Below are 48,533 nucleotides of genomic sequence, written 5' to 3'. Positions count from 1 at the left end.
CGAAGAGCTCCTGGCAAAGATCGCCTGACCAGACGCGCCCCGCCCCCGCGGGGCGCCCCCAAACCCGCGCCGCAGCGGCTGTGCGGCAATTGCGGCCCTGCCTGTTCATTCCCACACAGGACAGGGCCGAGATTGAGGTTGATGCGCGGCTGTATTGGCGTAAATCATCGCCGATGGCCCCATCATCCCTTTCTTCTCTTTCCGAAAGCATCGGCGCGCTGCCCACCGGACTGCGCGAGGCGATCCTGTCCTGGATCGAGACGCAGCCCGGCGGCGCCGGGGGCTGGGAGCTGCGGATCGGCCGCGATGCCGGTCGCAGGGGCGGGCGCCGTCGCGTGATCCTCGAAGCGAGCGGGCCGGACGGCCGGCACCTGGCCATCAAGGCCCATGCCTCGCGGCGGCGCAATTCCGGGGAGTACCGGGCCCTTGCCGCCATGGCCGCAGCCGGGGCCGAGACGGCGGCACCGGTCCATCTGGATGCCCGCGGCCGGTTTCTGGCCATGGAATGGATCGACGGGCCGCGGCTGTCGGAGCTGCTTGGCGGGCCCGGGCGGGAGGAGATGCTGCTGCGGGCCGGTCTCTGGCTTGCGGCGCTGCACCGTCCCGGGCGGCGGCTGCCGCTGCTGCGGCGCGCTCCGCCCCGGGCGGCGCTTCCCTTGCTGAAGGGGGAAGGGGCGATCGGCGAAGCCCTTGCCCGCCTGCGCCGTCGCCAGCGGCAGCAGGGGGGCGCCCGGGGGCCGGTGCGCCTGCTGCACGGCGATTTCCACGCGGGAAACCTTTTCATGCGCGACGGCCGCCCCGTGGGGTTCGATCGCGAACACGATGTCTACGGGCCCGTGCAGCACGACCTGGCGAAATTCCTGGTCGATCTCGGCCAGCGCCGGGCCGAGGCCGCCGCGGAGGGATCGCCCTGGGCCGGAACGGGCGAGGAGGACCGGCGCCGGTTCTTCGAGGGCTACGGGGCGCTGATGCCCGAAAATGTCGCCGGGCTGGACCTGGCCGAGGACCGGCTGCTGTTCCGGCTCTGGCGGCGCGGGGTGCTGCGTCGCGGCGGTTCGGCGCTGGAGGAACTGATGCGGGCCCGGGGCCTCCTGGGCAATGACGCCGGATCCCGGCCCGGGCGGCTGGTGCAGGGGGCGGGCGGCGCGGATTGGGTTTCCGATGCGGAACCGGGTCCGCGGCGGGGCCTGGTCTCGCTGCATCCGGGCAAGCTGACCGGCGGCTGACACTTCCGGTGGCGGGAGCTGCGCGCGCTGCCGCCGCGCGGCCTTCACCTTTGACTGGCAGCTACGGATGCGGCCGCCTGCGACGGGCGCGCCATGTTCCCATAGTCGAAGGAGACCCCCAGATGGACATGACCATTCTTCCCCTGATCCGCATCCTGCTGCGTTATGGTTCCGGCGCGCTGGTCTCCGCCGGACTGCTGACGCCGCGGCTGGGCGGCCAGCTTGCCGCCAGCGACGAGGCCGCGATGATCGCGGCGGGTCTTTTGGGCGTGCTGGCCACGGAACTGGGCTATCTGCGCGCCCGCCGGACCGGCGGCGCCACCTGATCCCGAGGCCGGGGGCGGCCCCTGGCATCCCCGGCCTGCCTTTCATGTCCGACCGCGCGCGTTTGAAGATGACGCCGGGTTGACATGCACAAAGTTTAATCAATCTCGAGCATGCCGCCAGCCCGGTGCCGCACAATCGTAGACGGACGCGATTTGGGCGATTACCCAATATTTGGGCAAAAGAAACGGGGTAGGTATGGACGTGACGGCGCCGATGGTCGAATTCGACCGCGTGCAGAAAAGCTATGATGGCGAGACCCTGGTCGTGAAGGACCTGAACCTTGCCATGCCCAAGGGCGAATTCCTCACCATGCTGGGACCGTCGGGGTCGGGCAAGACGACCTGCCTGATGATGCTGGCCGGGTTCGAGACCGCCACGTCCGGCGAGATCCGCCTGGCCGGGCGCGAGATCAACCACATCCCCCCGCACAAGCGCGGCATCGGCATGGTGTTCCAGAATTACGCGCTGTTTCCCCACATGACCGTGGCCGAGAACCTGAGCTTTCCGCTGGAAGTGCGCGGCATGGGCAAGGGCGAGCGCGAGACCAAGATCAAGCGCGCGCTCGGCATGGTGCAGATGAACAGCTTCGCCGGTCGCCGTCCCGCGCAGCTTTCGGGGGGGCAGCAGCAGCGCATCGCCCTGGCCCGGGCGCTGGTCTTCGATCCCGACCTGGTGCTGATGGACGAGCCGCTGGGCGCGCTGGACAAGCAGCTGCGCGAACACATGCAGTTCGAGATCAAGCATCTGCATGAATCGCTGGGCATCACCGTGGTCTACGTCACCCATGACCAGTCCGAGGCGCTGACCATGTCCGACCGCGTGGCGGTGTTCAATGACGGCCGGATCCAGCAGCTGGCGCCGCCCGAGGACCTGTATGAACGGCCCGACAATAGTTTCGTGGCGCAGTTCATCGGCGAAAACAACAAGCTGGGCGGCAAGATCGAGTCCGTGAGCGGCGACCAAGCCACCGTGCGGCTGCCCACCGGCGAGCTGATCGGCGCGACCGCGGTCAATAGCGGCGCCGCAGGATCCGAGACCCTGGTGTCGATCCGTCCTGAAAGGGTCGAGTTCCGCTCCGACCGCATCCAGCCGGGCTGGCACACGCTGGAGGCGGATGTGCTGGAATTCATCTACATGGGCGATCTCTTCCGTACGCGGCTGCGCGTCGCCGGGCATGACGATTTCGTCATGAAATGCCGCAACATCCAGGGCCAGGAGAGGCTCAGCCCCGGACAGCGCATCAGGATCGGCTGGCATCCGGCCGATGCCCGCGCGCTGGACCCGGTCTGACACGCCGCGCGGACGGATCCGCCCGCGGGGACGGCCCGTGCAGGCGGAGTGAGGAACATGAAATCTGGACACCGAAACGTGGTACGAGTGGTGAAAGGACGGCAATCTTCGATCGTGACACTGGGGCTGTCCGATGCGGTCGCCCTGGCCGCGATCGCAGCATTCGTCATCGTGGCGATCGCGGGCGCGTCGGGCTGAACCCGACTGTCGCGATGCGGCGATGACAGAACCTTCCCGGCAGGCGCCGCGCGTGTGCCGGGACAAAAAACCAAACCAACCGGGAGACTTCTATGAAACGCACTCTGATCCTGACCTCGGCGCTGGTCGCCGCAGGCGTGGCAGCGCAGGCCGAGGAACTGGCCGTGATGTCCTGGGGCGGGGCCTATTCCAAGAGCCAGGTGGAGGCCTATCACAAGCCCTTCACCGAAAAGACCGGCGTGACCGTGATCGACGTGGTCGCCGACAATCCCGCCACCCCGATCAAGGCGCAGGTGGAGGCGGGCAATGTCTCCGTCTCGATCGCGGATGTCGAATATGCCGATGCCATGGCCCTGTGCGACGAGGGCCTGCTGGAGGAGATCGACCCGTCGATCTTCGCGGATGCGCCTGACGGCACCCCGGCGATGGAGGATTTCCTGCCCGGCGCGGTGACCGACTGCTTCGTCGCGACGATCGTCTTCTCGACGATCTATGCCTATGACGACACCAAGTTCCCCGATGCCAAGCCCACGACCATCGCCGATCTCTTCGACCTGGAAGGTTTCCCGGGCAAGCGCGGCCTGCGCAAGACGCCCAAGGTGAACCTGGAGATGGCGCTGATGGCCGATGGCGTTGCGCCGGAGGAGGTCTATGACATGCTCGAGACCGACGAGGGCGTGGAGCGCGCCTTTGCCAAGCTCGACACGATCAAGGACGAGGTCGTCTGGTGGGAGGCCGGGGCGCAGCCGCCGCAGCTTCTGGCGGATGGCGAGGTGGCGATGACCACCGCCTATAACGGCCGCATCTTCTCGGCGGCGGTGGCCGAGGAGAAGCCCTTCGTGTCCGTCTTCAACGGCCAGGTCTACGAATATGACGGCTATGTCATCCCGCTGGGCGCCCCCAACCAGGAACGCGCGCTGGAATTCCTGACCTTCGCCACGCAGACCCAGCAGCTTGCCGACCAGGCCAAGTGGATCTCCTATGGTCCGGCGCGCAAGTCCTCCGGCCCGCTGGTCGGGCTCTACGAGGACGGCGAGACCGAGATGGGGCCCTACATGCCCACGGCCGAGGCCAACCTGGAGGTCGCGCTGCCCTCCAGCGTGGAGTTCTGGGCCGACCGCAATGTCGAGCTGAGCGAGCGGTTCAACGCCTGGCTGGCCAACTGAACCTGACGCAACCGCCGGTCCGGTGCCCCGCGCGCCGGACCGGTCCCCACGACCCGCGTGCCGTCGCACGCGCCGCAGGACCGCGCCCGCCGCCGCGTCCCGCGTTTCGGGAGATTTCCTTTGGCTGACATGACCGCCACGCCCCCGGAGGCCGCCCCGCAGGGCCTGCAGACCGCGGATGGACGCCCGCTCAAGGCCGCGCTGGCCGAAAGCCAGGCCCGCGCGAAACGCCGCGCATTCTACCTGGTCGCGCCGCTGCTGGCCTTCATCCTTCTGACCTTCGTGCTGCCCATCGGACAGCTGCTGAGCCGTTCGGTCAGCGATCCGCGCTTCATTGAGCATGTGGACCGATCCAGCGGCGAGGTGACGCCGATCATGACCGGGCTTCGCGCCTGGTTCGACGACAACCCGGCAGGGACCGAACCCGACGAGGCCGCCTATGCCGCGCTCGCGGCCGATCTGGTGCTGCTGGCCGATCTGCGCGGGCAGGGCGATGTCGGCACGCGCATCAATTACGAGGCCCCGGGCACGCGGTCGCTGTTCACCAAGACCGCCCGTCGCGCCGAGGATCTGCAGGCGCCCTTCCGGGAGGCGATCCTGGATGTCGACGAGGACTGGGCCGACCCGATGCTGTGGCAGGCGATGCGCGACGCCTCCAGCCGCTTCACCGCGAATTTCTACCTTGCCGCGCTGGATCTGGCCAAGGACGAGACGGGAAAGATCGTCAATGTCCCGCAGGAGCGGCAGGTCTATGTCATGCTGTTCGAGCGCACGGCGATCCTGTCGGTGCTGATCACCTTCCTGACGCTGGTGCTGGGATTTCCCGTGGCGCATCTTCTGGCGACGCTGCCGCTGCGCTATTCCAACCTGCTGATGATCCTGGTGCTTCTGCCCTTCTGGACCTCGCTGCTGGTGCGCACCACGTCCTGGATGGTGCTGCTGCAAAGCCAGGGCGTGATCAACAGCACGCTGGTCTGGCTTGGCGTGATCGGCGAGGATGGCCGCATCCAGATGATCTACAACCAGCTGGGCACGGTCATCGCCATGACCCATATCCTTCTGCCCTTCATGGTGCTGCCGCTCTATTCGGTGATGCGCCCGATCAAGCCCGCCTATGTGCGGGCCGCGCGATCGCTCGGGGCGACCAGCTGGACCGCCTTCCGCCGCATCTACCTGCCGCAGACCGTGCCGGGGATCGGGGCGGGGGCGCTGCTGGTCTTCATCCTGGCGGTCGGCTATTACATCACCCCCGCGCTGGTCGGCGGCGCCGACGGGCAGCTGATCTCCAACCTGATCGCCTTCCACATGCAGAATTCGCTGAACTGGTCGCTGGCGGCGGCGCTGGCCTCGCTGCTGCTGGCGGGGGTTCTCATCCTCTACTGGCTCTATGACCGGCTGGTGGGCATCGACAACCTGAAGCTGGGGTAACGGACCATGGCGCTTCCTTCCCATGCCTCGCGGCTCGAACGCGTCTGGCACTATACCTACCTGGTGATCTGCGCGCTGATCTTCCTGTTCCTGATCGCGCCGATCCTCATCATCATCCCGCTGAGCTTCAACGCGGAGCCCTATTTCACCTTCACCGAGAAGATGCTGTCGCTCGACCCGACGGGGTATTCGCTGCGCTGGTACGACATGCTGCTGACGCTGGGCATGTCGGCGCCCGATGCGGCGCGGGACGGATCCTGGTGGGCGGATGCCTGGGCCAATTCCACATGGCTGCGCGCGGCCAAGAACTCGGTGATCATCGGCTTCTTCTCGACGCTGCTGGCAACTTTCCTCGGCACGCTGGCCGCGCTGGGACTGTCGCGGCCGGAGATGCCGTTCCGGCGCACGATCATGGCGGTGCTGATCTCGCCGATGATCGTGCCGATCATCATCACCGCGACGGGACTGTTCTTCTTCTACTCCTCCACGGGGCTGGCCAATTCCTACCTGGGCATCGTCATGGCCCATGCCACGCTGGGCATTCCCTTCGTCATCATCACCGTGACCGCGACGCTGGTGGGCTTCGACCATTCGCTGAGCCGCGCGGCCGCCAGCCTCGGGGCCAGCCCGGCGCGCAGCTTCTTCAAGATCACCATGCCGCTGATCCTGCCCGGCGTGGTCTCGGGGGCGCTTTTCGCCTTCGTCACATCCTTCGACGAGGTGGTCGTGGTGCTGTTCATCGCCGCCCATGACCAGCAGACCATTCCGCGCCAGATGTGGGCGGGGATCCGCGAGCAGATCAGCCCGGCCATCCTGTCGGTCGCGACCATCCTGGTGATCGTGTCGATCGGGCTGCTGAGCGCGGTGGAGTTGCTGCGGCGGCGCTCCGAGAAGATGCGGGGGCTGTCGCCGGGCTGATCCCGAGCGCGTGCTTGCACGCGGGGCGCCAGCCCCGTAAGAGCGGCGCGACCAGTGAGGGAGTTTGCACCATGGGCTTCAAGATGGGGATCGTCGGCCTGCCGAATGTCGGCAAGTCGACCCTGTTCAACGCGCTGACCCGGACGGCGGCGGCGCAGGCGGCGAACTTCCCGTTCTGCACGATCGAGCCGAATGTCGGCGATGTGGCGGTTCCGGACAAGCGGCTGTTCAGGCTTGCCGAGATCGCCGGATCGAAGGAGATCATCCCGGCGCGGATGACCTTCGTCGATATCGCGGGCCTGGTGAAGGGCGCGTCCAAGGGCGAGGGCATGGGCAACCAGTTCCTCACCAATATCCGCGAGACCGACGCGATCGCCCAGGTGCTGCGCTGTTTCGAGGATGACGACGTCACCCATGTCGACGGCCGCGTGGACCCGGTGTCGGATGCCGAGACGATCAACATGGAGCTGATCATCGCCGACATGGAATCGGTGGAGAAGCGGCTTCAGAACCTCTCGCGCAAGGTGCGCGGCGGCGACAAGGAGGCGGTCCAGCAGGAACGCCTGCTGAAGGCCGCCCTGGTTCTTCTGGAGGAAGGCAAGCCCGCGCGGCTCCTGGACGTGGCCGAGGAGGACCGCAAGCAGTGGCGGATGCTGCAGCTCCTGACCCAGAAGCCGATCCTCTATGTCTGCAATGTCGAGGAAAGCGCCTCTGCCACCGGCAACGCCCATTCCGCGAAAGTGGCGGAGATGGCCAGGGCCGAGGGCGCGGGGGTGGTGCTGATCTCCGCCGCCATCGAGGAGGAGATCTCCCAGCTCGACGAGGAGGAGGCGCAGGTCTTCCTCGAGGAGATGGGGCTGGAGGAGGCCGGGCTCGACCGGCTGATCCGCGCGGGATACGACCTGCTGGGCCTTGAGACCTATTTCACCGTGGGCCCCAAGGAGGCACGCGCCTGGACGATCTACAAGGGCACTGCGGCCCCGCAGGCGGCCGGGGTGATCCATGGCGATTTCGAACGCGGCTTCATCCGCGCCGAGACCGTGGCCTACGAGGATTACGTGACGCTGGGCGGCGAGGCCAAGGCCCGCGACGCCGGCAAGCTGCGCGTCGAGGGCAAGACCTATACCGTCAAGGACGGCGACGTCCTGCATTTCCTCTTCAACGCCTGACCCGGGTCCGGGGCGATGCGACGCCGGCGGCCGGGCCCCGTGCCCCCGCCGGCGTCGCGCTGTCCCGGGGCCCGCCGAGAACGGAGCGCATCGCCGATGGCCGACAGAGATTTCGAACCGCGCCACCTTGAGACGCTGGACCGCGACCTGGGGCGGATCAACGCGCTGGAACAGGGCGCCGCCCGGATCGGCCGTCCGGTGGCCGGCAAGGGCGCGGCCTTCCTCTTCATCGCCGCCGCGGCGCTGTTCGCGGCGCTGCTGCTGGGCGGCAGCGGCCATGGGCTGGTGATCGTCGTGGCCTCCGCCTTCGGTGCCTACATGGCGCTGAATATCGGCGCCAATGACGTCGCCAACAACATGGGTCCGGCGGTTGGGGCGAATGCGCTGACCATGGGCGGCGCGATCGCCATCGCCGCGGTCTTCGAGACGGCGGGCGCGCTGCTGGCAGGGGGAGACGTGGTCTCCACCATCGCCAAGGGCATCATCGCGCCCGAAAGCCTGGGCTCGGTGGATGTCTTCGTCTGGGCGATGATGGCGGCGCTTCTGTCCTCGGCGCTGTGGGTGAACCTGGCGACCTGGATCGGCGCGCCGGTCTCCACCACCCATTCGGTGGTCGGCGGTGTGCTGGGCGCGGGCATCGCGGCGGCGGGGTTCGGCGCGGTCAGCTGGGGCAAGATCGGCGCCATCGCGGCAAGCTGGGTGATCTCTCCGCTCCTTGGCGGGGTGATCGCGGCCGGCTTCCTGTGGTTCATCAAGGCGCAGATCATCTATCGCGACGACAAGATCGCCGCCGCGCGCCGCTGGGTGCCGGTGCTGGTCGGCATCATGGGCGGCACCTTCGCCGCCTATCTGTCGATGAAGGGGCTCAAGCACGTGCTGTCGATCGGCTTCGGCACCGCGCTGCTGATCGGGCTGGCCCTGGGCCTTGCGATCTGGCTGGTGATGATCCCGGTCGTGCGCCGCCAGTCGCGCGGGCTGGAGAACCGCTCGAGATCGCTCAAGGTGCTGTTCGGCATCCCGCTGATCGTCTCCGCCGCGCTTCTGAGCTTTGCCCATGGGGCCAATGACGTCGCCAATGCGATCGGGCCGCTGGCGGCGGTGGTGCAGGCGGTGCAGACCGGCAGTTTCGGCGAGACCTTCGCCATTCCCCTGTGGGTCATGCTGATCGGCGCCTTCGGGATCTCCTTCGGGCTGTTCCTGTTCGGGCCGCGCCTGATCAAGGTGGTGGGCAGCGAGATCACCAAGCTGAACCCGATGCGCGCCTATTGCGTGGCGCTCTCCGCGGCGATCACCGTGATCGTCGCCAGCTGGTTCGGCCTGCCGGTCAGTTCCACCCATATCGCGGTCGGCGCGGTGTTCGGCGTGGGGTTCTTCCGCGAATGGGATGCGGAACGGCGCTATCGCGCGGCGCGCCACGCCGCCCCCGAACGCCCGGTGGTCCCGGGCGAGGAACGCCGCCGCCGCAAGCTGGTCCGCCGCGCGCATGTCCTGACCATCGGGGCGGCCTGGATCGTCACCGTCCCAGCCGCCGCATTGCTTTCGGCCGCGATCTTCCTGCTGATCGGCGCCGTCACCTGACCCGCCGCGCCGGAGCGGCGGCGGTGCAGGGAGGCGGTGGTCGCAGCAGGGCGGCTGTCCCCGGGCGCCGCGATCGTGACCGCCCCCAGGGCGGCCTGGCGCATTTGGGTTCGAACGCCGTGTCTGCGCCCTGCCGTTTCTCGTCCTCTCGCTCCGAGCAGCCGGGTCAGACTGGCGAGGTTGGTGGCGGCCAGTGTGAGGATGAATCGAAAGCGCATCCGCTCAACCCCGCGATAGACGTTCCGGGCCTTGCCGCCCCCGGTTTTGGACCAGCCGAAAGCCTCCTCGATGCGTCTGCGGTGCTTGAACGGCAGGGCGTACCCCTCGTGCCGGGTCATTCCGGCGTCGATTGCCGAGCATCGGGATTTCTGCGCGACATGTGGCGTGACGCAGGTCTGGCGCAGGTCGTCGACGAACTCGGCCGCGTCGAACTCCTTGTCGGCGCCCAGCATCAGCTGTCGGGTCAATCCGGGGGATTGTGGATGGATCATGTCGAGGGCGGCGCGCCGTTCGGCATGGCCATATGCCCGTGCCAGGTCGCCCAGCACGATCAGGCCCGCGCGGTTCTCCATCAGGGCATGCCCCGTGAATCACGATATCGCGCCGGTGCCCGGGGATTTCCTGTAACGCCGGGCATCCGGATCGCTGGTCGAGGCATGGGTGGCATTGGACCGCTTCTCGCCCCGGAAATCGACGTCGGCATTGCGGCTCTGGCGGCGGGGGCGGGAGATCGGCTTTTCAGATGCGGGCGGTTCGGTGTGATCTTCGGTGGCAGCATCGGGTTCTGGCGGGCCGCCCGGATCGTCGTCGGGCGGCGTGTCGGCGGCCTTGGGCCGGAAGCTTGTCATCGAGGCCCAGGCCTTCACGAGGGTGCCATCGACCGAGAAATGGTCATGCGACAAGAGCGGCGCGACCTCGCGATGCGCCAAGATCGCAGCCATCAGACTGCGCGACATCTCTGTGTTCAGCAGCCGGTCGCGGTTCTTGCTGAACACCGCAGGCACCCAGACCGGATCGTCGATCCCAAGGCCGCCGAACCAGCGGAACAGGAGGTTATGCTGGATCTGTTCCATCAACTGCCGCTTGGAGCGGATCGGGAACAGGGTCTGGATCAGGCTGGCCCGGATCAACCGCTCCGGCGCGATCGAGGGGCGGCAAGAATCGAGTTGGAGTTGGTCAAGGTCCTCATCTAGGCCGGCCAGCGCATCGGCCACGACCTGCCGGGTCTTCCGCAACGGATCCCGCGTGGGGATGCACTCATCAAGGTCGACATAGCTGAACAGAGACCCGCTCTTCTCGTCCGTTCCCCGCGTGATCACCTCGGATGCCGTCCTGCCGGAGGTGAATCATGTTCTGCAATCAACGTCGAAGACGGACTAATGCAGCAGGCTGCTAGACTCAGGACCCATTGAATTTGCTGGTCGAGCGTGCTTCACCGCTCGAAAACGAGCGGTGACCATGTCTGGTCTTTTCTGGTCGAGCGATGCGCAGATGGCGCGTCTTGAGCCTTGCTTTCCGAAGTCGCACGGCAAGCCCCCGGTCGATGACCGGCGGGTTCTGCGCGGGGGTGAAGAGGATCGGAAAACGATCCAGTGAATCGTTTTCCCGACAAACCTTCATAAATTGCAAAGGTTTGCGGTGGCGCGACTGAGCTACTCCCCATCGGTTGGACAGTTTCTGACGCGATTTAAGCTCTTCTCTGCCCCTGCTGGTCGGTTTCGATTTGGTTGAAGTAGACCACGGCTGGCGGCTGCCCGCCATGGGCAGCGTGGGGCCGCTGGTGATTGTAGAAGGTGATCCACCGGCCAACGTCCGCCTTGGCCTGAGAGCCGGTCTCCCAGGCGTGCAGATAGACGCACTCATACTTCAGGAACCGCCAGAGGCGCTCAATGAAGATGTTGGCGAGGCCGCGCCCCTTGCCGTCCATCCGCTGCCGACAGGCGATTGCATGCAATCGCCGAGAGGGAGATCCGGGCTCCTATCCGTTTCAGCCGGTCGGTCCAGGCGAAGGACGTGAACTGCGAGCCTTGGTCACGGTTCATGATCTCGGGCGAGCCGAAGCGGTGGACCGCCTCATTCATTCATTCGACGCAGAAGTCCGCCTCCAGCGTGTTCGAGATGCGCCAGGCCAGCACCTTGCGGGTGAACCAGTCCATGACGGCGACCAGATAGAGAAAGCCCCGTCGCATCGGCAGGTAGGTGATGTCGGCGCACCAGACCTGGTTGGGCCGATCGACCCGCAGGCCACCCAGCAGGTAGGGGTAGGTCTTGTGCCCCTTGGCCGGCTTGCTCGTGTTGGGCTTCTGGTAGATCGGCATCAAGCGCATGAGCCGCATCAGCCGCCGGATGCGCTTCACGTTCACGGCGTGGCCCTCGTTCCGCAGGTGCCAGGTCATCTGTTGGACGCCATAGAACGGGGTTTCCAGGAATTGTCGGTCGATCAGCCGCATGAGCGTCAGGTTCATCTCGGTCTCGCCCAACGGTGCGTGGTAGAACGACGACCGAGAGATCGACAGCAGGCGGCATTGCGCCCCGACCGAGAGCGTGGGGTGAGAGCGTTCGATCATCCCGCGCCTCACTTGCCGGTCCAGGGCTTGAGCTTTCGTGACAAAAAATCGTTGGCGACGGCCAGCTCTCCGATCTTGGCATGCAGCGACCGCACCGTCTGCTCGTCGACCTCGGCCTTCTTTTTCCCGCCGAGTTCGAAGATGTCCGAGGCCCCCTCGAGCAGCGCCTTCTTCCATTGATGGATCATCGTTGGATGCACGCCGTATTCCGCCGCCAGCTCCGACACGGTGCGCTTGCCCTTCACGGCCTCCAGCGCCACACGAGCCTTGAAGCCCGCGTCATGGTTCCTGCGTTTCGACATGTTCTGATCTCCGCAGTCTCGGAGACCAGCAGAAGTAAGATCGTAGCTTACGTCACTCTCCGATTTTCGGGGAGGTGCTCAGATGATTTCAATGGGCTGATACAATGTTAAATTGAAAAGCGCCACATAACGCTAAAACATCTCGACATCGGAGCGGTGAGTGGTGTCGTCCTCTCTTGAAAATAGAAGATCGAGGCATTCTTTCATTTTTATTTTTTTTGATAAGCTTTGCTGAAAAAAAACTGAATCTGATATTTCAGATATTTTATAAATTTCAACTATGCAAGATAGGTCATCGAGTGCCTGATTTAGCCTGTCTAGTTTTTGAATGCACTGGACAACATCAGATGATATAATCATCCCCTCGGGAATAATTTGTGAAATTGATGTCTGGATCTGATTGCAGTCTTTTGATAGTGTTTTTAAATATGATTTAACCTCATTATGTGAATCAAATTTTTGGCGTTGTTCATTGAACAGGATCCTCTTTTGATTGCTGAACATTCTACAACCTACCAACAACTGATTCTATGCAGGTCCTTAAATCATTTGGTTGAAATGGCTTCTTTATGAAATTGTTCATTCCTAATTTTTTTCCGTTTTCTATTATTTGCCGCTCTGCGCGACCTGTTATAAGTATAAATCCAATCATTTTTGTTTTGTTGTTGGTTCGCAGTGCGTGAAGTAATTGTAACCCGTCCATCTTTGGCATATTGAAGTCTGAAATTATAAGGTGAACAGGTGATCTTTCTAGAAGTTGCAACGCCGTCGGCCCGTCAGGTGCATGCGCCACGGATTTTATGCCAAAACCCTCCAGCGCTTGCACAAGGAGCCCCCTGGAGGTTGACATGTCGTCCACGACCATTACGCGAATCTGATCTCTTAGTGCCATGGCGTTACCTTGATTCTCTGAATTCAGACTGCCGATATGTTGTTATTCCAGTTGGAGAAAAATTGAATCGTTCAGGGCTGTTCATCCTTTCTGAATGACCAATGAAAATCCATCCAGATTTTTTTATTACCCTTTGAAATCTCTGCCAAAGTAATTCTTGAGTATTTTCGTCGAAATATATAACAACGTTTCTGCAAAAAATAACATCAAACTTCAATTTAAATGGCCATTCCTTCAGCAGGTTAAGAACCCGAAAGGTTGGAATACGTCGTATGTTTTCTTTCACCTCGTAGTTGTCTCCTTCATTATCAAAGTGCTTTAATAATATGTTTTCTGGAATTCCTTTAATTTGATTTTTTGAATACTTGGCTTTTTTTGCAAAACTGATAATGTTCGGGTCTATGTCTGTCGCTAGGAATTTTATGTCGTGCTTTTCAAAGTCAGGGAATTCATTGTGCATACTAAATATCAGTGAGTATATTTCTTGACCGCTAGAGCAACCAGCTGACCAAATCCTGATGGGCTCTCCACTTCTTGCTTTTTCTTTCAGAGCCGGTATTACTTCTTTCTTAAAAGTTTCGTAGTGATGTTGTTCCCGAAAGAAGTGGCTCACATTTGTTGTTAGGGAGGAGATTAAATGCGGAAGTTCACTATCAAGTTGATCTGATTTTAGTATGGATAAGTAATCTTTTATATTTTTGATATTTAGAGTTTTCATTCTCTTGTTCAGTCTGGAAGCAATCATTGAAGTCTTGCTTTCTGACAAAACCAATCCCGCTTCTCTATGGGCTAGTTCGGAAATGTAGGTGAACTGCTCGCGGGTCAGAGCTGGAGGTTGAGAGTGTGTCATGTCAGGCCGCTAAGCCTTCCTTGTTTGGCATAACAGCTTCCAGGTTCAGGACTCTGATCATCCGGCCTTCATAGATTGTAAGTGCTCTGATGAACGTTCTGGAAACGTCGGCAGCGAGCTCTGGTGGTGACTGCATCTCACCCAAAGGAATGGAGAGAATGTCGGAAACGGCATTCACAAGGAGGCCGAGTGTCTGACCGTCAACGTGAACGACGATGATCACGTTTCTATTACTATCCTCTCCCGAGGGAAGGCCCAGTCTGGAGGCAAGATCAACGATTGGAAGCACTGTGCCTCTCAAGTTGATGACACCGCGTACAAAACTAGGCGCATGAGGGAGAGGCGTGGCTTTCGCCCATCCCCTGATCTCGCGGACAGACATGATGTCCACGGAGTATTCCTGTTCGCCCACGCGGAAAGACAAAAGCTCGATTTCGCCAACTTCGGATTTAGTATCGTCGTCGTTCATGCTCATCCCACTTCCAGAAGGCTGGTGTTTTTCGGGCAGGTTCTACCGCTCGCATTTGCGGTGATGTCGATAGGGTCCAAAATCAAAGCAATCTGACCATCGCCCAGGATTGTGGCCGCAGCCACCCCTGGGACATGTCCATAGCTGTCTTGCAGGCCTTTGATGACGACTTGACGCTGATCGTGTATCGAATCCACGACGAGGGCGGCGCGGCTGCCGTCTTCATGGGCGATCAGAAGTATGATACCGCCGCAATAATTTTCCAGTGGCTCGCGATATCCAAGTTCGGTTCCCAAATCGAGAAGCGGGACGAACTCCCCCCTGATCTGGACGACGTTGGTTTCAGGTCCCAAAGCCCGAATATCCCCTTCCGTCAGCGTCAGGGTTTCGACAATTGCGTTCAGCGGTACCACGAGTGTCTCGTTGGCCACATGGACCACCATACCGTCGAGGACGGCAAGGGTGAGGGGCAGGCTGATGGAGAAGGTCGTGCCCTTGCCCTGTTCGGAATTGATTGCGATCCTCCCGCCGAGGCCCTGAATGGAACTTTTCACGACGTCCATTCCGACCCCGCGCCCGGAGAGGCTGGAGACTTCGCTGGCCGTCGAAAATCCCGGAAGAAACAGTAGATTGTCGATCTCTGAGTCGGTAAGGCTGCTATCTTCCGGAACAAGCCCCTTTTTTATCGCGACGGAAAGCACCTTTTCTCGGTTGATGCCTCCGCCGTCATCGGAAACTTCAATCACCACGCGTCCCGAGCGGTGCCCGGCGGAGAGCGTCACAAGTCCCTCGGGCGGTTTGCCGGAAGCCAGACGCGTTTCCGTCTTCTCCAACCCGTGATCCACGGCATTCCGGATCATATGGGTGAGTGGGTCAGCAAGCCTCTCGATAACCGTCTTGTCCACCTCGGTTGTTTCGCCATCGGTTTTCAGACGGACGGTCTTTCCGATCGCGGCGGAGGACTCCCTGACGATGCGGGACATCCGCTGGAAGAGGGATTTGACGGGCTGTGCCCGGATCATCATGACGCTGTCCTGGATGTCCCGGGTCAGCTGCATGAATTCCTCAAGTCCGTTGACGACCGGGGAATTCGGGGGCAGGCCGGCCTCGGTCACACTCTGGGAAAGCATGGCCTGGTTGATCACCAACTCTCCCACGAGATTGACGAGCCGGTCGATGCGTTCGAGATCGACCCGGACCGTCGCATTGGCGGCGGCATTGGCGCTGGCAGCGGAAGCGGGCTTGGCGGCTGCCTTGACGGGAACATTACGCTCTGCAGAAGCAGCAGGCGCGTCCTGTGCTTCGGCCTTCTCGTCCCCTGCATTAAAAGACGGCGGCGGCGCCGCCTGTGCAGGCGTCTCCTCTGCCGTGTCGTCATCCGCGTTCAGGGCCGAAAAATCCGGCATGGGCGGCAGGTCCCCGGCCGCCACGCCGTCTTCCAGCGTGACCTCTGAAATCTCCAATTCGCAGAGCCCTTCCACGAATTCGAAGACCTCTTCGACCTCGGGGCGATTGGCCTCGCTCTGAAGGGTCAGCTCCCACCATAGATGCGTGGCTTTCGTCCCCAGCTCGTCGAGATCGGGCACGTCGTCATGATGCAGGGTCGTGGCAACATCGCCAAGCTGGCCCAGGGCACGCAGCACGTAGAGGGGTTCATTGCCGAGGGCATAGAGTTTCTCGTCGGGTTTGAAGACAATCCGGTAGCCGGGCCGTGCGGAGGTCGCCGACTCCTCCTCGTCGAGATCCGGAAGGTCGAGGGAGATCGACAGGCCCGTGGGCTGGAATTCTTCTGCGCTGATCTCTTCCTCTTCCTCGCCGGCGATGGCCTGAAGGGCGGCAAGGGTGCGCGAGATCGCCTCCTCGTCCACCGGGGTCTCGTCCCGGGCGGCCCTGACCAGGTCGGACAGGATATCGCCGCAGGAGAAGAAAAGCAGGATCGCGTCGTGGTCGGGGTGGTAGTTTCCCGAACGGACCTCGTCCAGGACCGTTTCGAAGCTGTGCGCGAACTTGACGAGATCGTCGAGGCCGAAGGCCCCGGCACCCCCCTTGATCGAATGGACAGCCCGGAACACGGAATTGATCGTGTCGGGATCGGCGCTGCCATCCTCCATGGACTGGAGGCCTTCCTGTGCGGCTTCGAGCAATTCCTCGCATTCGATGAAGAAGGAGGCGCGGATTTCCGCCATGGGATCATTGGAATCGGACATGTTCCCGCGCCCTCCTATCCGGCGACCATGTGAAGCGCCCGCACCAGCTTTCCGGGATCGAAGGGCTTGACGATCCAGCCGGTCGCCCCGGCATCGCGGGCGCGCTGCTTCAGTTCGGAGGCGCTTTCCGTGGTCAGGACGAGGATCGGAACGCCGTTGTGACGCTCCTGCTGGCGCACGGCGTCGATGAAACCGAACCCGTCCAGCCGCGGCATGTTGATGTCGGTGATGATGGCATCCGGTTCCAGTCCTTCGAGAACCTCGAGACCATGCACCCCGTCCTCGGCGAGATGGGTCTCGAATCCCGCGCCGGTCAGGGCGAGACGGAGCATGTCGCGCATCGTTCGGCTGTCGTCCACGGCCAGGACGGTCAATGTCATTGCTCGGCCTCTGCTTTGCTGAAATACGATAACTCGAGCCCAAGCATCTGCAGATGCTCGGAAAATTTTTCCGACGGATCGCGCAGGGAAAGAATATGCCCGTCGCGGGTCCAGGAATTCGCGGCCGCGATCAGCAACTGCAGCCCGGAGGCGCCGAGATGGCTGACCTGCGAGGCGTCCAGCGCGAGATCCTCGCCCCGGGCTTCCTTCACTTCGGCATAAAGTGCCTCGACGGCAGGATGGTCTATGCGGGCGGGAAGAGCGATTTCCCTGGTCATCGGCCCGCCGCCCGACGTCTGATCCTCGATACACGCAATCTAGGCCTCCCCTGATCCGGTTGACGGATCAGGCTTAGGGCGCGGGGCGTTAAGATCAGATTAGCGTCAGCGCGTTGCGGCGCCCTGGCGGGCGTAAAGGGCGCATCCGTCCAGCGCGGCGAAGTCATCCTGCATCGCCGAAACCGGAATTTGCGCGAGAAAATCCGAGAATCGTCCCTTGTCCCGCAGCCCCTCGTCGAATCCCAGCGCGGCGAAGAAGGGCTGCAGGGCCCGGGCCATGCCGCCGATGAAGACGATTCCCCCGAAGGGAAGATGAACCAGGGCAAGGTCTCCGGCCACGCGGCCCAGCGTGCCCACCATCAGCTGCAGGAAACGGGATTCGGGTCCGCCCGGAGCTTCGGCCGCGCGCAGCAGGATCTGAGCGGGATCGGCCGGGGCGCTGCCGGTCAGCAGCTGGTAGCACAGCGGAAAGCCGCGGCCCGACAGGAGGTCCTCCACCGAGGCGAAGCCGTGATGGCGCCGCAATTCGGCCGCGAGCCGCGCGCCGTCCTCGTTCCAGACCGGCAGGGTGACATGGCCGCATTCCGAAGGCGTCACCATCAGTCCCTGCGGCTGCCGGTAGACGGGGGCGGCATTGAAACCGGTGCCGACGCCGATCACCAGCCGCGTTTCCTCGGGATCCGCGGCAAGGGTGCCGTAACGTTCCAGGACGGGGGCCGTCGCGACCAGGTCCAGCGCATGGCCCTGGGCGGAAAGGTCGTTCAGCACCAGGCCGGTCGCGGCCCCCGTCACGCGGCACAGCTCCTCCTGGGAAACGATCCAGTCGCGATTGGTCAGCCGCCCGATCCCGTGGCGCACCGGGCCGGCCACGGCAACGCAGACCTTCTCGGGCGGGGGCAGAAGGTGATCCGCAAGATACACGGCCAGCACATCGCCGAGCGAGGCGAATTCGGCATTGCGATAGCGGCTGATCCGGCTGCGGTCGACCGGCCCGGCCCCGGCCAGGCCGACCCGCGTGTTGGTTCCGCCGACATCTGCTACGAGGATGGTCACGTCGCTGCCCCCTGAAGAAAAGCCTTCCGCGGGTGATAGGGGGCTTCGGCCGATCTGGCCAGTGGGGCAAATACCGCAGGCGGGGCGCTGCCGCTCTGGCCTCCGGCCGGGGTCATGGCGCGGGCACCGGCCCGCAGGAGCCGCCCTCGACCAGGTCCGGCGCCAGCGCGACGTCCTGCGGCGGGCGGGCGGGGTCCTCGATCCGGTCGATCAGCAGCCCGGCCAGCACCCGCCCGGCCTCCTGCGCCGATGTCCGTGTGACGGTCAGCCGCGGCGGGTCGCCGTTGGGAAACGTCGTCAGGGCATCGTCATGGGCAAGCAGGGAGATGTCCCCGGGCACGCGCAGCCCTGCCTCCAGGATCGCGCGGAGCGCCCCCAGCGCGACCGGCATGGACCCCGCCACAAGCGCGGTGGGGCGCGCGGCGGCGGCACATAGACGGCGGGCCGCCGCGTGGCCGGATGGCTCCGTGAGGCCGCCGGGCAGGGCCCATTCCCGGGCGGGCGCCAGGCCCCGGGCCGCCATCGCCGCCAGGTATCCCGCCTCCCGGGCGCGCGTGTCGCACAGCTCCGCCGGACCGTTCAGCAGCGCGATCCTGCGATGGCCGAGCATGGCCAGGTGCAGGGTCGCCCGTTCCGCCGCCGCGCGGTGATCCGGCCCCACCCGGTCGTATCCTGCCGCCGGGCGGTCATCCCGCCCGAATTGCCCGAAGACCAGGCCCAGCCCCGCCAGAATCGCGGGGCGCGGATCGGCGCGGCGCGGCGCATGGATCACCACCGCGTCGACCGCATGCCGGCGCGCCAGCCAGCGATAGTGATCCGCCTCCTGCGCGGGATCCGCGAAGGAGAGGTGCAGCGCATAGCCGCGCCTCGACTGCACCGCGCCGGCCCCTGCGAGGAAATCGCCCATGGCCGGATCGGCGAAGCCGGAGCCCGGCGCGGCGCAGATCACGTGGCCGATCGCCATGGCGCGTCCGGTGGCCAGGCTGCGGGCGCGCGGATCGGGCAGGTAGCCATGGTGCCGCGCCGCGTCGATCACGCGACTGCGGGTGCGTTCGCTGACCTCCGGATAGCCGTTCAGCGCGCGGCTGACCGTGGTCTGCGACAGGCCCAGAAGCAGCGCGAGCTGCTTGAGTGAAACCGTCATCTTCGCGTTCTCCTCCCCGGGAGCGCGGGGGGAGCGGCGCGATGCGGACGCGATCTCCCCCTTTCTTCGGGACGTGAACCAATTCCCGTTCCGTGTCAGGCGCCGTTTGACATGCGGGGCCTTTTGCCTAACTCTTGACCCATTCAAGGCGTCTTGGAAAGCCTTGCACAGGCGCGGCACGAGGGAGCGACAGGGGTTGCAGCCGCGCGGAACCGACTTGGGAGGGTCGCCGAATGACACGCTATGCCGGCAGGAGCGCGCTTGCGCTGATCTGCCTGTCATCCATCGCATGCGCCCAGGACCTGCCTTTCGCGCCGGGCGAGGGCGGGTTCAACTGGGACAGCTACGAGGCGCTGAAGCAGCGGGATCTTTCGGGGCAGGTCGTCACGATCGCGGGTCCCTGGACCGGCGAGGACCGCGATCTGGTCGAAAGCGTCATCGCCTATTTCGAGGCGGCCACCGGCGCGGATGTGCGCTATTCGGGCTCCGACAGCTTCGAGCAGCAGATCGTCATCGACACTGCCGCCGGATCGCCGCCCAACATCGCGATCTTTCCGCAGCCGGGCCTGGCGGCCGACCTTGCCGCCAAGGGGCTGCTGGCGCCGCTCTCGCAGCAGGACGCCGCCTGGATCGCCGAGAATTACGCCGCGGGCGACAGCTGGGTCGACCTGGCCACATTCGAGGGCCCCGACGGTCCGGCGCTTTACGGCATGTTCTACAAGGTCGATGTGAAATCGCTGGTCTGGTACGTGCCCGAGAATTTCGAGGATCTGGGGATCGAGCCGCCGCAGACCATGGAGGAGCTGAAGGCGCTGACCGGGACCATCGCCGAGGAGGGCGAGACGCCCTGGTGCATCGGCCTGGGGGCAGGCGGCGCGACGGGCTGGCCGGCGACCGACTGGGTGGAGGATCTGATGCTGCGCACGCAGCCGCCGGAGGTTTATGACCAGTGGGTGTCGAACGAGATCCCCTTCGACGATCCGGCTGTGATCGGCGCGATAGAGGAATTCGGCTGGTTCGCGCGCAATGACACCCATGTGGCAGGCGGCGCCGGGGCGGTGGCCTCCACCGATTTCCGCGACAGCCCAAAGGGGCTCTTCTCGGCACCGCCGCAATGCTACCTGCATCACCAGGCCTCCTTCATCCCGACCTTCTTTCCCGAGGGCACGGTGATCGGCGAGGATGTCGATTTCTTCTATTTCCCCGCCTATGAGGGCAGGGATCTGGGCCGTCCGGTGCTGGGTGCGGGGACGCTGTGGTCGATCACCGAGGACAGCGAGGCGACGCGGGCCTTCATGGCCTTCCTGCAGAGCCCGATCGCCCATGAGGTCTGGATGGCGCAGACCGGGTTCCTCACGCCCTTCAAGGGGGTCGATACCGGGCTCTATGGCGATCCGACCCTGAAGAAGATGGGCGACATCCTGCTGGGCGCGGACACGTTCCGCTTCGACGGATCGGATCTGATGCCCGGGGCGATCGGGGCGGGCGTGTTCTGGACCGGCATGGTCGACTATGCCGGGGGCGCACCCGCCGCAGAGGTGGCCGCCGCGATCCAGGCCACCTGGGACGGCATCCAGTAACCGGCCGAAAGGCCCCGGCTCAAGGCCGGGGCGGGACCGCGCATCCGGGGAGACCTCCATGGGCCAGATCCTTTACGCCAGCGTCACGATCATTGCCGGGGTCCTGTTATGCGTCGCCTATTTCTGGGGCACGAACGCGGCGCTGGACCGGCTGCTGCCGATGCGCGGACCGCGCGCCTCGGCAAATGTGCGGCGCGCCAATGCGATCCGGCCCTGGCTGTTCCTGGGGCCGTCGATGGTCATCCTGGGACTGTATCTGGTCTACCCGGTCTTCAACTCGCTCTGGCTGTCGCTGCATGATGCGAGCGGGCGGGACTTCGTGGGGCTGGGCAACTATGTCTGGCTGTTCGGCGATGCGAAGTTCCTGGAAAGCGTCCGCAACAACATGCTGTGGCTGGTCTTCGTGCCCGCCGCGGCCACCTTCCTGGGGCTGGTCGCGGCATCGCTGACCGACCGGATCGCCTGGGGCAGCTTGGCCAAGTCGCTGATCTTCATGCCGATGGCGATCAGCTTCGTCGGCGCCGCGGTGATCTGGAAATTCGTCTACGACTACCGCGCCGCGGGCCAGGAGCAGATCGGGCTGCTGAACGCCGCCGTCACCGCCCTGGGCGGCGATCCGGTCGCCTGGATCACCGTGCCTTTCTGGAACAATTTCCTGCTGATGATCATCCTCGTCTGGATCCAGACCGGATTCGCCATGGTGATCCTCTCGGCCGCGCTGCGCGGGATCCCGGAGGAGACGGTGGAGGCGGCGATCCTCGACGGCGCCAATCCCTTCCAGGTCTTCTGGCGCATCAAGATCCCGCAGATCCGGGGCACGATCGCGGTGGTCTGGACGACCATCACCATCCTGGTGCTGAAGATCTTCGACATCGTCTTCGCCATGACCAACGGCCAGTGGGGGACGCAGGTGCTGGCCAACATGATGTATGACTGGTCCTTCCGCGCGGGCGATTTCGGCCGCGGATCGGCCATCGCGATCATCCTGATGCTGGCCGTCGCGCCGATCATGGTCTGGAACATCCGCAACGCGCGCAGGGAGAACCGCTGATGGAGGGGATTGCCGGGCAGAAGGCCTCGCTGACCTGGGCGGTGCATATCGCCGTCGCCGCGCTGGTCATCCTGTGGACCGTGCCGACCTTCGGGCTTCTGGTCTCGTCCTTCCGCGACAAGGACCAGCTGGCGATGACCGGCTGGTGGACCTCGCTCTCGGCCTCGGAACAGACGCTGGCGGCGCGCACGGAGGGGCCCGATGCCCAAATCCGCGAGGGCGATTTGTGGGTGGTGCGCGGGAACCTCTTCGCCCCGGCCGGACCGGGGCAGGTCGCCTCCTGGGGCGCCTCGTCGCGCGAACCGGCGGCCTTCGCCCCGGGCGAGACCGCCGATCTGGGGGATGGCGAGGCGCTGCGGGTGGAGGAGAACGGCGATTACGAACTGAGCGCCAGTGCCGAAATGACCGGCAGCCGCGGCCAGCGCGTCTATGTCCAGTCGATGGAGCCGCCGGTCTTCACGCTGGACAATTACCGCAGCGTGATCGGCGCCGAAGGCATCGGCCGCGCCTTCCTGAACACCTTCACGGTGACCATCCCCGCAACGGTCATCCCGATCCTCGTGGCGGCCTTCGCCGCCTATGCGCTGGCCTGGATGCAGTTTCCCGGCCGCGCGATCCTGGTCGCCTGCGTCGTGGGACTGCTTGTGGTGCCGCTGCAGCTGTCGCTGATACCGTTGCTGCGATTCCACAATGCGATCGGGCTGGGAAAAGGCTATTTCGGCATCTGGTTGGCGCATACCGGCTTCGGCCTGCCGCTGGCGATCTACCTGTTGCGCAATTACATGAGCGGGCTGCCCAAGGACATCATCGAGGGCGCGCGCGTCGACGGCGCCACGGATTTCCAGATCTTCCGCCGGATCGTGCTGCCGCTGAGCTTTCCGGCCCTGGCCAGCTTCGCCATCTTCCAGTTTCTGTGGACCTGGAACGACCTGCTGGTGGCCAAGGTCTTTCTGGGCACCTCCGACAGCCAGCTGGTGATGACCGGGCGCATCGTCGAGCTTCTGGGGTCGCGCGGGGGGAACTGGGAAATCCTGACAGCCGCGGCATTCCTGTCAATCGCGGTCCCGTTGGTGGTCTTCTTCGCCATGCAGAAATACCTTGTCCGCGGGCTGCTTGCCGGCTCGGTGAAGTAACGACAGGAGAGCGTAGCGATGGCGACCAATCTTCCGGTGGCAACCGGCCAGAGCATCGACAAGGACTGGTGGCGCGGCGCGGTGATCTACCAGATCTATCCCCGCAGCTTCCAGGACAGCAATGGCGACGGGGTCGGCGACCTTCTCGGCATCGCGCAGCGGATGCCGCATGTCGCCTCGCTGGGGGTCGACGCGGTCTGGATCTCGCCCTTCTTCCCGTCGCCGATGAAGGATTTCGGCTATGACGTGTCGCATTACTGCGACGTGGATCCCCTGTTCGGCACGCTGGCGGATTTCGATGCGCTGGTCGAAAGCGCGCATGAGAACGGGGTGAAGGTCATCATCGACCTGGTGCTCAGCCATACCTCGGACCAGAATCCCTGGTTCATCGAAAGCCGGGCGAGCCGCACCAATCCCCATGCCGACTGGTATGTCTGGGCCGATCCGAAACCCGACGGCACGGCGCCGAACAACTGGCTGTCCTTCTTCGGCGGCTCGGCCTGGCAGTGGGATGCCCGGCGCTGCCAGTACTACCTGCACAATTTCCTAGCCTCGCAGCCGGACCTCAACATGCACAATCCCGAGGTGCAGGAGGCGATCCTGGACATGGCCCGGTTCTGGCTGGATCGCGGCGTCGACGGGTTCCGGCTCGACACGATCAACTTCTATTTCCACGACCCGGAACTGCGCGACAACCCGCCTCTGGAGCCCGGCGACCGCAACGACATCTTCGCGCCCGCGGTCAATCCCTACAATTACCAGCGCCACGTCTACGACAAGAACCGCCCCGAGAACCTGGACTTCCTGGCGCGGCTGCGCGCGCTGCTGGACACCTACCCGGCCGCCACGCTGGTCGGAGAGGTGGGCGAGGCGCAGGGCGCGATGGAATTGCTGGGGGAATACACGCAGGGCAACGAGAGGGTGCATATGTGCTATGCGTTCGAATTCCTCTCGGGAGAATTTCCCTCGGCGGACCGCGTCGCCGACATCATGGATCTCGTGGACCGCGTCGCCGGGCAGGGCTGGGCCTGCTGGGCCTTCTCCAACCATGACGTGGACCGCCATGTCAGCCGCTGGGGGCTCAACCACGCGGCCTCGCGGGCCTATGCGCTGCTCTTGATGTGCCTGCGCGGATCGGTCTGCATCTACCAGGGCGAGGAACTCGGCCTGCCGCAATCCGATGTGCCCTTCGAGGCGCTGCAGGATCCCTATGGCAAGGAATTCTGGCCGGAATTCAAGGGACGCGACGGGTGCCGCACGCCGTTTCCCTGGGATGGCAAGCTGCAGAATGCCGGGTTTTCGCCGGTCCTGCCCTGGCTGCCGGTCCCCTATGAGCATCACGGCTATGCCGTGGCCGAGCAGGAGCTCGATCCCGGCGCGCTGCTGCACCATTACCGCCGGGTGATCCAGCTGCGCCACGACCATCCCGCGCTGCGCAACGGCAAGCAGTCGAAGCTGCATGTCGAGGGCAATGTGGTGATCTTCGAGCGCGAGCAGAATGACGAACGCCTGTTCCTGGCCTTCAACCTCTCCGACGATCCCGCCGATCTGGCGGTGCCGAAAGGGGACTGGCAGGCGCTGGGGCAGGATGTGAACGGCGCCATCCCGCTGGAGGGCTGGCTGCATCTGGGGCCCTGGCAGCCCTGCATCCTGGCCGCCATCTGAGCGGCGCGACAAGGGGAAGGCGATGGCCGATCTGAAGCTCACCGATGTGTCCAAGTCCTATGGCGCGGTCGAGGTGCTGCGCAATATCGACCTTGATATCCGCAAGGGCGAACTGGTCGTCTTCGTCGGTCCGTCGGGCTGCGGAAAATCCACGCTGCTGCGGATGATCGCCGGGCTGGAGAAGATCAGCGGCGGCAGGCTGGAGATCGGGGGGCAGGTCATGAATGACGTGCCCCCCGCGCAGCGCGGCATCGCCATGGTCTTCCAGTCCTATGCGCTCTATCCGCATATGACCGTGCGCGACAACATGAGCTTTTCATTGCAACTAGCTGGAAAATCGAAAAAAGAGATCCGTGCCGCCGTGGAGGAGGCGGCGCGCAAGCTGCAGCTGGAAGCCTATCTCGACCGCTTGCCCAAGGCCCTGTCCGGCGGGCAGCGCCAGCGCGTCGCGATCGGCCGCGCGATCGTGCGCGACCCGTTGATCTATCTCTTCGATGAACCGCTTTCCAATCTGGACGCGGCCCTGCGCGTGGCCACCCGCATCGAGATCGCCCAGCTCAAGGCCTCGATGCCCGACAGCACGATGATCTACGTCACCCATGACCAGGTGGAGGCGATGACCCTGGCCGACCGGATCGTGGTTCTGGCGGGGGGCGGCATCGCCCAGGTGGGGGCGCCGCTGGATCTGTATGAACGCCCGGCGAATACCTTCGTGGCCCAGTTCATCGGCTCTCCGGCGATGAACCTGTTCGAGGCGGAGATCGCGGGCACGGGCGACACCACGCGGTTGCGCCTTGCAACCGGCGTCGAGATCCTGGCCGCAATTCCCAGCCCGGCCGAGCTGGCCGGGGCGCAGGTCCAGTACGGGATCCGTCCCGAGGACCTGGTCATCGCCCGGGGCGACGCGATGCCCTTCATCGAGTTCCGCACCGATATCGTGGAAAAGCTGGGCGACACCACAGTGCTTTACAGCCGCGATCCGTCCCAGAATGACGGGCAGATGATCGCCAAGCATCCCGGCATCGTCGAGGTCGCCTCGGGAGACGTGCTGCAGATGACCGCCGCGCCGCAGAAGATCCACCTGTTTCACAAGGGCCGGTCGCTTCTGCATCGCTGAGCGCCACCCGGGGGTTGCATGCTGCAACTGCGGGGATTGCCCGTGATCGCGGCGAAAGCGCGATTATCCGGTTGCCCCGGTCCCGGGTCCGTGCAAGAGGGACGTGCCAAACGCAAGCTCCAGGAGACCGAGCATGGAGATTCGTGAGGCACTGACCTTCGACGATGTTCTGCTGCAACCCGCCGCCAGTTCTGTGCTGCCTTCCGAGGCGGACACGACGACCTTGGTGACCAAGGCGATCCGGCTGAACGTGCCGCTGCTGAGTTCCGCCATGGACACGGTGACCGAGGCGCGCATGGCCATCGCCATGGCCCAGTCCGGCGGGATGGGGGTGATCCACCGGAACCTGTCGCTGGCCGAACAGGCCGACGCGGTCCGCAGCGTCAAGCGCTTCGAAAGCGGCATTGTCTACAAGCCCGTCACCCTGTCGCCCGACCAGACGCTGGCCGATGCCAACGCGCTTTGCGACCGCTACAAGGTCACAGGCTTTCCGGTCGTCGATGCCGAGGGCCGCGTCGTGGGGATCGTGACCAATCGCGACATGCGCTTCGCCGAGGATCCGCGCACGCCGGTCCATGCGATGATGACCTCCGAGAACCTCGCCATGCTGCGCGAACCGGCCGATCTGGAAACCGCCAAGAGCCTGATGAAGGCGCGGCGGATCGAGAAGCTGCTGGTGGTCGACGGCGCGGGCAAGCTGACCGGGCTGCTGACGCTGAAGGACACCGAGAAGGCGGTCCTGAACCCCCATGCCTGCAAGGACGAGCTGGGGCGGCTGCGCGTCGCCGCCGCGACCACGGTGGGCGATGCCGGATTCGAACGCGCCGAGGCGCTGATCGATGCGGGGGTGGACATGGTCGTGGTGGACACGGCCCATGGTCATTCCAGTGCCGTCGCCGACGTCGTCCGGCGCATCAAGGCGCTGCCGGGCGATGTCCAGGTCATGGCAGGCAACGTCGCCACGGCCGGGGCGACGCGGGCCCTGATCGATGCGGGGGCCGATGCGATCAAGGTCGGGATCGGTCCGGGATCGATCTGCACCACGCGGATCGTCGCCGGGGTGGGCGTGCCGCAGCTGACGGCAATCATGGATTGCGCGGCGGCGGCTGCGGAATCCGGCACGCCGATCATTGCCGACGGGGGCATCAAGTTCTCGGGCGATTTCGCCAAGGCGATCGCCGCCGGGGCCTCCTGCGCCATGGTCGGCAGCATGATCGCGGGGACCGATGAAAGCCCGGGCGAGCTGATCCTCTACCAGGGCCGCAGCTTCAAGTCCTATCGCGGCATGGGCAGCCTGGGCGCGATGGCCCGCGGATCGGCCGACCGGTATTTCCAGAAGGATGCCGCCTCGGACAAGCTGGTCCCCGAGGGGATCGAGGGGCAGGTGCCCTACAAGGGCCCGGCCGGGGTGGTCATTCACCAGCTGGTCGGCGGCCTGCGCGCGGCCATGGGCTATACCGGTTCGGCCACCGTCGACGAGATGCGCCGCAACTGCAGTTTCGTGCGCATCACCGGGGCCGGGCTCAAGGAGAGCCATGTCCATGATGTGCAGATCACGCGCGAAAGCCCCAACTACCGGATCGGATGATCCGTCTCTGACGCCCCCGGCAACGCGCTTTGCCGGGGGCGTTTCCGACTGTTGCGACACAGGGACGGTCAGGGTGGTCCGCATCTTCGCGAAAGGGCGCAGGCCTGTCCCGCTTGCGGCCTCCTGCCACCGGGGGCGGCGGGCGTGACGGAACGGCGCGATGATGCAGGGGGGCTTGCCCCTGGCCGTCTCCGCCTCAGCCGGTTTCCCTGGCGTTCCTCCTGCCGATGCGCGCGGCGGCGCGGCCCGGTGGCTGCATCCCGGCCGGAGCGGACTGGCCGGGATCTCGCAGGAATGGCGCGGGATGGGCGATGGCGCGGGCGATCTCCGCGCCCGAGCGCAGGAGTTTCCAGCGGGACGGCGCGGTGATGTAGAGCGGCTCCCAGGCGGGATCGAACATTGCCTTGAACCGGGCCAGTCCCATGCCGCCGCTGCGTCCGGCCAGGCGGCGCTGCAAGCGCAGCAGCGCGCTGCCGGGATCCGCCCCGGCGGGATCGGTGCCATCGCCCTGGAAAGGGGCGGCTGCCAGGGAAAGGCGCGGCACGCCCATGGCCCGCGCCTCCAGCAGGGCGGCATGGATCAGGCCATGCGCCGTCCCCTCCGCGGCACCGGGGGACGGGCGCATCAGGTCCAGCGTCCATTCTCCCGCGGACACGTGGAAACTGGCAAACCCCTGCAGCTCCGTGCCCTTCCAGGCTAGGAAGACCCGCTGATGCGCCAGAAGCGCCGGGTGGAACCGGCCCATGGAAAAGCCGCGCTCGCCGCCATGGGCCTGCGACCAGGCGGCGTTTATGCGCGCCATCTGGGGCAGCGGCAGGGCGCAGGGCGTCGCGGCGGAGGTGAAATCCACGCCGTCCCGTCCGGCCTGGCGCAGCTTGCGGCGCAGCTGGCGGCGCGGGCGGGTGGCGATGTCGTAGCGGGCCGGGTCGAGCCAGGCTTCCCGCGCCACCAGCAGGACCTGATGGCCGCGCCTCCGTGCCGTCACGGCCAGCCGCGCGCCGCATTTGTAATGGCAGGGGCTCAGCCCGCGATCCCGGGCCAGCCGGGCGAAGGCATCGGCGACCTCCGCGGCGGCATCGGCGGGGAAGGGGTCGCGGATCATGACCAGAGAATGCCCGGCCTGTCCGATCACCGCCCCGGCACCGCTGGCGTCCGACCACAGCAGGCCAAGCCCCGGCTGGCGCGCCAGATGCGCCTCTGCCATCCTCGCCCGGGACAGCGCGCGTCCCGGGCCGGTCCCCGGACCGTCCAGATCGGCGCCGCGCCGCCATTCCAGATCGATCGCGCCGCTGCGGGGCCGGATCAGGGCGGGCCAGGCCAGGGCGACCGCCGCCGCCATCGCGGGCAGGGCGAAATAGACCAGCCGGTAGCCGGTGATCGCCGCGATCAGCAGCGTGGGATCCGTGGCCGGCAGAAGCGTCAGCATCGTCAGCTCGAACGCCCCGAGCCCGGCGGGCGTGCCCGAAAGCAGACCGGCGCCCAGCGACAGGAGGAAGACCGGCAGGAGGAGATGGAACGGCACCATCGCCGCGGCGTCCAGCAGCACATGGATGATCGCCGCCGCCGCAATCAGGTCGATCGCGGCATAGAGCGTCAGCCCGGCCAGGGCCCGCAGCCCGATGCCCGTCGCGCGCAGCCTGCGGCGCAGGCGGCGGGCGATCCCCCGGGGCCACAGCGCGAACACCGCGCCCGTGACGGTCAGCGCCCAGAACAGGGCGCGCAAGGTCCGGGACAGCTGGGGGTCAAGTTCCGGATGCACCATCAGCGCCGCCATGGTCAGCCAGCCCCAGATGCCGAGGAACACCGCCGCCATGAGGGTCGACAGGATCAGGGCCCGCCCCGGCCCGAGCCCCGGCATCAGCCGCCAGCGCGCCGCCGCGCCGGTCAGGATGCCCGCGCCCAGCGTCTGGGATATCGCCATGGAGGCCATGCCCGCGCGCCGCGCCAGGCGCTGGCCGACGCCGCTATGGATCATGCGATGGGCGATGGCGTCGAACCGACCCAGCGCCCAGTAGCCCAGGGCCGACAGCGCCGCCGCCTGGAGCCATTCCGCCGCCGGGATCGCGCCGAGCGCCAGGCGCAGGGCGGCGGGGTCGACCGCCATCAGCCGGTCGCCGAAGGCCAGCAGCAGCGCGATCGTGACAACCGGCGGCACCAGCGCCCGCAGCAGCGCGCGCGGCACCGCGATCCGGCCCCGGCCGGCCCCTGTCGTGATCGGCGGCATGGCCGTCCCCCTGTTCAGCACCCGGGGGGACCTTAGGACGGGGCGGCAAAGGAAACCCTAATGCAGCCCGGATCGCCGGGCCGGGCCGGAGGAGCGGATCACACCCCGGCGGCCAGTTCGGCGCGGGCCTCGGCAAAGCAGTCGACCATCATCTCCCTGATGCGGGCATCATCGGTCAGATCGCCCAGATCCTCGCGCAGCTTGTGGAAGACGGCCAGATGGCGCGGGTCGTTGATATCCGCGCGCAGCACCTCCAGGACATAGGCGTCCAGCGCATCCTTCTCCTTGCCCAGAAGTCCCCCGGCCCAGCGGGCCAGCGCGCGGTCCCGTCGCGCGATTGCCTTGAAGGCCATTTCCTCGCTTCGCACGAACATGGTCTCGAAGGCGCGCTCGCGGTCGTCGAATGTGGTCATCTGCTCCTCCCCTGGTTGTATCCATGACCATATTCAGCAAGCTAAATGGGTTTCGCAAGGGCGTTTCCCGCATCCTTGCGGCTTTGCCGGGCTTGCCGTATATGACGCGCAACCGGCGCCGGATGCGCGCCTCTCTCCCAGCTGGATTACGCATATGGCACGACGCAAGAAAGTCTATGAAGGAAAGGCCAAGATCCTCTACGAGGGTCCGGAGCCGGGCACGCTGGTGCAGTACTTCAAGGACGATGCCACCGCCTTCAACGCCCAGAAGAAGGACGTGATCGAGGGCAAGGGCGTCCTGAACAACCGCCTGTCGGAATTCTTCATGGACGGGCTGGCCGCGATCGGCGTGCCGACCCATTTCATCCGCCGCATCAACATGCGCGAACAGCTGATCCGCGCCGTCGAGATCATTCCGCTGGAAGTGATCGTCCGCAACCGTGCGGCCGGCAGCCTGGCCAAGCGGCTGGGCCTGGAGGAAGGCACGGCGCTGCCGCGTCCGATCGTGGAATTCTGCTACAAGGATGACGGGCTGGGCGATCCGCTGGTCACCGAGGAGCATATCATCGCCTTCGGCTGGGCCTCGCAGCAGGACCTGGACGACATGATCGCGCTGGCGCTGCGGGTGAACGACTTCCTGTCGGGCGTCATGCATGGCGTGGGCATCAAGCTGATCGATTTCAAGATCGAGATCGGCCGTGTCTGGGACGGCGATTACCAGCGCTTGATCGTCGCCGACGAGATCAGCCCCGACAGCTGCCGGCTGTGGGACGTCAAGACCGGCCAGAAGCTGGACAAGGACGTGTTCCGCCAGGATCTCGGCAGCCTGACGGATGCCTATTCCGAAGTGGCCAAGCGCCTGGGCGTCCTGCCCGTGCAGGCCACGCCGATCAAGCCGACGCTGATCAATTGAAAGCCGGGAGGCGGGACGGTCGTGCCGTTCCGCCGGAAAGCCGCAGAGGGCTGACAGGCTCTACGGGCTAGTTTGCGCGGGCGGGCAGGGCTGCCTGTCCCGCGATGACAAGGACAAGGGACGACTATGAAAGCACGGGTTATGGTGATGCTGCGCAACGGTGTGCTCGATCCGCAGGGCGAGGCGGTGCGCGCGGCGCTTGGGAACCTTGGCTTCGAGGGCGTCGGCGGCGTCCGCCAGGGCAAGCTGATCGAGCTGGACCTGGCCGAGACCGATCCGGAGGCGGCGCGCCACAGCGTGACGGCGATGTGCGAGAAGCTGCTCGCCAATACCGTGATCGAAAGCTACCAGATCGAGATCCTGTGATGCGCGCTGCTGTCATCGTCTTTCCCGGATCGAACTGCGACCGCGACATGGCGGTGGCCCTGCGCGAGGTCACCGGCGCCGAGACCGCGATGGTCTGGCACGGCGATAGCGGGCTGCCGGACAATATCGACATCGTCGGCATTCCCGGCGGGTTCTCCTTCGGCGATTACCTGCGTTGCGGCGCCATCGCGGCCAATTCCCCGATCTGCCGCGCGGTGGTGGATTTCGCCGCGAAGGGGGGCGCGGTGCTGGGCGTCTGCAACGGGTTCCAGGTGCTGACCGAGACCGGGCTGCTGCCCGGGGCGCTGATGCGCAACGCGAACCTGAAATTCATCTGCAAGCCGGTGGAGCTGGTGGTGGAGACGGCGGACAGCCTGTTCACCTCGGGATACGAGAAGGGCCAGCGGATCGAGATCCCGGTGGCGCATCACGACGGCAATTACCGCGCCGATGCCGAGCTGCGGGCGCAGCTGGAGGCAGAAGACCGCATCGCCTTCCGCTATGGCACGGATATCAACGGCGCTGACGACCGCATCGCCGGCGTGCTGTCGGAAAACCGCCGGGTGCTGGGGCTGATGCCCCATCCCGAGCGCGCCGTGGATCCGCTGCATGGCGGCACGGACGGGGTGGCGATGTTCCGTTCCCTGGCCGCCTCGCTGGTCTCGGCCTGATCGCCGCGCGCGGGGCTCCGCCGACAGGCCGGATCCCCGCATCGGCGCGCTTGGAATTCCCGTGGCCCGCCCCTAGGTTCCCCGCGTGAGAAACAGACAGGACAGGCCTCGCCCAGCTTTGGGCCCGAACCGCACCTGGGCATTGCGCGCGGCAGTGCTGGGGCTTTTCCTTGCGGCCATGGGGCTGATCTGGGTCACCAACCAGATCCTCAGCCAGCGCTTCTCGGAGTCCAGCCGCGCGCGGTCCGATGTCCGCCTGGCGCTTTACAGCGGCAACCTGATGGGCGAACTGGAACGCCAGGAGGTCGTGCCGCTGCTGCTGTCGCGCGATCCGGTGCTGCTGGGGGCGCTGGCCTCCAAGGAATTCACCCAGACATCGCAGCTGCTGATCCGCTACCGCGAGGAGATCGGCGCGGCAAGGCTGCTGCTGCTGGACGCGTCGGGGCGGGTCGTGGCCTCCTCGGACCGGGCCAATCTCGGGGAGAACCAGCGGTCCTCGGCCTATTTCATCGACGCGCTGCGCTCCGGCGACACGATCTATACCGCGGTCCAGACGGAAACCGGCGGCTCCGCCTTCTTCTACAGCCGCAAGATCGTCCAATCGGGCGATACGATGGGCGTGATCGCGGTGGAGGTCGACCTGAAGAAGTTCCTCCCCCGCTGGGCCTGGCTGTCGGATTCGGTCTTCGTGCTGGACAGTTCCGGGCGGGCGGTGCTGTCGACTGCGCCGCGCTGGACCGGCCTGAAGGAAACCGACTTCCTCGCCACGTCCATCGGCGGGGCGCAGGGCGTGCTGCGCAGCTTTGCGGGCGCCTCGGGGGACGGCTATGTCAATGGCGAGCCGATGATGCGGCAGGAGACGCGCGTGCCCTTCCAGGGCTGGCGCCTGGTCTCCTACACGTCCTTCGCGCAGGTGCGCGAACGGGTGGCGGCGGTGCTGGCGATGGAGGTGATGGGATTCGCCATCGTCCTGGCGCTGCTGTTCTTTCTGGTCTCGCAATCCTCCAATCGCCGCTCGGCCCGGCTGGCGCGGGAATCCGACCGGCTGCGGCGGCTGAACCAGAGGCTGCAGGCCGAGATCGCCGAGCGCGAGAAGGCCGAACGCAACCTGCAGGTGGCCGAACAGTCGCTGGCGCAATCCTCCAAGATGGCGGCGCTGGGGGAAATGTCGGCGGCGATCAGCCACGAGCTGAACCAGCCGCTGGCGGCGATGAAGACCTACCTGGCCGGCGCCAGGCTGCTGATGCAGCGCCAGCGCATCGAGGAGGCGCTGTCCTCCTTCCACCGCATCAACGGGCTGATCGACCGGATGGGCTCGATCACCCGCCAGCTCAAGGCCCATGCGCGCAAGGAGGCGGACGAGCTGTTCGAGGTCGACCTGCGCGACTGCGTCACCTCGGTGATGGACATCATGGCCCCGCAGCTGTCGCGCAGCCCGGCCCGGGTCAGCCGCGCGGTGCCCGACCACCCGGTGCTGGTCATGGCCGATCCGGTGCGCATCGAGCAGGTCCTGGTCAACCTGCTGCGCAACGCGCTGGACGCCACCCAGGGCGTCGAGGAGCCGATGGTCGACATCGTCCTCAGCCAGGGCGAGGTCGCGACCCTGTCGGTGCGCGACAACGGCACCGGGATCAGCGATTTGCAGAACCTGTTCGAGCCCTTCTACACGACCAAGCCGCCGGGCGAGGGCGTCGGGCTGGGACTGGCGATCTCGTCCACCATCGTGAAATCCTTCGGCGGCCGCCTGACCGCGCGGAACGGATCGGGCGGTGGCGCGATATTCAAGATGGATCTGCCGCTTGCCGGCGGATCCGCGACACAGCAATCACCAACAAGGTCCGGCCAACCGGACGATACCGCGGCGGAGTAGCGAATGAGCAAGCAGGTCATCAAGGTCGCCATTGTCGATGACGAGGCGGATATGCGCCAGTCCATCAGCCAGTGGCTGAGCCTGTCGGGCTTCGAGACGGAGACCTTTCCCAGCGCCGTGGACGCGCTGGCGGTTCTGCGCAACGGCTGGCCGGGGGTGGTCGTCTCGGACATCAAGATGCCCGGCATGGATGGCATGACCTTCCTGAAACGGCTGATGCATGTCGATAGCGGCCTGCCCGTCATCATGATCACCGGCCATGGCGATGTGCCCATGGCGGTGGAGGCGATGCGCATCGGCGCGATGGATTTCATGGAGAAACCCTTCGACCCCGAGCGGCTGACCGAGCTGGTGCGCAAGGGCGTCGAGGCGCGCCGCGCCAACCTGGACAACCGCGCGCTGCGCGAGGAGCTGTCGGATGGCAGCGCGCCGGTCGGCCAGCTGGCGGGCAATTGCGCCGAGATGGTGCAGCTGCGCGAGGATATCCTGGATTTCGGCCAGTCCCCCCTGCCGGTCCTCATCGAGGGCGAGACCGGCACCGGCAAGACGCTGGTGGCGCGCGCGCTGCACGCGGTGGGCCCGCGCGCGGCCAAGCCGCTGCAGCGGTTCTTCTGCGCCTCGATCTCGCCTGCGCAGCAGGCGGCGGCGCTGTTCGGCGACGAGGCGGCGGCCGCGCCGGGGCTTCTGGCGGAAACGCGCGGCGGCACGCTGATCCTGGAGGATGTCGAGGCGCTGGATGCCGATGCGCAGGTGCGGCTGGTCTCGTGGCTGGATGCCGAGGACGAGGCCACCGCGCCCCGGATCATCGCGATTTCCAACCTCCAGGACATGAGCGAGCCGCTGGATGCGCGGCTGCGCCCGGACCTGTTCCACCGGCTCAGCTGCCACCGGCTGGGCCTGCCGCCGCTCAGGGCGCGCGGCGACGACATCCTGACGCTGTTCAACATGATGATGCGCCGCGCCGCCGAGGAATATGGCTGCGACGTCCCCGATCTTTCGGCGCAGGATGCCGCGCAGCTGATGCAGGCGCCCTGGCCCGGGAACCTGCGGCAGCTGTCGAACATGGCCGATCGTGCCGTGCTGCAGGCGCGCCGCGAGAAGGGCACGCTGACCTCGCTCCTGATGGCTGATAACGAGGCGCTGACCCCGGCCATGACCCAGGAGGGCAAGCCGCTGAAGGAATATGTCGAGTCGTTCGAGAAGATGCTGATCGACAATACCATGCGCCGTCACCGCGGCTCCGTCTCGAAGGTGATGGAGGAGCTTTGCGTCCCGCGCCGGACGCTGAACGAGAAGATGCAGAAATACGGGCTGGCCCGCTCCGATTACATCGGCTGACGCGCAAGGATGCGGGATTCGCCGGATGCGGCGGATCCTGCGTAAATTGCCATTGTCATTCCAGCGAAGTGCAGTTTAAGTGAGATACCGGGCTGTGTCCCGATGCTAGATTTCCCTGGAAGCCCCCCGGCGCCCGATGCGGTGCAGGGTACGCGCCAGTCGAAACCCCCGATTTGCGGGGACCCAAACGCCCGCATCGGCCTGGACCGACGGGCCAAGAACCGGCCCCGCAACGGGGCCAAGGATGAAACGCGATGGAACCGGATCGGTTGAGGGCAGGGCAGGCTTGGGCGAATACGCCGCTTGACCCGATGACCCGATCCACCGCTCCGGCCATTGCTTCTACAGCACATAACGCCCGTGCGCCGTCCAGGCGTCAGAGCCTCCGGCATCCGGGCGGTGACAAGAGACATAATGGCAAAGAAAATGCTCATCGATGCCACGCACCCGGAAGAGACCCGGGTCGTCGTGGTCGACGGCAGCAAGGTCGAGGAATTCGACTTTGAGTCCGAGAACAAGCGCCAGCTGGCTGGCAACATCTACCTGGCAAAAGTCACGCGCGTAGAGCCGTCGCTTCAGGCCGCCTTCGTCGATTACGGCGGGAACCGCCACGGTTTCCTTGCCTTCTCGGAGATCCACCCGGATTACTACCAGATCCCGGTGGCCGATCGCGAGGCGCTGATGGCCGAGGAACGGGCCTATGCGGAATCGCTGAAGGATCGCGAGGACGAGGATGGCGAAGGCGAGCGCAAGTCGCGCCGCCGCACCCGCAGCAAGTCCCGCGACGGCGAGGAGGCCAAGCCCGCCAAGACCCGGAAGGTGTCGCGTTCGGGCCGGACCCGCGATCGTGCGCCTTCGGGCATGGACGTGGTGGATCTCGCCCCCGAGGAGGATCCGCTCCTGTCGCCGGTCGGCGATGATGCGGGCGAAAGCGGAATGGACGTGGCCGGGGGCGATGCGCCCGTGCGCGAAGGCGCGACGCCCGAGGCACCCGCCGCGGCGCCTGTGGAAATCCCGATCCGCCCCGCGGCCGATGCATCCGAAGAGGATCCGAAGGCCGGGGACGCGACCGCGCCGGATGACGGCTCCGATGAGGCGGAGACCTCTTCCGACGACACGCCGCCCAGCTACATGGCCGCGGCCGGTCCCGCCGATTACGTCACCTCGCAGGAGCCCGCGTCCCGCGGGGCCGGCGATGATGCCGATCATTCCGAAGTGCCCGTCCACGAGAACGAGCCCGAGGAAGCCGAGCAGGACGACACGATCGAGGATGTCGAGACCGACGACATCGAGGACGAGGTCGAGGAGGCGCGCCGTCCGCGCAATTCCAAGCCGCGTCCGCGCCGCTACAAGATCCAGGAAGTCATCAAGGTCCGGCAGATCATGCTGGTCCAGGTGGTCAAGGAGGAACGCGGCAACAAGGGTGCGGCGCTGACGACCTACCTGTCGCTGGCCGGGCGCTACTGCGTGCTGATGCCGAACACCGCGCGCGGCGGCGGGATTTCCCGCAAGATCACCCAGGCGGCCGACCGCAAGAAGCTCAAGCAGATCGCGACCGAACTGGACGTGCCGGAAGGCGCGGGGCTCATCATCCGCACCGCGGGGGCCAACCGCACCAAGGCCGAGATCAAGCGCGACTACGAATACCTGCAGCGGCTGTGGGAGCAGATCCGCCAGCTGGCGCTGAAATCCTTCGCCCCGGCGAATATCTACCAGGAAGGCGACTTGATCAAACGCTCGATCCGCGACCTCTATAACCGCGAGATCGAGGAGGTTCTGGTCGAGGGCGAGGCGGGATACCGCAACGCCAAGGACTTCATGAAGATGATCATGCCGTCCCACGCCAAGAACGTGAAGCAGTATACCGACCCGCTGCCGCTGTTCGCGCGCCACCAGGTGGAAAGCTATCTCGACGGGATGTTCAACCCGGTCGTGCGGCTGAAATCCGGCGGCTACATCGTCATCGGCGTCACCGAGGCGCTGGTCGCCATCGACGTGAACTCCGGCAAGGCGACGAAGGAAGGCTCGATCGAGCAGACCGCGCTGAACACGAACCTGGAGGCTGCCGAAGAGGTGGCGCGCCAGCTGCGCCTGCGCGACCTCGCGGGCCTGATCGTGATCGACTTCATCGACATGGAAGAGCGCAAGAACAACGCCGCCGTCGAGAAGCGCTTCAAGGACCGTCTGAAAACCGACCGGGCCCGGATCCAGGTGGGCCGCATCTCGGGCTTCGGCCTGATGGAGATGTCGCGCCAGCGCCTGCGCCCCGGCATGATCGAGGCGACGACCCAGCCCTGTCCGCACTGCCACGGCACCGGATTGATCCGGTCGGATGACAGCCTGGCGCTGTCGATCCTGCGCCAGATCGAGGAAGAGGGCGTGCGCCGCCGGTCGCGCGAGGTCCTGGTGAAATGCCCGGTGGGCATCGCCAATTACCTGATGAACAACAAGCGGGTGCATATCGCCAATATCGAGATGCGCTATGGCCTGTCGGTGCGCATCGAATCCGATCCTGCGCTGGTCAGCCCCGATTTCGTGATGGAGCGGTTCAAGACCGCCACCCGCACGGTTCCGGTCGCGGCCGCGCCGGTCATCTCGGTCGACACGTCGGACCTGCCCGATCTGGAGATCGAGGAAGAGGCCGAGGCCGCCGAGGCCGAGGAAGCCGCAGTGGCCGCGCCCGATCCTGCGCCCGAAAGCGAGGATGACCAGCCCAAGCGCCGCCGCCGCCGCCGTCGCCGCCGCAAGGGCGGGCCGAATGGCGACGAGGCCGGATACGACGCGGAAAACGGTGCCGACGAGGACGAGGACGCGTCCGCTTCCCCCGAAGAGGGCGAGGACGGCGGGTCCGAGGACGAGACCGGCGAGGGCGACGACCAGCCCAAGCGGCGGCGCCGCCGCCGTGGCGGTCGCGGCCGCAAGCGGCCCGGAGACGAGGCGGAGACCACCGCAGCGCCCGAACCCGCAACCGCCGAACCCGCGCCGGTCGCTGCCGATGCCGGCACTCCGTCCGACGCGGCCCCCGCGCCCGCGGAGGAGATGACGGCGCCTGCGGCAGATGTGCCGACGGAGGCTGCGGCATCTTCGGACGCGGCGCCTGTCGCGCAGGAGCCCGAGATCGAGCCGGAAACCCCGCTTGCGGATGTGGAGGACGAGCCGGTGGCGCTGCTGCCGGAATCGGCCGAAGCGGAGCCCGAACAGGCCGCGAAGCCGGTGCCGGAGACCCCGGTGGAGACCGTCGCCGAGGCCGCCCCCGCGGCAGCGCCGGAAGAGGCCGCCCCGGCCGCTGCGCCGGAGGCACAGCCGGAAGAGGCCGCCGCCCCGGCACCGGCCCCTGAACAGGAGCCGGAGCCGGGCGCCGAAACGGAGGCGGAGACCGACGCGGCGAAGCCGAAGCGCCGCGGATGGTGGTCGGTCGGCTGACCGATCCGGCAAGGAAATCATGACGAAAGGGCCGTGGCGGCGACGCTGCGGCCCTTTGCGCATCTGCCGCCCGGCTCAGTCGGCGCGCGTCTTGCGCAGGTACAGGCGCAGCCCGTCGGGGCCTTCCTCGTGCCCGAGATAGTCATGTCCCGCCCCGGCGCAGAAATGCGGCAGATCGATCAGCGCCATCGGGTCATCGGCCCGCAGGCACAGCACGGCGCCCGCGGCGAGATCCTGCAGCCGCTTGCGGGCCCGCAGCACCGGCAGGGGACAGCGCAGCCCGCGGGCATCGACGGTCAGGTCGGGATCGGGATAGCGTGTCATGCGCATGGCCTTCCTGTCGGGGTCGCTGCGGGACATGTCTGCACGGGGCCCCGCCTGCCGCATGATCCGCATGGCATGCGGGCAACGCCACGCCAATGTGACGCGCCATCGCGTGACCTCCGGGCGGTTTCCCCCTAGAGCTTGGCCATGTTCGGAATCGAGATCATCGACGCGGCGCTCCTGCCCGCCATATTCGCCTCGGCGCTTGCCGGGATGGTGTCCTTCCTGTCGCCCTGCGTGCTGCCCATCGTGCCGCCCTACCTGGCCTACATGTCCGGCGTGTCGGTCGGCGAATTCGGCCGGGCGCGGGGACGTGTCGTCCTGGCGGCGCTGTTCTTCGTGCTGGGCCTGTCGACGGTCTTCCTGTTCCTGGGCTTCACGGCCTCGGCCTTCGGTGCCTTCTTCCTGCAGAACCAGCAGGCCTTTTCCATGCTGGCCGGGGCGCTGGTCATGATTTTCGGCCTGCATTTCCTCGGCATCCTGCGGCTGCCCTTCCTCAACCGCGAATTGCGGGTGGAGGCGGGCGACCGCGGCGGGTCGGCCATGGGGGCCTATGTGCTGGGCCTGGCCTTCGCCTTCGGCTGGACACCCTGCATCGGTCCGCAGCTGGGGGCGATCCTGTCCCTGGCCGCATCAGAGGCCTCCATCGCGCGCGGCACCGTCCTTCTGGGCGTCTATGCGCTGGGGCTGGGCGTGCCCTTCCTGCTGGTCGCGGCCTTCCTCGGCCCGCAGAGCCGGGTGCTGGTCTGGATGAAACGGCACATGGCCCAGATCGAGCGGATCATGGGCCTGCTGCTGTGGACGGTCGGGCTGATGATGCTGACCGGTCAGTTCAGCGCCTTTTCCTACTGGCTGCTGGAACGGTTTCCGGCGCTGGCGACCCTGGGCTGACCCGGGTCCGACCCTGGGCCGGGGATCACTCCCCGGCGCCCAGGCGTTCTCTCAGCAAGGCGGCAAGCGCGTCGTCGCGCTCCATCGCCTCGGGAAACCGGAACCGGTTCTTCTTCCAGCCGGTGGAACAGGCGCGGCAATGGGCCAGCCGGAACTTTCCCTGCATGGTGAAGAGGTTCTGGCTGATCCCGCCGATCTGGTGCACCGCCCAGCCGAAGGCGCGGCTCATCGCGCCGCGCGGGGTCATGCACCATTTCCGGTTGCATTTCTTGTCGGGCACGGCACGCCAGACATGGGCCTGCTGGGGCGCGGGGCCCTCCGTCGTCTCGGCCGGGTAGACCCAGGACCCCTGGATCGTGACCATGCCCAGCGGATGGCGCGCGGCCATGTCGAAGACGGAGGCGCCTTCAGGGCCCAGCACCAGCTCGTCGATATCGATCGACAGGACCGCGCGCGCGCGGTCCAGCGCGTCGCGCCGCGCGAGGTTCAGCATCGCCGACTGGAAGAAGCGCGGGCTGACATCGAAACGGCCGGACTTGTCGGCCGGACCATAGGGGAAGGGGGCGGAATAGATGACCGCCCGTTTCAGCCCGGTGCCCTTCACCGACGCCGCCAGCTCCTCCAGCGTGTAATCGGTCGATCCGTTGTCGAAGAGGACCATCGCCTCGGCCCGGTGCCCGGCCGCGTGGAACCGCGCCCAGTTGGCGATCCAGTCCAGGCGGTTGTTCTTCGAGACGGCAACCAGCGCGTTCAGCCCGGCGAAATCCTCCGCCAGTCCGTCGCGCACTTCCAGGGCCACGGTCTCCCCGGCGATCTGCAGGCTCAGGCTGCCGCGCGGCGCCTTCAGGAAGACCTGCTCGCAACGCAGCCAGGTCACCCGGCGCATCGGTCCCACCGGGGCCCCGTCCAGGCGCAGCCCGTTCCGGAACGGTTCCCACAGGTTGAGGAACCGCGGCGCGGTGAACAGGAACCCGCCCTCGCGGTCCAGATAGACGCAGTCATAGATCACCGTGCGGTCGTCGTATTCCTCGAGGTAATAGGCGCTCTGCCGCTCCGGCGGCCGGGTCGGATCGCGGCGCAGCGCCGAGGTTTCGGGCAGGCGGTACCCGGCAATGGGCACCACGGTCACGATCGGATCAGTCATTGGGGAACCATCTGCGGAAGAACTCGGCCAGCGCGGGATCCTCGCGGGTCGCTGCGGGCAGCTCGAAGCGTTTCGATTTCCATCCCGTGGAGGTGCCGCGGCAATGCAACAGCTCCAGATCCGGGGTGGCGCCGACCAGCCGCACGAAGCGGCCGCCGACATGATGCACCGCCCAGCCGAAGCGGCCCAGCATCCCGCCGGGAACTGCGCACCATTTCTGGTTGCAGCGCTGGTTCGGGACCTCGCGATGGGTATGGGCGGATTGCGGCGCGGGCAGGGGCGTGCCCGGTGGTGGCAGGACCCAGCTTCCGTGGATCTTGACCATCGTGTGACGTCGCGCCACCGCGCGATCGAAGACCGAGGCGCCGCCTTTGCTGCGGATGATCTCGTCGGGGTCGACATTCAGCACCGCGCGCGCCCGGGACAGGATCTCGCGCCGCGCGAGATTCAGGAGCGCCGGCTGTAGGAAGCGCGGATTGGTGCGGTCCTTCCTGGATTTCAGCGGCGGCCCGAAGGAGAAGGGCACGCGATAGACCGCCAGCGCCTCGAGCCCGGGCACCGCGGCAAGCCGCCCGGCCAGCGCCTCGGCCGTATAGGTGACCGAGCCGTTGTCGAAGATCAGCACGCCCTGCAACCCGTGGGCGCGGATGTGATAGTCGACCGAAGCGGCGATCCAGTCGGGATCGTTGTCGCGGTTCAGCACCACCATGCAGTTCAGCCCGGCGAACATCTCTGCCCGGCTCTCGCGCACGGGCAGCGGGTGGCGGGTGCCGTCCAGCACCAGCTCCGGGGCCTGCACCCGGCGCCGCAGCGTCATCAGCTCGGCCTGCGGGGTCTGCCAGTGGCGCAGTCCCCGGCCGACCGGCCGCCCGCCATCGTGGAGCCCCCGGCGCAGCCGCGCGCGCAGGTTGTAGAGCGGCGGCGCGGTCAGAAGCAGATGCCCCGATCCCGGCAGCCGCACCGCGTCATAGAACAGCGTGCGGCGGTCGTAGCGCTCGAGATAGAGCGCGCTGCGCTCGGCCTCGGGAAAGTTGTAGTCGCGCCGGAGCGGCAGGTCCTCGGGCAGGGTAAAGCCCTGAAGCGTCTCGACATGCAGCCGGGTCATGCGCGCGCCCCGGAAAAATGCGTCTGCATCAGCGCCTCCAGTTCGGGGTCGCGGGCCATCTGGCCGGGCGCCTTGAACCGGCCGCCCTTCCAGCCGGTGGAGGTGCCGCGGCAATGCACGAAGGCCAGGTCGTCGCGCGCGGGCAGGAGCCGGAACAGCTCGCCGCCGACATGGTGCACGAACCAGCCTGCGCGGCTGAGCCCCTTGCCGGGAACCGCGCACCATTTGGGATTGGAGGGGCGTTCGCCGGTCGCGCGCCAGACATGGAACCGGTGAGCGCAGGGGGCGGGATCCTCCGGGCCGGGATAGGCCCAGCTGCCGGGCAGGCGCAGCGCCCCGAGGCGGCTGGCACGGGTGGCCTCGAAGACGGTCTGCCCCCCGCGTTTCAGCACGATCTCGTCGATATCGGCATTGAGCACGGCCCCGGCCTTTCGCAGCAGGTCGGTCCGCGCCAGGTTCATCAGCGCGGGCTGCAGGAATTTGGGCCGCACTTCCAGCCCCTTGCCGGAATCGCGCGGGCCGTAGGGATAGTCGGCGACCAGCACGGCGCTGGCGCGCATCCCCGGGATGGCGGCAATGGTCTCGGCCAGGTCCTGCGGCCTGTAGGCGGTGGAGCCGTTGTCGAAGATCACCGCCGCCTCCAGCCCGTGCACCCGGCACAGATAGGCCAGCCACTCCCGGATCCAGCGCAGGTCGTTGTCGCGGTTCATCGTCACCACCGCATCCAGACCGGCGAAGCGGTCGGCCAGATCGGCCCGGGGCGCAATCTGCCAGCCGCCCGGCCAGTCCAGGGAAACGGTGCCGCGCGGGGCGCGAATGCGCACCTGTTCGTATTTCGCCGACCATTGACGCGACAGGCCGCGCACCGGCGCGCCGTCAAGCCGCAGCCGGTCGCGGAATTCCTGCCAGAGATTGAGAAAGCGCGGGGCGGTGAACAGGTATTCCCCCCGGTCCTCGTGATAGACGCAGTCGTAGAACAGCGTCCGCCGGTCGTAGCGCTCCAGGTAATGGTCCGTGCGGCGCGCGGGCTTGCGCACATGGCGGCGCCGCAAGTCGGAGGGGTCGGGCAGCACCGCGCCGGCAAGACGGAGGCAGAGAGGATCGGACATGCAGGGGTTCCCGACAGCTTCGCCTTCGGGGTTCACCAAGTTTCGGCCGCTCTTGCAAGGGCGTTATTTCGCGGCACGCTCGCGATAGTGGCGCAGAATGAACAGCCGCAGCGCCGAGGCGAGCCCCATCTGGTTGCCCCGGCCTTCATCGATCTCCGCGGCCAGCGCGTTCACCGCCTGGCGGCGCTCGGCCGCGATCTCCTGGAAGGCGGACCAGAAATCATCCTCCAGCGACACGCTGGTGCGGTGCCCCTTCAGGGTCAGGGATCGTTTCTTGGGGCGGCTACTCATGACCGGGGAACTCCTTGACGGCATCTGCGCGGCGCCTCGATTCCGGGCCCGGGCAGGGGATTGAAAACATTTCGCATCGGGTCCGCATCATCGGCCGGGGTCGTTGCACGCCCTGCCGGGACCAATTCTTCGGTCGCGCGGGCGGAATGAGAACCATTTCCCCGCGGATGTGTTCCTGCGACGACCCTCGTCGCGCCCGGCGGGCGCCGCGCGCTCAGGGTGTCCCGACGTCAACTCGTTCCGCCGGACGGTGGTCTTCTAGTACGATATTGTCCCGTCTTTTAAGAGAAAGCCGTAAGGTTGGTTAAGATGTTACTAAATACAAATGAATTTTATATGCAACCCCGGATTGTGGTCGCGCAGCGCGGCAAGTCGGGCCCGCGGGCCAGGCTCATCCGGCATCGTCCGGGGTGCCGGGGGCGCGGCGCGACGTGTCGTCGGCGCCGCTTGCGGGCGCCTCGCGCCTGTGTCCCTCCAGCTTCCGGCCTTCGCGAAGCCCGGCCTCGCGGGCCTGCAGCTTCTCGGCCTTGCTGCGCCCGAACTTGACCGCATTGGCATCGGCGCGGTTGCGGGCTTCCTCGCGGCGGCGGGTCTTGCGGAACTTGGAAAGGCTGATGGGCTTGTCGGTCATGGCGGTCTCCGGGGCTGTCCCGCTGAGGATAGCACGAAACGCGAAGGGGCGCGGCATCGCGGCCGCGCCCCCTGCATGGTGCCTGCGAAAGGATCAGCCCTTGGGGCCGATCATGTCCTCCGGGCGCACGATCCGGTCGAAGGTCTCCTCGTCGACGAAGCCGAGCGCGATGGCCTCTTCCTTCAGCGTGGTGCCGTTCTTGTGCGCGGTCTTGGCGACCTTGGTGGCGTTGTCATAGCCGATGGTCGGCGCCAGCGCCGTCACCAGCATCAGCGATTCCTTCATCAGCTTCTCGATCCGCGCCGTGTTGGCCTGGGTGCCGACGACCATGTTGTCGGTGAAGGCCGAGGCGCTGTCGCCCAAGAGCTGCATCGACTGCAGGACGTTGTAGGACATCATCGGGTTGTAGACGTTCAGCTCGAAATGCCCCTGGCTGCCGGCGAAGCCCACGGCGGCGTCATTGCCCATGACATGGGCGCAGACCATGGTCAGCGCCTCCGCCTGGGTCGGGTTGACCTTGCCCGGCATGATCGAGGAGCCCGGCTCGTTCTCCGGCAGGATCAGCTCGCCCAGACCCGAACGCGGGCCGGACCCCAGCAGGCGCATGTCATTGGCGATCTTGAACAGCGACGCCGCAACCGTCTTCAGCGCGCCCGAGAACATGACCATCGCGTCATGCGCGGCCAGGGCCTCGAACTTGTTGGGGGCGGTGACGAAGGGCAGGCCGGTGATCTCGGCCATGTTCTTGGCGACCATCTCGGCCCAGCCCTTGCGGGTGTTCAGCCCGGTGCCGACGGCGGTGCCGCCCTGGGCCAGCTCGTAGATGTCGCCCAGGCAGGCCTCGACGCGCTCGATGCCCTTCTTCACCTGGTGGGTGTAGCCGCCGAACTCCTGGCCCAGCGTCAGCGGCGTCGCATCCTGGGTATGGGTCCGGCCGATCTTGATGATGTCCTTGAACTCGACCGACTTGGCCTCCAGCGCGTCATGCAGCTTGCGCAGTCCCGGCAGCAGCACGTCGCGGGCCTGCATCGCGATGGCGACATGCATCGCGGTGGGGAAGGTGTCGTTCGAGGACTGGCCCATGTTGCAGTGATCGTTGGGATGGACCGGCTTCTTCGAGCCCATCTCGCCGCCCAGCATCTCGATCGCGCGGTTGGAGATGACTTCATTGGCGTTCATGTTCGATTGCGTGCCCGAGCCGGTCTGCCAGACGACCAGCGGGAAGTTGTCGTCGAACCGGCCCTCGATCACCTCGCCCGCGGCGGCGATGATCGCATCGGCGGTCGCGGCCTCCATGGCGCCCAGTTCCTTGTTGGCCATGGCGCAGGCCTGCTTGACCACGCCCAGGGCCCGGATCACCGGGACCGGCTGCTTCTCCCAGCCGATGGGGAAGTTCATGATGGACCGCTGGGTCTGGGCACCCCAGTACTTGTCGGCGGGAACTTCGAGCGGACCGAAGCTGTCGGTCTCGGTACGGGTCGCGGTCATGAGACATCCTCCGTTTCATGCGTTGCCACGGGCAATAGCGTTGCATGCAGCCGTATGCAATCTTCTCGCGCACACAGGGCGGCGCATTCGCGCGGGATGTGTCCGTGGGGGATGCGCCGGGGCCATTGGATGGGGCCGGGGGGGGGGCGGGGCGCAGCCGTCGCGCGCCCCGCGGGGCATCACTTGCGGAAACTGTCGAGGTTCACGACCTCGGCATCGCCGCGGGGCGCGGCCTCGGGCTCGGGATCGACATCCTCCGCCATCGGGGCCCCGTCCTCCTCGGCATCCTCTTCCTCGGTCTCCATTTCCGTGGTCTCGAAGCGCAGGCCGAATTCGACCGACGGGTCCACGAAGGTCCGGATCGCGGTATAGGGAATGGCCAGCTCTTCGGGCTGATCGCCGAAATTCAGCGTGATGCGGAACCCGTCCTCCTCGACGACCAGGTTGTCGTACCAGTGCTGGATGACGATGGTCATTTCCGAAGGGTAGAGGTCCATTAGCCATTCGGCCACCTCGACCCCGTCGCATTTGGTGTCGAAGGTGATGAAGAAATGATGTTCCCCCGGCAGGCCGTGCTCGGCGACATCGCCGAGGACCTGGCGGATCAGGCCGCGCATCGCGCGGTGCATCATGTTTCCGTAATCGATGGTGCGGGCCATGGTGTCTCTCGCTTTCTTACCCGTCTAACCGATTGCCGCGGCGAATGGAAAGGGGAGGTTCGCGCGAATTGCCGCAAGATCAGGTTAACATCTGGGCGCTGGCCGCGATTGCCGCCGAAATGGCGAGGACCGGGCCGATCGGAACGTTCCGCACCAGCATGAGGAAGCCTGCGAGAAATGCAAGCGCCACGGCAAGCGGCCGCAGCCCCGCCGGGTCGGGCAGCAGGACCGAGACCGGGCCCGCCTGCCAGGTCAGCGTCGCGTCGAACAGCACGTGGATGGCGAACCAGACGGACAGGTTCAGGATCACGCCCACCACGGCGGCGGTGATCGCGCCCAGGGCGCCCGCGATGCGCGGACGGCCCGAGATCCATTCCAGGAAGGGGGCCCCGGCGAAGATCCACAGGAAGCACGGCACGAAGGTGACCCACAGCGCCATCGCCCCGGCCGCCGCCGCCAGGCCCCAGCCGCCGAGATTGCCCCCGGCCAGCATTGCGACGAACTGCGTCACCAGGATCAGCGGCCCGGGGGTGGTCTCGGCCAGGCCGAACCCGTCCATCATCTGCGCGGCGGTGATCCAGCCGTGATCCTGCACCACCTCCTGCGCCATATAGGCCAGCACCGCATAGGCGCCGCCGAAGGTGACGACGGCGAGTTTCGAGAAGAACAGCGCGATCTGCCAGAGAAAGCTCCAGCCCATCGCCCAGGCAAGAAGCACCGGCGCGGCCCAGAGCCCGCCCCAGATCGCCACGGTGCGCAGCGTCCGCGCCCCGGCCGCCGGGGGGGACGGGCGGTGCTCGCCGGGGCTGGCCAGGGCGCCCCAGGCCGCCGCGCCCGCCACGATCAGCGGAAAGGGCAGGCCGAAGGCGAAGATCGCCAGGAAGGCCAACCCCGCCAGGACCCGGCGATCGGCCGCGCCCAGCGCCTTTCGTCCCAGCCGGATCAGCGCCTGCAGCACGATCGCCAGGACCGCGGCCTGGATGCCCAGGAACAGGCCCTCCACCACCGGCAGCGATCCCCAGGCCAGGTAGGCCAGCGCCAGCGCCGCCATCACCGCCGCGCCGGGCAGCACGAACAGCCCGCCGCCGATCAGCCCGCCCTGCCAGCCCTTCAGCCGCCAGCCCGCATAGGTCGCCAGCTGCATCGCCTCGGGCCCGGGCAGCAGCATGCAGAAACTCAGCGAGGACAGGAACTGCGCCTCGTCCAGCCAGCCGCGGTCTTCCACCAATTCGCGATGCATCACCGCGATCTGCGCGGCCGGGCCGCCGAAGGAGTGGATCCCGATCCGCCAGAACACCCTGGCCAGTTCGCCATATGTCGTCATCGCGCTGCCCCTCCGCCCGGCAGGGACGTGATGCACCCGGCCCCGCCCGCGCGATACTGCGCCAAGCGACGCGGGGGCTCAGAGGCCGGGGCCGCGCGGGCCTTCGGGCGTCTCTGCGGCAAGCGGCCAGTAGAAATCCGGGGGCAGCCCGGCATCGGCGCGCTTCTCCTCGTTGAAGGGCGGCTTCAGCGCGCCGTGGAAATATTTCCGCACCAGCGCGTGGAAGGTCTCCTTGGGATCCAGGTCATGGCGCCCGCAGAGGAAGTTGAACCATTTCGAGCCATAGGCGACATGGCCCACCTCCTCGGCATAGATCACCTCCAGCGCCTCGACCGCCGAGGGGACGCCCGCCTTGCGGAAGATCTCGATCATGCCGGGCGTCACGTCCAGGCCGCGCGCCTCAAGCACCATCGGCACGACCGAGAGGCGGCCCATGAAATCCTCCGCCGTATCCTCGGCGGCGCGCCACATCCCGGCATGGGCGGGCAGGTCGCCATAGGCGCTGCCCATCTCGGCCAGGCAGCCGCTGACCAGCCGGAAATGCATGGATTCCTCGTCCGCCGATTTCACCCAGTCGTCGTAATAGCCCAGCGGCATCGGCACATGGGCAAAGCGCGCGATGATGTCCCAATGCAGGTCGACCGCGTTCAATTCGATATGCGCCACCGCATGCAAGAGCGCCCTGCGCCCCGCCTCGCTGCCCGGGCGGCGCCGGGGCACCTCGCGCGGGGGCAGCAATTCGGGACGCGCGGGCCGGGCCGGGCGCAGCGGCG

41 protein-coding genes and 3 pseudogenes are annotated in these 48,533 nt (G+C 66.2%); 22 read left to right on the top strand and 22 right to left on the bottom strand.

Annotated elements, in window-relative coordinates:
- Positions 1 to 173: 173 nt before the first annotated feature.
- The 8 genes from ICN82_RS12890 to ICN82_RS12855 all read left to right on the top strand — a co-directional run bounded on the left by ICN82_RS12890 (position 174) and on the right by ICN82_RS12855 (position 9,300).
- Positions 174 to 1,226 carry a phosphotransferase gene (locus tag ICN82_RS12890; protein WP_193183406.1) on the top strand — a complete coding sequence of 351 codons (1,053 nt, stop codon included), beginning with the start codon at positions 174 to 176 and terminating at the stop codon, positions 1,224 to 1,226.
- Positions 1,227 to 1,354: 128 nt separating this feature from the next.
- Entirely contained in the window at positions 1,355 to 1,552 is a 198-nt protein-coding gene (locus tag ICN82_RS12885; RefSeq protein ID WP_193183404.1) for a hypothetical protein, read from the top strand.
- A 196-nt stretch (positions 1,553 to 1,748) separates the two neighbouring features.
- Positions 1,749 to 2,843, top strand: coding sequence for an ABC transporter ATP-binding protein (locus tag ICN82_RS12880; protein WP_193183402.1), 1,095 nt, complete (start codon positions 1,749 to 1,751; stop codon positions 2,841 to 2,843).
- 290 nt (positions 2,844 to 3,133) lie between these two features.
- Positions 3,134 to 4,207 carry an ABC transporter substrate-binding protein gene (locus tag ICN82_RS12875; RefSeq protein WP_193183401.1) on the top strand — a complete coding sequence of 358 codons (1,074 nt, stop codon included), beginning with the start codon at positions 3,134 to 3,136 and terminating at the stop codon, positions 4,205 to 4,207.
- A 120-nt stretch (positions 4,208 to 4,327) separates the two neighbouring features.
- A complete protein-coding gene (locus ICN82_RS12870) occupies positions 4,328 to 5,635 on the top strand; it encodes an ABC transporter permease (RefSeq protein ID WP_407943764.1) in 1,308 nt (435 codons plus the stop codon).
- A 6-nt stretch (positions 5,636 to 5,641) separates the two neighbouring features.
- A complete protein-coding gene (locus ICN82_RS12865; protein ID WP_193183399.1) occupies positions 5,642 to 6,553 on the top strand; it encodes an ABC transporter permease in 912 nt (303 codons plus the stop codon).
- 71 nt (positions 6,554 to 6,624) lie between these two features.
- Positions 6,625 to 7,722, top strand: a complete 1,098-nt coding sequence (gene ychF, locus ICN82_RS12860) for a redox-regulated ATPase YchF (protein WP_193183397.1) — start codon at positions 6,625 to 6,627, stop codon at positions 7,720 to 7,722.
- A 96-nt stretch (positions 7,723 to 7,818) separates the two neighbouring features.
- Entirely contained in the window at positions 7,819 to 9,300 is a 1,482-nt protein-coding gene (locus tag ICN82_RS12855) for an inorganic phosphate transporter (RefSeq protein ID WP_193183395.1), read from the top strand.
- A gap of 149 nt (positions 9,301 to 9,449) precedes the next feature.
- Here ICN82_RS12855 and ICN82_RS12850 read toward each other — a convergent pair.
- Positions 9,450 to 10,616: pseudogene (locus ICN82_RS12850) on the bottom strand (IS5 family transposase); the annotation flags it as partial.
- A gap of 142 nt (positions 10,617 to 10,758) precedes the next feature.
- On the opposite strand from ICN82_RS12850, the pseudogene ICN82_RS12845 reads away from it, so the two are divergent.
- Positions 10,759 to 10,866: pseudogene (locus ICN82_RS12845) on the top strand (IS5/IS1182 family transposase); the annotation flags it as partial.
- A gap of 121 nt (positions 10,867 to 10,987) precedes the next feature.
- On the opposite strand, the pseudogene ICN82_RS12840 reads toward ICN82_RS12845, so the two are convergent.
- From ICN82_RS12840 to ICN82_RS12800, 9 genes and pseudogenes are all read right to left on the bottom strand, one after another.
- A pseudogene (locus ICN82_RS12840) lies at positions 10,988 to 12,169 on the bottom strand (IS3 family transposase).
- A 505-nt stretch (positions 12,170 to 12,674) separates the two neighbouring features.
- On the bottom strand, positions 12,675 to 13,061 hold the full coding sequence (locus ICN82_RS12835; protein ID WP_193183393.1) for a response regulator: 387 nt from the start codon (positions 13,059 to 13,061) through the stop codon (positions 12,675 to 12,677).
- 4 nt (positions 13,062 to 13,065) lie between these two features.
- Complete coding sequence (locus tag ICN82_RS12830; protein ID WP_193183391.1) at positions 13,066 to 13,911, bottom strand: CheR family methyltransferase; 846 nt, start codon at positions 13,909 to 13,911, stop codon at positions 13,066 to 13,068.
- 1 nt (position 13,912) lies between these two features.
- Positions 13,913 to 14,380 (bottom strand): chemotaxis protein CheW, encoded by a 468-nt coding sequence (locus ICN82_RS12825; RefSeq protein WP_193183389.1) that lies wholly within the window; start codon positions 14,378 to 14,380, stop codon positions 13,913 to 13,915.
- A gap of 2 nt (positions 14,381 to 14,382) precedes the next feature.
- The gene (locus ICN82_RS12820) at positions 14,383 to 16,587 is read right to left on the bottom strand and encodes a chemotaxis protein CheA (RefSeq protein WP_193183387.1); all 2,205 of its coding nucleotides are present in this window, start codon (positions 16,585 to 16,587) and stop codon (positions 14,383 to 14,385) included.
- 14 nt (positions 16,588 to 16,601) lie between these two features.
- Positions 16,602 to 16,967 (bottom strand): response regulator, encoded by a 366-nt coding sequence (locus ICN82_RS12815; protein WP_193183386.1) that lies wholly within the window; start codon positions 16,965 to 16,967, stop codon positions 16,602 to 16,604.
- Complete coding sequence (locus ICN82_RS12810) at positions 16,964 to 17,245, bottom strand: STAS domain-containing protein (protein WP_193183384.1); 282 nt, start codon at positions 17,243 to 17,245, stop codon at positions 16,964 to 16,966. The genes ICN82_RS12815 and ICN82_RS12810 overlap by 4 nt, the downstream gene beginning before the upstream one ends.
- Positions 17,246 to 17,350: 105 nt before the next feature.
- Positions 17,351 to 18,298 carry a glucokinase gene (locus ICN82_RS12805; RefSeq protein WP_193183382.1) on the bottom strand — a complete coding sequence of 316 codons (948 nt, stop codon included), beginning with the start codon at positions 18,296 to 18,298 and terminating at the stop codon, positions 17,351 to 17,353.
- A gap of 112 nt (positions 18,299 to 18,410) precedes the next feature.
- Complete coding sequence (locus tag ICN82_RS12800; protein WP_193183380.1) at positions 18,411 to 19,442, bottom strand: LacI family DNA-binding transcriptional regulator; 1,032 nt, start codon at positions 19,440 to 19,442, stop codon at positions 18,411 to 18,413.
- A gap of 233 nt (positions 19,443 to 19,675) precedes the next feature.
- On the opposite strand from ICN82_RS12800, the gene ICN82_RS12795 reads away from it, so the two are divergent.
- From ICN82_RS12795 to guaB, 6 genes are all read left to right on the top strand, one after another.
- Positions 19,676 to 21,022 carry an ABC transporter substrate-binding protein gene (locus tag ICN82_RS12795; protein WP_193183377.1) on the top strand — a complete coding sequence of 449 codons (1,347 nt, stop codon included), beginning with the start codon at positions 19,676 to 19,678 and terminating at the stop codon, positions 21,020 to 21,022.
- A gap of 58 nt (positions 21,023 to 21,080) precedes the next feature.
- The gene (locus tag ICN82_RS12790) at positions 21,081 to 22,073 is read left to right on the top strand and encodes a carbohydrate ABC transporter permease (protein WP_193183375.1); all 993 of its coding nucleotides are present in this window, start codon (positions 21,081 to 21,083) and stop codon (positions 22,071 to 22,073) included.
- Positions 22,073 to 23,206, top strand: a complete 1,134-nt coding sequence (locus ICN82_RS12785; RefSeq protein ID WP_193183373.1) for a carbohydrate ABC transporter permease — start codon at positions 22,073 to 22,075, stop codon at positions 23,204 to 23,206. The genes ICN82_RS12790 and ICN82_RS12785 overlap by 1 nt, the downstream gene beginning before the upstream one ends.
- 18 nt (positions 23,207 to 23,224) lie before the next feature.
- On the top strand, positions 23,225 to 24,871 hold the full coding sequence (locus ICN82_RS12780; protein ID WP_193183371.1) for an alpha-amylase family glycosyl hydrolase: 1,647 nt from the start codon (positions 23,225 to 23,227) through the stop codon (positions 24,869 to 24,871).
- A gap of 22 nt (positions 24,872 to 24,893) precedes the next feature.
- Positions 24,894 to 25,988: an ABC transporter ATP-binding protein gene (locus ICN82_RS12775; RefSeq protein ID WP_193183369.1), complete on the top strand. Its 1,095-nt coding sequence runs from the start codon at positions 24,894 to 24,896 to the stop codon at positions 25,986 to 25,988.
- A gap of 133 nt (positions 25,989 to 26,121) precedes the next feature.
- A complete protein-coding gene (guaB, locus tag ICN82_RS12770) occupies positions 26,122 to 27,576 on the top strand; it encodes an IMP dehydrogenase (protein ID WP_193183367.1) in 1,455 nt (484 codons plus the stop codon).
- 196 nt (positions 27,577 to 27,772) lie between these two features.
- Here guaB and ICN82_RS12765 read toward each other — a convergent pair whose 3' ends face one another.
- Both ICN82_RS12765 and ICN82_RS12760 read right to left on the bottom strand, forming a co-directional pair.
- Positions 27,773 to 29,800 (bottom strand): phosphatidylglycerol lysyltransferase domain-containing protein, encoded by a 2,028-nt coding sequence (locus tag ICN82_RS12765; protein WP_193183365.1) that lies wholly within the window; start codon positions 29,798 to 29,800, stop codon positions 27,773 to 27,775.
- A gap of 98 nt (positions 29,801 to 29,898) precedes the next feature.
- Positions 29,899 to 30,213 (bottom strand): DUF1476 domain-containing protein, encoded by a 315-nt coding sequence (locus ICN82_RS12760; RefSeq protein ID WP_193183363.1) that lies wholly within the window; start codon positions 30,211 to 30,213, stop codon positions 29,899 to 29,901.
- Between the two features lie 154 nt (positions 30,214 to 30,367).
- Here ICN82_RS12760 and purC point away from each other — a divergent pair, with 154 nt between their 5' ends.
- The 6 genes from purC (at position 30,368) to ICN82_RS12730 (ending at position 38,794) form a co-directional block, all read left to right on the top strand.
- Complete coding sequence (purC, locus tag ICN82_RS12755; RefSeq protein ID WP_193183362.1) at positions 30,368 to 31,126, top strand: phosphoribosylaminoimidazolesuccinocarboxamide synthase; 759 nt, start codon at positions 30,368 to 30,370, stop codon at positions 31,124 to 31,126.
- Positions 31,127 to 31,252: 126 nt separating this feature from the next.
- Positions 31,253 to 31,492: a phosphoribosylformylglycinamidine synthase subunit PurS gene (gene purS / locus ICN82_RS12750; RefSeq protein WP_193183360.1), complete on the top strand. Its 240-nt coding sequence runs from the start codon at positions 31,253 to 31,255 to the stop codon at positions 31,490 to 31,492.
- Entirely contained in the window at positions 31,492 to 32,163 is a 672-nt protein-coding gene (gene purQ / locus ICN82_RS12745) for a phosphoribosylformylglycinamidine synthase subunit PurQ (RefSeq protein ID WP_193183358.1), read from the top strand. Before purS ends, purQ begins: the two co-directional genes overlap by 1 nt.
- Before the next feature lie 178 nt (positions 32,164 to 32,341).
- Positions 32,342 to 34,033: a sensor histidine kinase gene (locus ICN82_RS12740; RefSeq protein WP_193183408.1), complete on the top strand. Its 1,692-nt coding sequence runs from the start codon at positions 32,342 to 32,344 to the stop codon at positions 34,031 to 34,033.
- A gap of 3 nt (positions 34,034 to 34,036) precedes the next feature.
- The gene (locus ICN82_RS12735; RefSeq protein ID WP_193183356.1) at positions 34,037 to 35,371 is read left to right on the top strand and encodes a sigma-54-dependent transcriptional regulator; all 1,335 of its coding nucleotides are present in this window, start codon (positions 34,037 to 34,039) and stop codon (positions 35,369 to 35,371) included.
- A 414-nt stretch (positions 35,372 to 35,785) separates the two neighbouring features.
- Positions 35,786 to 38,794, top strand: coding sequence for an Rne/Rng family ribonuclease (locus ICN82_RS12730; RefSeq protein ID WP_193183354.1), 3,009 nt, complete (start codon positions 35,786 to 35,788; stop codon positions 38,792 to 38,794).
- Between the two features lie 75 nt (positions 38,795 to 38,869).
- On the opposite strand, the gene ICN82_RS12725 is transcribed toward ICN82_RS12730, so the two are convergent.
- Complete coding sequence (locus ICN82_RS12725; RefSeq protein WP_193183352.1) at positions 38,870 to 39,118, bottom strand: sulfurtransferase TusA family protein; 249 nt, start codon at positions 39,116 to 39,118, stop codon at positions 38,870 to 38,872.
- 147 nt (positions 39,119 to 39,265) lie between these two features.
- Between ICN82_RS12725 and ICN82_RS12720 the strand changes: the two genes are divergently transcribed.
- Entirely contained in the window at positions 39,266 to 40,009 is a 744-nt protein-coding gene (locus tag ICN82_RS12720; protein ID WP_193183350.1) for a cytochrome c biogenesis CcdA family protein, read from the top strand.
- Positions 40,010 to 40,034: 25 nt separating this feature from the next.
- On the opposite strand, the gene ICN82_RS12715 is transcribed toward ICN82_RS12720, so the two are convergent.
- From ICN82_RS12715 to ICN82_RS12675, 9 genes are all read right to left on the bottom strand, one after another.
- Positions 40,035 to 41,153, bottom strand: a complete 1,119-nt coding sequence (locus ICN82_RS12715) for a hypothetical protein (protein WP_193183348.1) — start codon at positions 41,151 to 41,153, stop codon at positions 40,035 to 40,037.
- On the bottom strand, positions 41,146 to 42,258 hold the full coding sequence (locus ICN82_RS12710) for a hypothetical protein (protein ID WP_193183346.1): 1,113 nt from the start codon (positions 42,256 to 42,258) through the stop codon (positions 41,146 to 41,148). The genes ICN82_RS12715 and ICN82_RS12710 overlap by 8 nt, the downstream gene beginning before the upstream one ends.
- The gene (locus tag ICN82_RS12705) at positions 42,255 to 43,367 is read right to left on the bottom strand and encodes a hypothetical protein (RefSeq protein ID WP_193183344.1); all 1,113 of its coding nucleotides are present in this window, start codon (positions 43,365 to 43,367) and stop codon (positions 42,255 to 42,257) included. Before ICN82_RS12705 ends, ICN82_RS12710 begins: the two co-directional genes overlap by 4 nt.
- Before the next feature lie 63 nt (positions 43,368 to 43,430).
- Entirely contained in the window at positions 43,431 to 43,658 is a 228-nt protein-coding gene (locus ICN82_RS12700; protein WP_193183342.1) for a ribbon-helix-helix domain-containing protein, read from the bottom strand.
- A 391-nt stretch (positions 43,659 to 44,049) separates the two neighbouring features.
- Complete coding sequence (locus ICN82_RS12695; protein ID WP_193183340.1) at positions 44,050 to 44,289, bottom strand: DUF4169 family protein; 240 nt, start codon at positions 44,287 to 44,289, stop codon at positions 44,050 to 44,052.
- A 93-nt stretch (positions 44,290 to 44,382) separates the two neighbouring features.
- Positions 44,383 to 45,777: a class II fumarate hydratase gene (gene fumC / locus ICN82_RS12690; protein WP_193183338.1), complete on the bottom strand. Its 1,395-nt coding sequence runs from the start codon at positions 45,775 to 45,777 to the stop codon at positions 44,383 to 44,385.
- Positions 45,778 to 45,956: 179 nt separating this feature from the next.
- Positions 45,957 to 46,436 carry an SspB family protein gene (locus ICN82_RS12685; protein WP_193183336.1) on the bottom strand — a complete coding sequence of 160 codons (480 nt, stop codon included), beginning with the start codon at positions 46,434 to 46,436 and terminating at the stop codon, positions 45,957 to 45,959.
- Positions 46,437 to 46,515: 79 nt separating this feature from the next.
- Positions 46,516 to 47,760 (bottom strand): chromate efflux transporter, encoded by a 1,245-nt coding sequence (chrA, locus tag ICN82_RS12680; RefSeq protein ID WP_193183334.1) that lies wholly within the window; start codon positions 47,758 to 47,760, stop codon positions 46,516 to 46,518.
- A 78-nt stretch (positions 47,761 to 47,838) separates the two neighbouring features.
- Positions 47,839 to 48,533: ferritin-like domain-containing protein (locus ICN82_RS12675; RefSeq protein WP_193183332.1), on the bottom strand; the 695-nt coding region annotated here is incomplete at its 5' end.

It is taken from the genome of Mangrovicoccus algicola (assembly GCF_014903745.1).
Lineage (GTDB): Bacteria > Pseudomonadota > Alphaproteobacteria > Rhodobacterales > Rhodobacteraceae > Mangrovicoccus > Mangrovicoccus algicola.
This window is presented reverse-complemented; position numbering and strand designations above follow the sequence as displayed.

What these genes read in the sequence shown, in the direction of transcription:
- ICN82_RS12880 (WP_193183402.1), top strand. Translation starts at nt 1,749, where the DNA reads ATGGACGTGACGGCGCCGATGGTCGAATTCGACCGCGTGCAGAAAAGC.
- ICN82_RS12705 (WP_193183344.1), bottom strand. Translation starts at nt 43,367, where the DNA reads ATGTCCGATCCTCTCTGCCTCCGTCTTGCCGGCGCGGTGCTGCCCGAC.
- guaB (WP_193183367.1), top strand. Translation starts at nt 26,122, where the DNA reads ATGGAGATTCGTGAGGCACTGACCTTCGACGATGTTCTGCTGCAACCC.
- ICN82_RS12815 (WP_193183386.1), bottom strand. Translation starts at nt 16,967, where the DNA reads ATGACATTGACCGTCCTGGCCGTGGACGACAGCCGAACGATGCGCGAC.
- ICN82_RS12885 (WP_193183404.1), top strand. Translation starts at nt 1,355, where the DNA reads ATGACCATTCTTCCCCTGATCCGCATCCTGCTGCGTTATGGTTCCGGC.
- ICN82_RS12785 (WP_193183373.1), top strand. Translation starts at nt 22,073, where the DNA reads ATGGAGGGGATTGCCGGGCAGAAGGCCTCGCTGACCTGGGCGGTGCAT.
- ICN82_RS12715 (WP_193183348.1), bottom strand. Translation starts at nt 41,153, where the DNA reads ATGACTGATCCGATCGTGACCGTGGTGCCCATTGCCGGGTACCGCCTG.
- ICN82_RS12720 (WP_193183350.1), top strand. Translation starts at nt 39,266, where the DNA reads ATGTTCGGAATCGAGATCATCGACGCGGCGCTCCTGCCCGCCATATTC.
- purS (WP_193183360.1), top strand. Translation starts at nt 31,253, where the DNA reads ATGAAAGCACGGGTTATGGTGATGCTGCGCAACGGTGTGCTCGATCCG.
- ICN82_RS12810 (WP_193183384.1), bottom strand. Translation starts at nt 17,245, where the DNA reads ATGACCAGGGAAATCGCTCTTCCCGCCCGCATAGACCATCCTGCCGTC.
- purQ (WP_193183358.1), top strand. Translation starts at nt 31,492, where the DNA reads ATGCGCGCTGCTGTCATCGTCTTTCCCGGATCGAACTGCGACCGCGAC.
- ICN82_RS12790 (WP_193183375.1), top strand. Translation starts at nt 21,081, where the DNA reads ATGGGCCAGATCCTTTACGCCAGCGTCACGATCATTGCCGGGGTCCTG.
- chrA (WP_193183334.1), bottom strand. Translation starts at nt 47,760, where the DNA reads ATGACGACATATGGCGAACTGGCCAGGGTGTTCTGGCGGATCGGGATC.
- ICN82_RS12760 (WP_193183363.1), bottom strand. Translation starts at nt 30,213, where the DNA reads ATGACCACATTCGACGACCGCGAGCGCGCCTTCGAGACCATGTTCGTG.
- ICN82_RS12685 (WP_193183336.1), bottom strand. Translation starts at nt 46,436, where the DNA reads ATGGCCCGCACCATCGATTACGGAAACATGATGCACCGCGCGATGCGC.
- ICN82_RS12890 (WP_193183406.1), top strand. Translation starts at nt 174, where the DNA reads ATGGCCCCATCATCCCTTTCTTCTCTTTCCGAAAGCATCGGCGCGCTG.
- ICN82_RS12700 (WP_193183342.1), bottom strand. Translation starts at nt 43,658, where the DNA reads ATGAGTAGCCGCCCCAAGAAACGATCCCTGACCCTGAAGGGGCACCGC.
- ICN82_RS12835 (WP_193183393.1), bottom strand. Translation starts at nt 13,061, where the DNA reads ATGGCACTAAGAGATCAGATTCGCGTAATGGTCGTGGACGACATGTCA.
- ICN82_RS12735 (WP_193183356.1), top strand. Translation starts at nt 34,037, where the DNA reads ATGAGCAAGCAGGTCATCAAGGTCGCCATTGTCGATGACGAGGCGGAT.
- ICN82_RS12730 (WP_193183354.1), top strand. Translation starts at nt 35,786, where the DNA reads ATGGCAAAGAAAATGCTCATCGATGCCACGCACCCGGAAGAGACCCGG.
- ICN82_RS12875 (WP_193183401.1), top strand. Translation starts at nt 3,134, where the DNA reads ATGAAACGCACTCTGATCCTGACCTCGGCGCTGGTCGCCGCAGGCGTG.
- ICN82_RS12795 (WP_193183377.1), top strand. Translation starts at nt 19,676, where the DNA reads ATGACACGCTATGCCGGCAGGAGCGCGCTTGCGCTGATCTGCCTGTCA.
- ICN82_RS12765 (WP_193183365.1), bottom strand. Translation starts at nt 29,800, where the DNA reads ATGCCGCCGATCACGACAGGGGCCGGCCGGGGCCGGATCGCGGTGCCG.
- ICN82_RS12725 (WP_193183352.1), bottom strand. Translation starts at nt 39,118, where the DNA reads ATGACACGCTATCCCGATCCCGACCTGACCGTCGATGCCCGCGGGCTG.
- ICN82_RS12710 (WP_193183346.1), bottom strand. Translation starts at nt 42,258, where the DNA reads ATGACCCGGCTGCATGTCGAGACGCTTCAGGGCTTTACCCTGCCCGAG.
- ICN82_RS12800 (WP_193183380.1), bottom strand. Translation starts at nt 19,442, where the DNA reads ATGACGGTTTCACTCAAGCAGCTCGCGCTGCTTCTGGGCCTGTCGCAG.
- purC (WP_193183362.1), top strand. Translation starts at nt 30,368, where the DNA reads ATGGCACGACGCAAGAAAGTCTATGAAGGAAAGGCCAAGATCCTCTAC.
- ICN82_RS12830 (WP_193183391.1), bottom strand. Translation starts at nt 13,911, where the DNA reads ATGACACACTCTCAACCTCCAGCTCTGACCCGCGAGCAGTTCACCTAC.
- ICN82_RS12740 (WP_193183408.1), top strand. Translation starts at nt 32,342, where the DNA reads ATGGGGCTGATCTGGGTCACCAACCAGATCCTCAGCCAGCGCTTCTCG.
- ICN82_RS12865 (WP_193183399.1), top strand. Translation starts at nt 5,642, where the DNA reads ATGGCGCTTCCTTCCCATGCCTCGCGGCTCGAACGCGTCTGGCACTAT.
- ICN82_RS12825 (WP_193183389.1), bottom strand. Translation starts at nt 14,380, where the DNA reads ATGAACGACGACGATACTAAATCCGAAGTTGGCGAAATCGAGCTTTTG.
- ICN82_RS12820 (WP_193183387.1), bottom strand. Translation starts at nt 16,587, where the DNA reads ATGTCCGATTCCAATGATCCCATGGCGGAAATCCGCGCCTCCTTCTTC.
- ICN82_RS12775 (WP_193183369.1), top strand. Translation starts at nt 24,894, where the DNA reads ATGGCCGATCTGAAGCTCACCGATGTGTCCAAGTCCTATGGCGCGGTC.
- ICN82_RS12780 (WP_193183371.1), top strand. Translation starts at nt 23,225, where the DNA reads ATGGCGACCAATCTTCCGGTGGCAACCGGCCAGAGCATCGACAAGGAC.
- ychF (WP_193183397.1), top strand. Translation starts at nt 6,625, where the DNA reads ATGGGCTTCAAGATGGGGATCGTCGGCCTGCCGAATGTCGGCAAGTCG.
- fumC (WP_193183338.1), bottom strand. Translation starts at nt 45,777, where the DNA reads ATGACCGCGACCCGTACCGAGACCGACAGCTTCGGTCCGCTCGAAGTT.
- ICN82_RS12855 (WP_193183395.1), top strand. Translation starts at nt 7,819, where the DNA reads ATGGCCGACAGAGATTTCGAACCGCGCCACCTTGAGACGCTGGACCGC.
- ICN82_RS12695 (WP_193183340.1), bottom strand. Translation starts at nt 44,289, where the DNA reads ATGACCGACAAGCCCATCAGCCTTTCCAAGTTCCGCAAGACCCGCCGC.